A 55,593-nucleotide genomic window follows, 5' to 3' on the forward strand; every position below is an offset into this window, starting at 1 on the left:
CAAAGGTGGAAGCGCGTCTGCGGAGAATGGCGGCATGAACCACTGGCCCTTCATCATCGGCGCTTATGGGGTGACCATCGCGGGCACGCTGGGCGTGACCCTTTGGAGCCTGTTCGCAATGCGCCGGGCCGAGGCTGAGGCGGACGCGGTAAGGCGCGACCGATGAAAGCGAAGCACCAAAGGCTGACCTTGCTCGCCCTCGCGCTGGTCGCGGTATTGGGTGCGGTGCTGCTGTCGATGTCCGCTCTGAAGGACCAGGCGGCCTATTTCTACGCGCCCGCCGATGTACAGCGCAAAGGCGTGCCGCTGGATCGCGCGGTGCGGATCGGCGGCATGGTGAAGGGCGGTTCGATCCAGCGGGCGGCCGATGGCGTCACGATCAGTTTCCTCGTCGGGGACGAGACCGCGGCGACCATTCCGGTCCGCTACACGGGTATCGCCCCCGACCTGTTCAAGGAGAATAGCGGCGTGGTCGCCGAGGGGCGGTTCGAGCCGGGCGGGCTGTTCGTGGCCGACGAGATCCTCGCCAAGCATGACGAGAATTACATGCCGCCGGAGTTGGCGCGCGACGGCGCCAAGCACAAGACCGAGACGCTCGAGAAGGAAAGCACGGGGACATGATCGCGGAAGCGGGATTGGCGGCCCTGTGGCTCGCCGCGGCCTTGTCCTTGCTCCAGCTGTGCCTCGGCGCGGCGGCGCTTCGCCCGGGCGGCGAGGCGCTGATGGGGACCGTCCGGCCGATCGCAATCGTGCAGGCGCTGCTGGTGGGCGTGTCGTTCCTGGCGCTGATTCAGCTGTTCCTGCGCACGGATCTGTCGGTCTCCCTGGTTGCCGCGAACAGCCATTCAGCCAAGCCGTGGCTGTACAAGTTCGCCGGAACGTGGGGCAATCATGAAGGCTCGATGTTGCTCTGGGTCACGATCCTGGGCGTGGCGGGCGGCGGCGTCGCCTGGCTCGAGCGGCGGATCAACGAGCGGACGCTGATCGCGACGCTCGCCGCGCAGGCCGCGATCGGGATCGGCTTCTACGCGTTCCTGCTGTTCGCCTCGAACCCGTTCGAGCGGCTGAACCCGGCGCCGGCGCAGGGGCAGGGGCTCAACCCGCTGCTGCAGGATCCGGGCTTGGCCTTTCACCCCCCGACGCTCTACCTCGGCTATGTCGGCATTTCGATCGCCTTTTCCTTCGCGGTGGGGGCGCTGGTGACGCGCGATGTCGGGCCGGCCTTTGCCCGCGCGATGCGGCCGTGGGTGCTCGCCGCCTGGGTGATGCTGACGCTCGGCATCACGGCGGGCAGCTACTGGGCTTATTACGAGCTCGGCTGGGGCGGCTGGTGGTTCTGGGATCCGGTCGAGAATGCGTCGCTCATGCCGTGGCTCGCCGCCACCGCCCTGCTGCATTCGGTGACGGTGCTTGCGACGCGCGACTCGTTGCGGGCCTGGACGGTGATGCTGGCGGTGGTCGCTTTCTCGATGTCGATGGTCGGCACCTTCCTGGTGCGCTCCGGTATCCTCACCAGCGTGCACGCCTTCGCTGTCGATCCGCAGCGCGGCGCGTTCATCCTGATCCTGCTGGCTTTCTACATCGGCGGTGCATTGACCTTGTTCGGGCTGCGTGTGGGAACCGTGAAGGAAGGCGCTACCTTCGAGGCGGTGAGCCGGGAGGGAGCGCTGGTCGCCAACAATCTGCTGCTCTCCGCGATCCTGGGTATTGTGCTGGTGGGCACGCTTTACCCTCTCGGCGTCGAAGCGGTGACGGGCGAGAAGCTATCGGTCGGACCGCCGTATTTCAACACGGCCGCGGGGCCGATCGCGCTCGCGCTGATCGCCGTCATGGCGGCGGGGCCGCTGATCCGGTGGCGGCGCGATCAGGCCCGGCAGCTGCTGAACCGGCTGGCCCTGCCGATCCTGCTTTCGGCCATGATGCTGCTGGCGGTGGTGACGCTGGCGCCCGGCACGCACATCCTGCCGTTCCTCGGGCTTGTGCTGGCCGCGGGCGTCGCCGCCGCCTCGGTCGCGCCGCTGTGGAAGCGCAACCTTCGCCGGACGCCGCTCTTCACATATGGAATGGTGATCGCCCATCTGGGCATCGCCGTGAGCCTGGCCGGAATGGCCTGCGAGAGCGCGTTCAGCCAGGAGAAGCTGGTCGCCGCCAATATCGGCCAGACCGTGGAGGTCGGGCCCTACCGCATCCGCTTCGACGGGGCCGACCCGATCGCCGGACCGAACTGGACGGCGATCGAGGCGCGGCTGACCGCCCGGCGCGGCGATGGCGAGCCGTTCGAGCTGCGGCCGCAGGCGCGGATGTTCACCTCGCCGCCGACCGAGACCAGCGAGGCGGCGATCGTGACCCGGCTCGGCGGGCAGCTCTACACCGTGATCGGCAAGGCGGACGGGCAGGGGCGCTGGCAGCTGCGGCTGTGGTGGAAGCCGGGCGTGACCCTGATCTGGTTCGGAGGCATCCTGATTGCGCTCGGCGGGGCGCTGTCGATCATCGGGCGGGTCAGGCGCGAGCGCCGGCCGGCGCTGCAGGAGGCATACGCGTGAAGCGGCTGGTGCTGTGGGTGCCGCTCGCCGTCTTCATATTGTTCACGGTGACGGTGGCGCTTGGGCTCTACGCCCCATCGGACCGCACGATCCGGTCGCGGCTGGTCGGCGAGCCAGTGCCGGACTTCGCCCTGCAGCCGGCGGTCGCCTCGCACGCGCCGTTGAGTTCGGAGATGCTCAAGTCGGGCGAGCCACGGCTGGTCAACGTCTTCGCCAGCTGGTGCGTGCCGTGCGCGGCCGAAGCGCCGCAGCTGATGGCGCTGAAGCGCCGCGGCATCCCGATCGACGCGATCGCGATTCGCGATCGGCCGGAGGATGTCGCTGCGTTTCTCGCACGATACGGCGATCCGTTCGAACGGATTGCGAGCGACCCGCAGACCCAGGTGCAGATCGCCTTGGGCTCGTCCGGCGTGCCGGAGACCTTCGTCGTCGATGGCCGCGGCATCATCCGCCACCAGCATATCGGCGACATCCGGCCCGAGCACATGGCAAACATCATCAAGGCCTATGAGGCGGCGCGGTGAGACGAGCCGCCATCCTTCTCGCGCTCCTGGTCGCCAGCCCGGCCTTGGCGGACTCGCTGATGCCGCCCTCGCGCTATTCCTACACGCAACTGACCGATCCTCGGCAGGAGCAACGGGCGCTGGACCTGATGGAGACGCTGCGCTGCATCGTCTGCCAGGGGCAGTCGATCGCCGACAGCGACGCCGAAATGGCCGGTGACATGCGCGCCCTGGTGCGGCAGCGGATCGAGGCGGGGGAGGAGCCCGAGGCGATCCGGCAATGGCTGATCGATCGCTACGGCAATTGGGTGAGCTACGCGCCACCAGTGGAGCCGGCCACCTGGCCGCTCTGGGGCGCGCCGATCCTGCTGCTGCTCGCCGGGCTGTTCCTGGCGCGCGGGCGCTTCCGCCGGGCGAAGCGCTGATGGGTTGGCTTCTGATCTTAATTCTGGCTGCGATCGTGTTGATCGGATTGTGGAAACTGGGCCGCTTCGATCGGGCGGCGCTGCAAGTGCTGGGTGCGGCGTTGCTGGTCGCGATGGCCGGTTATGCCTGGCAGGGCAGTCCCGGCCTTTCCGGCAAGCCGGTGCCGCCGCCGGTCCGGAAGGCGCTTCCCGACAGCGCCTTTGCGGACACCCGAGAGGACATGCTCGGCCGGTTCGACTCGGCTTCGGCCTGGCTCACAATGGCCGAGAGCTATCAGCGCGAGGGCGACACGCGAGGCGGGGCGGAGATCATCCAGAGCGCGCTCAAGAAGTCACCGAACGATCCCGATCTCTGGGTCGGCCTCGGAAATGCGCTCGTCATTCACGGCGGGGGCATGATGACGCCCTCCGCCGAACTCGCTTTCCAGCGGGCGGCGAAGATTGCTCCGGAGCATCCGGGACCGAAATTCTTCTTCGGGCTCGCGCTCGCGCAGGGCGGCAAGTTCGACGAGGCGGAGCGCCTCTGGCGCGGCCTGCTCCAGACCGCCCCCGCGACGGTCAGCTGGCGGCCGATGGTCGAGGAGCGGCTTGCCATGCTCGGCCAGGCGCGGGCCGCGTCGGCAGCGGGAATGGCTGTCCCCGGGATTCAGCAGCCCTGACCTGGAGGACCGAGAGCGACATCAATGATCGATGCCGCGCCCGGTCTCGTGCTGGAGCTCGTCTATCTTCTTGGACGCTTCGGCCTTGTTTAGCTCGGGATCGAACTCTTCCCCAGCCTCGCGCGACAAGGTCTTGAGGTAAGAAGCTTGAGGCCCGGTCATCGCCTCGTCACCGGTGACCCAGTCGTCGGGGTCCTTGGCGGCATTCTGGGTGGGATCCTGGTTCTGCTTGTCGGACATGATCGCTCCATTGGCTGTTTCAGCCGCAAGAACGACCATGTTCCACCTTCGTTCCCGGCTCAGGCCGCCGCTTCGAACGGCAGATCGAGCGCGTCGGCGACTGCCTGGTGCCTGATCTTGCCCCCGGATACGTTGAGACCATTTGCGAGATGCGGGTCAGATCGCATTGCAGCTTCAGCGCCTTGCGCGGCCAGCTTCAGAACGAACGGCAAGGTGGCGTTGTTGAGCGCGAACGCCGAGGTGCGAGCGACGGCGCCAGGCATGTTGGCGACGCAATAATGAATCACGCCGTCCACCTCGTAGACCGGATCCTCGTGCGTGGTAGGATGCGAAGTTTCGAAGCATCCGCCCTGATCGATCGCGATGTCGACCAGCACCGATCCGCGCTTCATCGTCTTCAGCATTTCGCGGGTGACGAGCTTTGGCGCCGCCGCGCCCGGCACCAGCACCGCGCCGATCACCAGAGCCGATTTCTGCACCGCATGGGCAATCGCGGCCTTGGAGGCGTAGGCGGTCTTGATCTGGCTCGAGAAGAACATGTCTAGCTCGGCCAGGCGCGTCATCGAGATGTCGTAGATGGTGACGTCGGCGCGCATGCCGACCGCCATCTGCGCCGCGTTGACGCCCGATACGCCGCCGCCGAGAATCGCGACTTTGGCAGGAGCGACGCCCGGGACGCCGCCGAGCAGGACGCCACGCCCGCCTTGTTCCTTTTCCAGGTAATGAGCGCCGACCTGGACCGACATGCGGCCGGCCACTTCCGACATCGGCTTCAAGAGCGGAAGCGACCCGTCGCGCGCCGTCACCGTTTCATAGGCGATGCAGGTCGCCCCCGATTTCATGAGCCCCTCGGCCTGCGGCTTGTCCGCGGCGAGGTGGAGATAGGTGAAGAGCAGGTGCCGCGACTCCAGCATCGCGATCTCGCCTTGCTGTGGCTCCTTGACCTTCACGATCATGTCGGCCGCCGAGAAAGTCTCGGCCGCACTGCCCGCGATCCTGGCTCCGGCGTCGATGTAATCCTGGTCCTCGAAGTCGATGCCGAGGCCAGCCCTGGTCTCGACGATCACCTCGTGCCCGGCAGCGACCAGCTCCGCGACGGAGGACGGCGTCAGACCGACGCGATATTCATGAACCTTGATCTCCTTGGGCACGCCAACGCGCATCTAAACTCTCCTAAGGATGGGAAGTGAAATTTGAACCGCGGCTATAGCGGCCGGCATTTGATTTGTCGCCGTTGTGAGCCCATCTTCCTTTATGCTAAGCGCGGCCCCGCCTGGCGGTTCCAGCGCGACTCATGCGAGAGGTCCCAGAGGCGACTCCGCCTTTTCTGAACCATGACCGATACCGCCGCTGCCCCCCTCCTGCCCGCGGATCGCCCCGCGGCGGGCGCTGCTCATCACCATCAGAGCGGCCTGGCGAAGCTGATGCTGGGTGCGATCGGCGTCGTTTATGGCGACATCGGCACCAGCCCGATCTACGCCTTCAGGGAGACCTTCGCAGCTCATGGCGGCCGCGCCGCCTTCGTGCCCGACGCGGTGCACATCTACGGGGTTCTGAGCCTGATCTTCTGGTCGATGATGCTGGTGGTCACGCTCAAGTACATCACCATCATCACCCGCGCCGACAACAAGGGGGAGGGCGGTAGTCTGGCGTTGCTTGCGCTGATCAATCGCAGCACGACCACGGACATCGGCGGCAAGCGCCGGCGCTGGACCGCCGGGATCGTGCTGCTCGGCGTGTTCGCGACCGCTTTGTTCTTCGGCGACTGCATGATCACGCCGGCAGTGTCGGTTCTCTCTGCAGTGGAGGGGCTCACCACGGTAGAGGCCGGTTTTCAACCCTACGTGATCCCAATCGCTATTGCCATCCTGATCGGCCTGTTCGCAGTGCAGGCTCATGGTACGGCCAAGGTTGGCGCACTGTTCGGGCCGGTCATGGTCGTCTACTTCGCCGTGCTGGCCGGCCTGGGGCTGTTCCACATCGCTAAGCAGCCCGCCATCATCATCGAGACGCTGAACCCGCTCAATGCCGTCGCCTTCTTTGCGACCGATGGCTGGCGCGCTTTCCTCGCGCTGGGCTCGGTCGTACTGGCGGTGACCGGAGCGGAAGCGCTCTACGCAGACATGGGCCACTTCGGACGCAAGCCGATCAAATATGCCTGGGCGTTCGTCATCGTCGCCTTGATGCTCAATTACATGGGCCAGGGCGCAATGATCCTGTCGTTGCCGCCGGCAGAAGCGGCCGAGGTGATCAAGAATCCGTTCTTCTTTCTCGCCTCCGAAGCGTTCCGCCTCCCGCTCGTCATCCTCGCGACATTGGCCACGATCATCGCGAGCCAGGCGGTCATCTCCGGCGCATTCTCCGTCACCCAGCAAGCGATCCAGCTCGGTTTCATTCCTCGACTTCGAATTCTCCACACCAGTGCGTCTGCGGCTGGGCAGATCTACATTCCGGTCATCAATTGGGCGCTGATGGTGATGGTGATCCTGCTCGTGATCACCTTCGGCTCATCGAGCAACCTTGCCGCCGCTTACGGCATCGCGGTGACCGGAGCCATGTTCATCGACAGCGTGCTGATCGCGGTGGTGCTGCTGACATTGTGGAAATGGAACCGGGTCGGCGCATGGCTGCTGCTGGCGATCTTCTTCATTGTCGACATCGCCTATTTCGGCGCGAACCTCACCAAGGTGCCGGACGGCGGCTGGTTCCCGTTGCTGGTCGGTCTGGTCGCCTTCACCTTCCTCACCACCTGGGCGAAGGGGCGCAAGCTGATGATAGAGCGGATGAACGAGGCGTCGATGCCGATCGGCGTGTTCATCAAATCCGCGTCGAACAGCGCCGCGCGCGTGTCGGGCACGGCCGTGTTCATGACCACGTCCTCCGACGGCATTCCCCACGCGCTGCTGCACAACCTGAAGCACAACAAGGTGCTGCACGAACGCATCATCCTGCTCACCATCCGCATCCAGGACGTGCCGTATGTCGAGGAGGGCTGCCAATATGAGCTGAGCGATCTCGGCAACGGCTTCTATCGGCTGATCATCCGTTACGGCTTCATGCAGGAAGTGGACGTGCCGGCGGCGCTGGCGAAGCTCGAGGGTTGCGGCGGGTTGTTCAAGATGATGGACACGAGCTTCTTCCTTGCCCGCCAGACGCTGATCGCCTCGTCGCGGCCGGGCATGGCGGTGTGGCGCGAGAAGCTGTTCGCGTGGATGCTGCGCAATGCGGAAAGCGCGATGGAGTTCTTCAAGCTTCCGACCAACCGGGTCGTCGAGCTCGGCTCGCAGGTTGAAATCTGACCCCGGATCCAGTCCGGGGTGATGGCATGGTTGGGGAGCCGATCATCGTCACCGCCTTGTTCGGGGACGGTGACAATGGCTGGCTCCAGGATCTGCGGCGGCGGCACTTTCCGCCCGAACGCAACATCGTTCCGGCTCACCTGACCCTGTTCCATCACCTGCCGCCCGCTGTCGAGCGGGAGCTCGGGCAGCGACTCAAGAGCTATGCGGCGGTTCAAGCACCCGAGGCCAGGATCATCGGGATCATGGACCTTGGCCGCGGCACCGCCTTTCGGGTCGAAAGCGAAGAGCTTCAGGACATACGCTACGATCTTCTGGAAGCATTTCGGGGCATGCTGATCCCTCAGGATCAGGCGCCCTGGCGGCCCCACATCACCATCCAGAACAAGGTCGAACCACGTTTAGCCAAGAGCTTGCAGGCCGAACTTCGCGCCCGGTTCGAACCGCGCCCGCTCAGCATCAAGGGATTGGCTTCCTGGCGCTACATGGGCGGGCCGTGGCAGCCTATCCGGGAACACGTGTTTCGGGGGTGACGAGCGTTCAGTCGTTCTGTCCGACGCCCTCGCAGCTGTAATCGAAAGCTGCCAGCCCGGCTTCCAGGTGCGATGCGAGCAGGGGCATGTCCATCAGCTCGTCGATCGAGAATTCGGGATCGGTGTCGGACGCCTCCGCAAAAGCGTCGTCCCACTCGCTGACATCATAGGTGCCGCGGCCCACCCAGGCCAGAGCCAGCGCCTCCGCGAGCTGATCGTCGGCGAGATCGTCGAGCGCCGCCCGCATCTCCTCCTCGACGCCGCTGTTGAGCTCGTCCTCGAGCACGGACAGGCTCTGATCCTCGGCATCGTCGTCGAGATCGTCGACATTGTCCGCGTCTTCGTCGGGATCGAGCGCGGGGACCTGCGCTTCCAGCTCCTTTGCCCGCAGGATCAGCCGGCAATAGGTTTCCAGGGGGGTTAGAAGGTCCATAACGCTCTCCGTCGGCTACTGGCCAGACTTGCGAACGACAGGGGAAGCGGGCGGTTCCGGCTGCCGGCGCCCCAGTTGACCGGCTTGGCGGGGCTCCTTATACCGCCGCCGGCACGTGCTCCTCGAAGGAGCGAGCCTCGCTAAAGGGGCGGAGTAGCTCAGCTGGTTAGAGCAGCGGAATCATAATCCGCGTGTCGGGGGTTCAAGTCCCTCCTCCGCTACCATTCCCGTTCAGGCTGTGGCTATACGGGGCGCAGCAGGCCTCGGTCCGGCCTGTTCAAACCTCGGAGTTCAGATGTCGGCAACGCTTCGCACAATCCTGATCGCGGTCGCTTTTCTTCTCCAGACGGGTGCCGCCTTCGCGCAGGACAGCAAACAGCCGGCCTCTGCGCAGAAGCCGGCCGAGGCGAAGTCTGCGCCGGCCGACCCGTTCGCCGCGATTCCTGCCGCAAGGCCGGAGGACGTCCGCTCGATGGATGCGATCATCGCGGCGCTGTACGATGTCATTTCCGGCGATGCAGGGGCCCAGCGCGATTGGAATCGCTTCCGCTCGCTCTTCTATCCCGGCGCGCGGATGATCCCGACCGGCAAGAACGCGAAGACGGGGCAGATCGGCGCCCGCATCGCTACGCCGGACGATTACATCAAGGCCAACGAGGCGTTCCTGGAAGGGGAGGGTTTCCATGAACAGGAAATGTTCCGGCACGTCGACAGCTTCGGCAACATGGCGCAGGTCTTTTCCGTCTATCAGGCGCGCAACAAGCTGTCGGACGCCAAGCCGTTCCTGCGCGGGATCAACAGCATCCAACTGCTGAACGACGGCAAGAGGTGGTGGGTGATGACGATCGCCTGGGCGCCCGAAACGCCGGACAACCCGATCCCGGCGCAGTATCTCAAGAAGGTCGAGCGCTGAGCGGGCCGAGCCCCGCCTGCTCGATCGAGCGGCTGCGCTGGGACGACCCGGAGCTGGGGTCGATCAGGCTGCCAAAGCGGGAGATGCGGCTGCGGGCCGGGTTCGGCTCCGGGCTGGCGGTCCGTCCGGGCGATCCGCCCGGGGCCTTGTGGGCTGTCTGCGACCGTGGACCGAACCTCAAAGCCGAGACGCTGGCCGAGAAATACGGGGTTGAATTGGCACCTGAAGTCGCCGCCAAGGGCGCGAAGATCATGCCGCGCCCCGATCTTGGTCCGGCGCTGGCCGAACTGCGCATCGTCGGCGACGAGATCGGCCTGGTTCGCACGATCCGGCTCACTGACGACAGCGGCAAGCCGATCTCCGGATTGCCGATGGCAGGGTCGCAGCACGCGCGCGCCGAGCCGGCCTTCGACTTGGCCGGACGCCCGCTCGCGCCCGATCCGCAGGGTGCGGACAGTGAGGGGCTGATCGCGTTGCGCGACGGCGGCTTCTGGGTGGGGGACGAATATGGTCCGTCGCTGATGCGGATCGATGGCGAGGGCAGGGTGGTTGACCGCTGGCTGCCCGTCAGATCCGACCGAGAGGGGATCAGTCTGCCAGCCATCGCCGGGCGTCGTCAGATCAATCGCGGCTTTGAGGCGCTTGCGATCTCGCCGGACGAGCGATCGCTGTTCCTGGCTTTCCAAAGTCCGCTCGCGCACCCGGACGAGGCAGCGCACGAGCAGGCGAGCCACGTCCGGCTTTGGCGGCTGGACGCGTCGAGCGGAGCCGTGAGCGCGCAATATCTCTATCCGCTCGACGAGCCGAAAAGCTTCCGCCGGGATTGCGAGAAGGGTCCGTTCGAGCGAGGCGACATCAAGGTCAGCGAGATCCTCTGGGCGGGCGATGAAGCCCTGATCGTGCTGGAACGCGGTTCAGAGACCACGAAGCTTTATCGCGTCCAGCTCGATGCGAGCCTGGCGATCGGGGCTGAGCATCTGGACGTGGCCACGCGCCCGACGGTGGAGGAACTGAGCGGCCGCGACAGCCCCTTCCCGCTTGCGGTGCTTCGCAAACAGCTCTTGTTCAATAGCGATGATGCACGCCAAGTCGCTGCCGACCTTGAAGGAATGGCGTGGCTGTCGGACGCGCAGTTGCTGCTCGTCAGCGACAATGATTTCGGGGTGGAGGGGGCCGAGACGAGCTTCTGGCGGCTGACTTTGCCATCTTCAACGAGCGATGCCTGAGCTTCGGATCGGGACCGCGGGCTGGTCGATCCCGGTGGCCACTGCCGACGCCTTCCCGGCCGAGGGAAGCAGCCTCGAACGCTATTCGGCACATTTCCGCTGTGCGGAGATCAACTCCACCTTTCACCGCAGCCATCGCCCGAGCACCTTCGAGCGTTGGGCGGAGTCCACGCCCGCCGACTTCCGCTTCTCGGCGAAGCTGCCGAAGACGATCACGCACGTGCAAAAGCTCGTCGATTGCGAGGCGTTGCTGGATCGATATCTGGAGGAGGTCGCCGGGCTCGGCGAGCGCCTGGCGGTCCACCTGGTCCAGTTGCCGCCGAGCCTGCAGTTCGACGAAGCGTTGGCAGACCGCTTCATTGGCGCCTTGAAGTCGCGCACCGAGCTCAGTGTTGCTTGCGAGCCGAGGCATGCCAGCTGGTTCGATCTCACTGCCTCCGCTTTGCTGGCGAAGCTGGATGTTGCCCGTGTTGCCGCCGATCCGGCCCGAGTCGAGGCCGCAGCCGAGCCGGGCGGCTGGGGCGGGTTGGTCTACCTTCGCCTGCACGGATCGCCGACCATGTACCGGTCCAGCTACAATGATGGGCGGCTCAAGTCCTATGCGGCGCAAATCAGGACAACGCTGCCGCAGGCGGACGTGTGGTGCATCTTCGACAACACGGCTTCGTCCGCGGCGACTGGGGACGCGCTTGCGCTCAGTCGCTTGCTCGCCGAGCTTTAGGCCGGTTCAGGCATCTTCCTTGGCGGCGGGCAGGACGCCGCGGCGGATTTGATCGAGTTCGATCGACTCGAACAATGCCTTGAAGTTGCCTTCGCCGAAGCCCTGGTTGCCCTTGCGCTGGATGATCTCGAAGAAGATCGGGCCGACCATATTCTCGGTGAAGATCTGCAGCAGCAGGCCTTCGCCCGTCTCGGGCGAGCCGTCGATCAGGATGCGGCGCTTGCGCATCTCGGTTACGTCGTGGCCATGGCCGGGCAGGCGCTGGTCGATGAGGTCGAAATAGGTCTCGGGGCTGTCCTGGAAACGGATGCCGTTGGCGCGCAGCTGGTCCACGGTTGCGAAGATATCGTCGGTGGCGAGCGCGATATGCTGGATCCCCTCGCCCTTATATTCGCGAAGGAACTCCTCGATCTGGCTGTGCTCGTCCTGGGATTCGTTGAGCGGAATCCGGATCTTGTCGTCGGGAGCTGTCATCGCGCGTGAAAGCAGGGCGGTCTGCTTGCCCTCGATGTCGAAGTAGCGGATCTGGCGGAAATTGAAGATGCGCTCGTAGAATTCGGCCCAATGGTTCATTCGGCCGCGGTTCACGTTGTGGGTGAGGTGATCGAGCGTGTGGAGGCCCGCGTTGGAGGTGCGGCTGACGCCCGGCACCGGCTCGAAATCGACGTCGTAGATCTGCTCGGCGCCATAACGGTCGACCAGATACAGATAGGAGCCGCCAATGCCCTCGATCGCGGGGATGTCCAGTTCGCCCGGTCCGCGCGCCGTTTCGACGGGCACCGCTCCGCGCTCCACGGCCATCACAAAGGCTTGCTTGGCGTCCTTCACCCGGAACGCCATACCGTTGGCCGACGGCCCGTGCGCCTGGCGGAAGGCGGCGGCTTGGCCCGCCGGCTCCATGTTCAGGATGAAGTTGATGTCACCCTGGGCATAGTGGCGGACGTTCTTGCTCTTGTGATTGCCCATGTGGGTGAAGCCGAGCGCGCTGAACAGGCCGCCGAGCGCTTCGGGGTCCGGGCTGGTGAATTCGACGAATTCGAAGCCATCGAGGCCGAGCGGGTTTTCATGTGCGGTCATGCAGGGCGAACCTTCTGCTGGAGACGGAACGGCCCCTGTAACAGCGGCCCCGGAGCGCCGCAAATCGCGCCCTGCGGATTAGACTTGGAGGGTTCCAGTCCCTATCTTCAGTTGGCAATCTCTCCCTCACATCGAGGCTTCGAAGGAACGACATGGTCGCGACCCATTCCACCCGCATGTTGATTTTAGGCTCGGGGCCGGCAGGTCTGTCGGCCGCGATCTATGGCGCACGCGCCGGAATGGCGCCGATCGTCGTGCAGGGCATCCAGCCGGGCGGGCAGCTCACCACCACGACCGATGTCGAGAATTATCCCGGGTTCCGGGACGTGATCCAGGGTCCCTGGCTGATGGAGCAGATGCAGGCCCAGGCGGAGCATGTCGGCGCGCAAATGATGTGGGATCAGATCGTCGAGATCGACCTCAGCCGCCGCCCGTTCCGGCTGATTGGCGATGGCGGCACGATCTATTCGGGTGATGTGCTGGTGATCGCGACCGGCGCGCAGGCGCGCTGGCTTGAGATTCCGTCTGAAGAGCATCTTAAAGGCCGCGGAGTTTCCGCCTGCGCGACCTGCGACGGCTTCTTCTACCGCGGCAAGAAAGTCGCCGTGATTGGCGGTGGCAACACCGCTGTAGAGGAGGCGCTCTACCTCACTAACCACAGCCACGACGTGACCCTGATCCACCGGCGCGACTCGCTTCGCGCCGAGAAGATCCTGCAGGAGCGCCTGTTCAAGCATCCGAACATCAAGGTGCTGTGGAACCGCGAAGTCGCCAAGTTCGTCGGTGGCGGCCAGCCCGAAGGCTTGGTCGCGATCGACCTTCGCAATACTCGCACCGGCCAGATCGAGCGGCTCGAAACCGAGGGTGGGTTCGTCGCGATCGGCCACAGCCCGGCGACCGAGCTCTTCCGGGATCATCTCGAGCTCGACGAGGATGGCTATATTAAGGTCGAGACCGGAACGACCAGGACGAGCGTGCCCGGTGTGTTCGCGTGCGGGGATGTGATGGACAAGGTCTATCGCCAGGCGGTTACCGCCGCGGGCACCGGCTGTATGGCTGCGCTTGATTCAGAGAAGTTCCTGGCCGAAGCTGATTTCGAGGCTTCACTGGCCGCTTAGGCTGCGGAGCGACTGCAGGACGGCGGCGGTCAGCGCGTCCAGGTCGCCGGCGCGTGCGAAGGTGTGCGAGTCGGTTTCGATGTGGACGGGCTCGGGCAGGCCGCACGAACGCCAGATCGGCTCGGCGGCGATTGCAGTGGTGTCCCCGCGGCTCAGGAGTAGCCGGACGGGGAGGTGGGAGGCTTTCAGCGCTGCGATGGCTTCGCGGCCAAGGCCGGAGCGGGTCGGCGCGGCCGCGCGCCTGAGCCCGCCGGCAAGCTTGTGCAGCGATACTTGGCCAGCAAGCAGCCTTTTCCAGCCCTCGCGACTGGTGAGCCGCTGGGCATAAAGCCGCCGAATCGCCGCTGGCGGGGGTTGGCCCGCCGACGCTTCGACCAGCCACGGATTGGCGAGTATCAGGCCGTTCAGGCCGGCTTCGGCTCCGTGCAGCATCAGTGCCGTTGCCCCATCGCACAGACCGAGCCCGTACAGCCGCCGCAGTTCAGGGACACTCCCGCGGAACGCCGCCGCCGCGGCGAGGACGTCGTCCCGGCTGCCGCGGAAGCCTGGGTCCTCTCCCTCGCTGTCACCGACGCCGCGCCGATCGAACCGGAAGCAAGGGTGGCCGGACGCGGCGAGCGAAGCCCCGAGCCGCTCGAACAAACGATGCGAGCCGATGCGGGTCTGCGTGCCTCCGGTTGCGATCAGAAGCCCGACCGGGCTCTCTGCGCGATCCAGGGAACCGGCGAGCACAGAACCTGCGCAGGCGAAGGTCATCAGCTCGCGCATTCATGAGCCCAATCAGTCAAATCCGAGACCATTAGCTGTGCTAGCTCAGACGATGTTGCAGGTTCGGAGCGCCGCCACAAGGCAGGGCCATCCAGCTTCGTGTCCGCGGGCTTCGGGTCCACCGCCAGTCGCACCGTGCGGCAGGGTACGACTTCGGCCGGGCTCGCCCCAGCCAGGCCGGAAGCGAGCGAAGGAGGCAGACGGTAGCCAGCGGCGCCGTCTCCGCCGGTTAGGCCGGACCGGTCAAGGTCGCGCAGCAGCGATCGGCCCTCTGCCGGCGAAAAGCGCCAATGCGCCGCTTGCGGGATGTCGTCGAGTAAAGCGCCGCCGCGCAGACTTGCGACCAGCAGCGGTTCGCCACTCCGGACGCGATCCGAGGCGGCGAGCGCAGCCTCTCGCCATTCGTCCCAGGAGCAGGCCTCCAGCGCACGCTCGCTCTCGCCGGTGCCGGGAAGGTCCGGGAGCCAGCAGCAGAAGCCCTCCTGCGCAAGCCCCCGCATCACGGCCACGACGAGCGCGCGGGTGCGGTTCATTTCTTCGAACAAGGGCGGGATGAACAGCACCGGAGCGCCCTCCACGTGCCCGATCCTCATCAGCCACTCGGCTCGGCCCTCAACGAAATAGCGGTCGTAGAAGGGACCGCCGGCTCCGCTCACCTCAGCGCCTTGGCCCGAACGAAGGTGAGCAGCGAGCCGAAGCTTTCCAGCATGTCGGCATCGACCTCATGATCTTCGATGAGGATGCCGAGCCGCTCCTCCAATTCCGTGAGCAGGCCTGCGACTGCCATCGAGTCGAACTCCGGAAGGGCGCCGAACAAGGGCGAGGCCTCCGTGAACCCGCCGACGCGCTCCGGCGCGAGGCCGAGCACGTCGACCAGGACCGCCCGAAGCGTCTTGTCGACTTCCTGTTCGTCGTTGAAAGCGGCGACCATCCTGTTTCCCTGTTTGAGGCGCGCCTAATTGTTTCGCAGCCGACGGACAAGCGCCCGCGCTGCGGCATGTCCGGCTGCCGTGATGCCGCGCGGGCTGCGCAGATTGTACAGATCAAGCCGGTAAAGCGGGCGCTTCAGATCCATCCAGTCCGCCTTGTAGGCGTCGTCGCCGGTGCCGAAATCGATGATCGCGGGTCGATCGCGCTCGATGACATGCTCGAACATGGCCGCGCTGAGCAATGTGCCGGGCGATTCCGCCTTGGCGGCTTCATCATGGGCGAGCTTGTGAATGGTCGCGACGCTCTGGTCGACTGTCCAGAGCTGAGCCGCCACCGGGCGGCCGGCGTCCCGGGCGATGCCGAGACGGAGCGAGCCCCAGCGGCCGGATCGTTCGGCAAAGGCGCGCAGGAACTCGGGAGAGCCTTCGGCCGGCTTCCAGCTGGAGCGGTAGACGCTCTCATAGTCGGCCCAGGCAGCGGGATCGAAGTGGTCGTAAATAGCGATCTCGAGTTGCGTACGCCGACGCTTGCGCTCGACGGTGTTGCGAAGCCTGCTCGGCCTGTCTTCCCAATATCTTGCAAATGGTTGTTCATGCGTCTTGGCAATCCAGTTCGCGGTCGTTGCGGCTCGCAGCGCCAGCCAGCCGGCCGAAGCAAAGGCGTGCTTCAGCAGGGCCACGTCGCGGTCCTCATCGGCCATTGGGGCCAGACTGATCACATCGAAGCGCGCGCGCAGTTTTCGAGCGAGCGCGGCGGCGAGCGGCGCCCGTAGGTCCGGCCGCTCGTCGCTGGTCGGCACCGCTAGGCCGGCAAAGATTGGGGCGAAGGCCAATGTGTACCAGCTGGCGAAAGCGGCCGCGCGGCCATTACCGTGATCCTGCAGGAACAGCCAAGCGGTGCGTCCCGAAGCGTCGCGAGCCCGGGCCGCGACCAGCGGCACCTGGCTGAGCACGTGCGCACGGGTCAGCTTCAGCCATTCGATGCTGTCGTACACATTTCGCTGCCGTTGGCGATCCAGCGCGCCCGCGGCATCGCGCTCGACCTCGTCCAGGCACTCGAACAGTTCCACCTGCACGGCCAACGCGCTATTCCCCGACATCGGCCGCTTGTGTGGCTTAGCCAGGAGCCAAGGTGCAAGCCCCAGACCCCATACCGCGACCTCTCGATCAGCTGACGCTGCGAGGCGAGGCCAATGCGCCCGCTCTGGTCACGCGCGAAGGAATGCTCGACTATGCGGGGCTGGAGCGCGGCGTTGCCTCCCTGTCGGCGGCTCTCGCGGGCAAGGGGCTGGGGCCAGGACATCGGGTGGCGAGCTGGCTTCCTAAAGGGCGGATGACCAGCCTCCTTCCACTCGCCTGCGCTCGCGCGGGGCTCGTCCATGTGCCGATCAACCCGCTGCTGAAACGCGCGCAGGTCGCGCACATCCTGACCGATAGCGGGGCGGCGATGCTGGTCACCGGTTCGGCCCGGCTTGCGACCCTTGCCACGGGCGATCTGCCGGACGGGTGCCGGACCGTCGAGGAGGATGAGGGCGCGGCCATGCTGGCCGGGGAAGGCAGGCTGCCTCCCTCTAATGCCGACCCGGACAGCCTCGCCGCCTTGCTCTACACGTCCGGCTCCACCGGGCGGCCGAAAGGCGTGATGCTGAGCCACGCCAACCTCTGGCTCGGCGCGATCAGTGTCGCTCATTATCTGGAGCTCGGGCCGGGCGACCGGACGCTGGGCGTGCTTCCGCTCAGCTTCGACTATGGCCAGAATCAGCTGCTCTCGACCTGGGCGGCCGGCGGATGCGCGATCCCGGTCGAGTATCTGAATGCGCGCGACGTGATCCGCGCCGTCGAACGCCACCGGATCACCACGCTGGCGGGGGTGCCGCCGCTCTGGGTGCAGTTGGTCGAGGCGGGCTGGCCGCCCGCCGCTTCGCTGTCGCTCCGGCGCCTGACCAATTCCGGCGGGCGGCTTCCCGCCTCGATCGTCAGGCGCATGCGTGAGATGTTTCCCGCCGCCGAGCTGTTCCTGATGTATGGCCTGACCGAGGCGTTCCGCTCGACCTGGCTCGATCCTGCCTTTGTCGACACGCATCCGGACTCGATCGGCGCCGCGATTCCGTTCGCCGAGATCATGGTGGTCCGGCAGGACGGCACGCCCGCGCCGCCCGGCGAGACCGGCGAGTTGGTCCATGCGGGCCCGCTGGTCGCGCAAGGCTACTGGAACGATCCGGTACGCACCGACGAACGGTTTCGGCCGGCGCCCGCTGACTCTCAGTACGGAGGGACTTCCGTCTGGTCGGGCGATCGGGTCCGCGCCGATGAGCAGGGGCTGCTCTACTTCGTCGGCCGCGAGGACGCCATGATCAAGACCAGCGGCAACCGGGTCAGTCCGACCGAGATCGAGGAAGCGGCAGTGGCGAGCGGGATGGCGGCGGAGGCGGTCGCGATCGGCGTGCCGGACGATCGGCTTGGCCAGGCGATCGCGCTTGTCCTGCGCGGAGACCGCGGCCGGGAGGCGGACCTCAGACGGTATCTCAAAAGCGAGTTACCCAATTTTATGCAGCCCGCTTCTATTGTGTGGCGAAGCGAGCTGCCGCGCGGACCCAATGGCAAGCTCGACCGGGAGCGATTGCGGCAAGAGCTGATGTCATGAAGCCGATGGGAGCGATACCGGCCGGCTTCGGCCGTGAGGAAGCGATTCTGCAGGTGGGTGGCAGACCAGTGGACGCGCTCATCTCGGAGGCGGGAGGTACGCCGCTGTTCGTGTACGATCTTCAGCTGGTGGAGCGGCAGATCGCGCGTTTTCGCGCCGCCTTTCCCGGGGTTAAGCTGCATTATGCAATCAAAGCAAACCCTTATGGACCATTGGTGACGCATGTTGCGAGCTTGGTGGACGGGCTCGATGTGGCTTCAGGCGGCGAGCTTGCACTCGCCCTCGCGGCCAAAGTTTCGCCTCATCATATCTCTTTCGCCGGACCCGGTAAGCGCGACGCCGAACTGGAAGCGGCGATCTCGGCGGGGGTGACCATCAACTGCGAGTCATTGGGCGAAGCGGAACGTGGGCTTCGGATCGGCGACTTGCTCCGGCTTCGTCCGAGGCTGGCTGTGCGGGTCAATCCCGACTTCGAGATTCGCGGATCGGGCATGCGGATGGGAGGCGGAGCCAAGCCGTTCGGCGTCGATGCCGAGCAGGTGCCCGCTCTGGTCCGCCGCATCGTAGAGGCCGGGGCCGACTGGCGCGGCTTCCACATCTTTGCCGGATCGCAGGCGCTCAGCGCCGAGGCAATCATCGAAAGTCAGCGGGCGACGCTCGCGCTGGCGGCAGACTTGGCGGGGGCGGTCGGGCAGAGTCCGCCGGTGCTCAATCTGGGCGGCGGGTTCGGCATCCCCTACTTCAATAATGAGCAGCCGGTGGATGTCGAGCATATCGGCCGTGAGCTGACACGAAGCCTTGAGAGCCGCTCGGAACTCATTGCAAACACGATATTCGCAATCGAGCTCGGACGTTGGCTGGTGGGGGAGGCGGGGGTCTATCTGACCCGCATCCTCGATCGCAAGGTCAGTCACGGCAAGACCTTCCTGGTGACGGACGGCGGCATGCATCACCAGCTCGCCGCGTCCGGCAATTTCGGCCAGGTGGTCCGCCGCAACTACCCCGTCGCGATCGCGAACGGGATGGATCAGGACGCGACAGAGGAGGCGACAATCGTCGGCTGCCTTTGCACGCCGCTCGATCGCCTCGCCGAAGACGTCATGCTGCCGCGCGCGGCGGTGGGCGACATCGTGGCGGTGTTCATGGCCGGCGCGTACGGCCTTTCGGCCTCCCCTCAGGCCTTCCTGGCGCAGGAGCCAGCCCGCGAGATCTTGGTCGGCGCTGCGGATTAATCAGGTTTTTCAACCTCGTCCCAGCCTGGGACAGGCCGGAAATGCACCTTGTTCCTAACGGTAATTTTACCTCTTGAACCCATAGCAGACCCATATCTCGCGCCCGTTCGCCTGGTCTTTGGGTAGCGCGGCGGGCCGACGTTCAAGAGGACCGACGATGCATACGTTCAAGCTCCCCCTGATCCTCGGCCTTGCCGCCACCGCGCTCGCCGGGTGCGCAACCACCCAGACAGCCGGCAACCAGCTCCCCGCCGCCTCCTTCGTCGGCACGGAGACGGAAGTCGGAGATAAGTACATCATCGGCGCGCTCGACGAGCTGACCGTGTTCGTGTGGCGCAATCCCGAGCTTGGCGCGAAGGTTCAGGTCCGCCCGGACGGGCGGATCACCACGCCGCTGATCACCGACATGACTGCGGTCGGCAAGACGCCCGCCCAGCTGGCCGAGGATATCAAGAAGAGCCTCACTCAATATATCGAAGACCCGCTCGTCTCCGTGATGGTGGACAAGTTCCAGGGCACGTTCAGCCAGCAGGTACGGATCGTCGGCGCTACCGAGAAGCCGGCCTCCATCCCGTACCGCGCGAACATGACGCTGCTTGACGCAATGATCGCGGTCGGCGGGCTCTCCGAATTCGCCGCCGGCGACCGCGCCCGCCTCGTCCGTCAAGACAAGGCCACAGGCGGACAGAAGGAATATGACCTCAAGATCGCCCGTCTGCTCAAGAAGGGCGACACCAGCGCAAATGTGAAGCTGGAGCCGGGCGACGTCATCATCATCCCCGAGAGCATGTTCTGAGGAACACCTGATGGACGGCCTCTACGAACAGCTTCGGATCGCGATCCACTCCGTCTGGCGTCGGCGCTGGCTGGCGCTCGGCGTCGCCTGGGCCTTGAGCCTTGCCGGATGGCTGGCGGTGGCGCTCATCCCGAACAGCTATGAATCGACCGCCCGCGTCTATGCGCAGATGCAGTCGATCCTGCCCGACAAGATCGGCATCACCGCCGCCGAGCGGCAGGGCGATCTGCTCCGCGTAAAGCAGACCCTGACCTCGACCGAGAACCTGACCAAGGTGGTGCGCCGCACCGATCTCAACCTGCTGGTCGGCTCCGAGCGCGATCTCGCCGCCCAAGTCGAGAAGCTGCGCGAGAACATCAAGGTCACCGCGCAGCAGGACAATCTGTTCGAAATCAGCGCCACGTCCGGCGTTGGCGGATTCTCCAATTCGCAGAACGCCCGGACCGCCGCCGTCATCGTCCAGACGCTGCTCGACCTGTTCGTCGAGGAGAACCTGTCCGGCGACCGCGCCGAGACCGGCCAGACGCTGACCTTCCTCGACGAGGAGCTGCGCCGCCGCGAGCGCGCGCTGCAGGAGGCCGAGCAACGCCGGGTCGATTTCGAAACCCGTTTCATGGGCATGCTGCCGGGCGAGGGATCGATCGACCAGCGCATGTCCGCGGCACGGCTCGAGCTGTCCAACGTCGAGCAGCAGCTCATGTCGGCGCAAGGCTCGCTGAACGCGGTCCGCAGCCAGATGGCCGGCGTGCCGTCGACCATCTCCACCCCGAACTTCGCGGCCAGCGTCGTGACCGGCGGCGGCTATGCCACCGCCCAGCTCGGTGCGCTCGAAGCTCAGCTCAGCCAGGCGCGCGCCAAGGGCTGGACCGACTCGCACCCGGACGTGGTGGTCACGCGCCAGCAGATCGAGCGCATCCGCCCCGCCGCCGCGGCCGAGCGCGCCAACGCGGCCCCATCGGGCGCGTCGACCATTTCCACGCCCAACCCGGCGTTTACGTCCCTGCGCGCGATGGCCGCGGAGCGGGAGGCGCAGGTTGCGGCTGCTTCAGCCCGCAAGAACCAGATCACCCAGGCGATGCAGCTGCTCGCCGGCAAGCAGGCCGAGGAACCCGGCATGGCCGCCGAGCAGGCGCGCCTCAACCGCGACTATGAGGTGCTGAAGCGCCAGTATGACAAGCTGCTGGAGGATCGCGAACAGGTCCGCCTGCGCAGCGACGTCCAGAGCAAGACGGACGCGATCGATTTCCGCATCATCGATCCGCCGAGCCGCCCCAACGTTCCGGTCGCGCCGAACCGGCCGCTGCTCCTCAGCCTGATCCTGATCGTCGCGTGCGGCATCGGCGCGGGCGTGGCTTTCGCCAAGGGACAGCTTCAGGCCACCTTCGCCACCCAGAATCGCCTCGAGCAGATCACCGGCCTGCCGGTGCTGGGCTCCGTGGGCGAGGTCGTCACGGCCGAGCGGCGGACGCAGGACAAGCAGCGGCTGAAATGGTTCGGCGGGGCCGGGGCGGCGCTGGCCGGCAGCTACGCGATCCTGATGCTGGTGGAATTCTGGCAGCGCAGCACGGTCGCGTGAGGGACAAGGGCATGAACCAGCACAGCTCGATCAAACGCCGCGGCTCGCTGCTCGAACGCGCGTCGGAGCTTTACGACTTCAACGCCGCGATTCGCCCGCCGGTGATGCCGCAGCCGCCGGCGCCGCTTGCGCCGGTGATGCCGATCAAGGCCGAACCGCCTGTGGCGACTCGGACTGAAGCCGTGGTGGAGGAAGTCGTCACGGCCGGGAAGCGGCGTAAGCGGCCCGTAATAATTTCGGAGCCGGAACCAGAGCAGGATGCCGCGGCTGTTGATCTTGCCGCGTCGGAACAGACGGAGGCAGGAGCCAGCGAGGCCGGTATTCTCTCCTTGGACGGCTACCAAAACAGCTATCCTCAAGCCGAAGAGCAGGTTCAGACCAGCTCTGAGCCCCGCCCCGCAACTTCGTCCCGCTCCGGGACGGTGGATCGCGAGGGCTTGCTCGAGGACGGTTACATTCTTCCTGATGCCCCGGTGAGCGCCCTTGCCGAGGAGTTTCGCATCATCAAACGTCAGCTGCTCCTAAGCGTCAGCCGCGGTGGCAAGATCGCCGAGGACAAGCGCCAGACCATTCTCGTGTGCTCGGCCCAGCCGGACGAGGGCAAGACCTTCTGCGCCTTGAACCTCGCCTTGTCGCTCGCCGGCGAGCGCGACGTCGAGGCGCTCTTGGTCGACGGCGATTTCGCCAAGCCGGAGATCCTCTCCATCCTCGGCCTGCAATCCGGACCGGGCCTGATCGATGCGATCGGCGACCCCGACTGCGATCCGAACGATTTCGTTATCCGGACCGACATCGAAGGATTGTCGGTGCTTCCTGCCGGACGCCAGGCGAACAACGTCACCGAGCTGCTCGCCTCCGGCCGTACGCGCGATGTGCTCGCCGCGCTCACCCGCGATCATCCTCGCCGCGTCGTGATCTTCGATTCCCCGCCGGCGCTGATGGCCTCGCCGGCTTCGGTCCTGGCGGGACATGTCGGCCAGGTGCTGCTCGTGGTTCGCGCCGATCAGACCACCGAGGCCGATCTCAAGGAAGCGGTCGGCCTGCTTTCCGGCTGCGAGCATCTCAGCCTCATGCTGAACGGGGCCGGCTTCGCAGCCACCGGCCGCCGCTTTGGCGCTTATTACGGATATGGCCAATGAGCGCGCTGGGTCAGTTCAAACGCTGGGCCGTGCGGCTCGGCGCGGTCGCGCTTGCCGCGTCGGCAGCAATGCCCGCCTCCGCTCGTGTCTCGACAGGAGTTCACCCCTACATCGAGGTTCAGCAGGTCCTCAACGCCGACCTCGATAGCGGCGAGACGCTGACTTACACGGCGGTGGCGGCCGGGGTCGATGCGGGGGTCAGCACGCGCCGCGTTCGCGCCCAGATCAGCTACCGCTACGAGAAGCGCTTCGGCTGGGGTGATGACCTCGTCGATGGCGATTCCCACACCGGCATCGCCCAGCTCAGCGCCGACCTCATCCCCAACATGCTTCGGGCCAGTGCCGGCGCGCTCGCGACGCGGGCCCGATCGGACGGTGTCGGGCCGATCTTCGGCTTCACCAATGTCGACGATCCGGCGATCTCGGAAGTCTACAGCTTCTATGCCGGGCCTGAGCTTTCCACGCGCATCGGCGCATTGAACGTCACGGGCAGCTACCGCTTCGGCCTCGTCGAAGTCGACAACAAGGCCCTGCGCGGCCTGCCGCTCGCGCCCGGCGCGATCCTGCTCGACCGGTTCGACAGCTCGACCAACCACAGTCTGTCCGCCAGCGTCGGCATGGATGTCGGCGAGCTGCCGTTCGGCTGGACGGTCGGGGGCGGCTACTTTCTGGAGGAAGCCGACCGGCTCGACCAGGAGTTCGAAGCTCGCTTCATCCGCGGCGACGTGGTCGTGCCGGTTGGGTCCACGCTCGCGCTGACCGCCGGAGTCGGCTACGAGAAGATCGAGTCCAGCCAGCAGGACATCCTGCGCGATGCCGCCGGCCGCCCGGTGGTCACGCCCGGCGGTCGCCTGATCGGCGATCCGACCAAGCCGCGCCTGCTCGCTTACGAGACGGACGGCATCATCTGGGACGCGGGCGTGATCTATCGCCCGAGCCGCCGCACGGAACTGCAGGCGCGGGTCGGCCAGCGTTATGGCGGGACCACCGTCACCGCTTCGCTCAGCCACAAGATCAACGAGCGTTATGGCCTGAGCGCCAGCATCTATGACGGCGTCGAGACCTTCGGCCGCCTGCTGATCGCCGATCTTGCCGCAGTGCCTGTCGAGTTCGACATCCGGCGCAATCCGCTCAACAACAATGTCGGCGGGATCGGCGGCTGCGTGTTCGGCACGGACCCGGGGACCGGCGCCTGCTTTGACGACGCCTTCCAGTCGATCGCCGGTTCCAGTTTTCGGAACCGCGGCGCCAACATCCTCTTCTCCGGCGGGCGCGGACCGTGGGGCTTCGGGATCGGCGCGAATTATTCCTCGCGCCGTTATTATCAGCCGATCGTGGAACAGGGCTTCGCGCTCGACCGGCGGACGGACGAAAGCTTCGGCCTCTATGCCGGCGCCACGCGTGACCTCAGCCGCACCTCCACTGTCTCGCTCGACGCTTACGCGAACTGGTTCGACAGCGGCCTGACCGGTGCGGAGAGCGCCTTCAGCACCGGCATCACTGGCGGCTATTATCAGAGCTTCCTGTTCGATCGCCTCCAGGCCCACGCCGCGCTCGGCCTGTTCACCACCGACAATGGCGAGTTCGACAGCACCGTCGCTTCGGCGCTGGTTGGTCTGCGATACGGTTTCTGACGGGCTGGCAGCCCCACGGAGTGTCCCATGTACAGTGATTTCTACGGCTTCAGCGACAGGCCCTTCCAGCTCACGCCGGATGCGCGCTTCTACTTTGGCAGCCGCACGCACAAGAAGGCGATGGCCTATCTCGGCTATGGCCTCGCCCAGGGCGAAGGCTTCATCGTCATCACCGGCGACATCGGCGCCGGCAAGTCGACCCTGGTGGCGCATCTGATGGCGACCGTCGATCGTTCGCGTCTCAACGCGATCAACATCGTCTCCACCCAAGTCGAGGGGGACGACATGCTGCGCCTGGCGGCGCAGGGCATGGGCCTGTTCACCGAAGGCGTAACCAAGGCGCAGCTGCTGGAACGAGTCGAGCGGCACCTTGACGACGAGGCGAGGCACGGCAAGCGCACGCTGCTGATCGTCGACGAAGCGCAGAACCTGTCCGTCTCCGCTTTGGAAGAGCTGCGCATGCTCTCTAACTTCCAGGTGAGCGGGCAAGCGCTGCTGCAGATCTTCCTGCTCGGGCAGCCGGAGTTCCGCGAGAAGCTGGCGTCCGAGAGCCTGGAGCAACTGCGCCAGCGGGTGATCGCCACGCATCATCTCGAGCCGATGGAGCCGAACGAGGTTGAGCCCTACATCGTCCACCGGCTGAAGACCGTCGGCTGGGAAGGCAATCCGGTGATCGAAATCCCGGCCTTTGCCGAGATCTATCGTCACACGGGCGGTGTGCCGCGCAAGGTCAATCAGTTTGCCGGGCGCCTGATGCTCCACGCTGCGGTTGAGGAGCTCGACACCATCGACGCGGAAACAGTGGTCGCGGTGGCCGAGGACCTCGAGGAAGACGCGCCGCGTCCGACGATCGAGCAACGTGGCATCAAGCCGACCTACGAGCCCGTCCGGGACCTCGCACTGGAGCGCCGCGTCGCGATGCTGGAGGCGCAGCTCGAGGAGCAGGAGCGGGCGACTCGGCGAGTCTTGACCTTGCTCGTCGACTGGGTCGAGAGTGAGGAAGACGCCGTCATCCACCACGCGGCTTGAAGCGCGGCTCGCGCCCGGAAGGCTGCTCATGCTGAACGCAATGTCCGTCGACGTGGAAGACTGGTTCCAGGTCGGCGCCTTCGAGAACGTAATTGCGCGGGAGAGCTGGGACCAGCTCGCGCCCCGCGTTGAGCGCAACGGTCATGCGGTGCTGGACCTGTTCGACCAAGCGGGCGTGAAGGGCACCTTCTTCACGCTCGGGTGGGTGGCCGAGCGTTACCCCACGCTGATCCGCCGGATCGTCGGGAGCGGTCATGAGATAGCAAGCCACGGCTGGGACCACCGGCGCGTCTTCACCATGGACGCGAACAGCTTCCGGGCCGACCTGCGGCGCGCACAGGCCGCGATCGAGGATGCGGGCGGCCAAGCCCCCGTTGGCTATCGCGCGCCCAGCTTCTCGATCGACAAGCGCACCCCCTGGGCGCACGCGGTTCTGGCGGAGGAAGGCTATTGCTATTCCTCCAGCGTCGCACCCATCCGGCACGACCATTATGGCTGGCCCGAGGCGCCGCGCTTTGCGTACCGGCCGCTTGCAGACGCGGACCTGATCGAGTTGCCCGTGACTACGGTGGAGCTGCGCGGCCGGCGGATGGCTGCCGGAGGAGGAGGCTTCTTCCGGATGCTTCCCTACCGATTTTCCAGCTGGGCGATCTCGCGCGTGAACGGGACGGAGCAGCGCCCGGCCGTGTTCTACTTCCATCCCTGGGAAATCGATCCGGGCCAGCCGAGGGTAGCCAGGGCGCCGGTCAAGGCGCGTCTTCGCCATTACACCAATCTGCACGCGATGGAGGCCAAGCTCCTGAAGCTTCTTGGCGAGCATCGCTGGGGCCGCACCGACGAGGTGGTTCGCTCCGAACGTGAGCGGCTGCAATGAACGCTTTCTCGGCCATTGCAGGTCTGGCCGTGCGCACGGCCGATCTGACCGATCCGGCGGAGCGGGCGCGGATCGGCGCGTTTTTGGCGGAGCATGCGGGTGCCGAGCCGTTTCACCTGCCCGCCTGGAGCCTGGGCGCGGAGCGCGGCTGCGGGCAACGCGCGCACTATCTGCTCGCCGAGGACGGGCGGGGGATCAGGGGTGTCCTGCCGCTGACCGATGTCCGCTCGCCTTTGTTTGGCTCCGCATTGGTTTCGGCGGGCTTCGGCGTGGGCGGAGGAGTAGTCGGCGATGCTACGGAGGCGCTTGCGGGAGCGGCTGTCGACCTGGCGCGCAGGATTGGCGTGCAGAGCCTGGAATTGAGGGGCGGCCCCATCCCGTCCGGCTGGCATGCTCGTGAGGGAACTTATGCGGGGTTCGCCCGCGACCTGCCGGGACGGGAGGAGGAGATCCTGAAGGCGATCCCGCGCAAGCAGCGGGCGGAGGTGAGGCGCGCCCAGACAATGGGACTAGACGTCCGCGTCGGCCGGAGCGAGCGGGACCTTGCCGACCACTATCGTGTCTATTCCGAAAGCGTGCGCAACCTTGGCACCCCCGTTTTTCCGCGCGCGCTGTTCCGGGCCATGCTCGAGAGCTTCGGAGAGCAAGCCGACATCCTCACCGTCAGCAAGGATGGCCGTTCGATTGCGAGCGTCCTCAGTTTCTACTTCAATGGCGGCGTCTATCCTTATTGGGGCGGCGGCACCGCCGAGGCGCGGGCGCTCCGCGCCAATGAGCATATGTATTTCGAGTTGATGCGCCACGCCGCAGCGCGGGGCTGTACCCGCTTCGATTTCGGCCGCTCGAAAGTCGGCACGGGCGCTTACGCCTACAAGAAGAATTGGGGCTTCGAGCCGCGCCCGCTTCGCTATGCCGTCCATGCGCTGGACGGGGGCGAGCCCCGCGAGATCAATCCGCTCAGCCCCAGATACCGGCTCCAGGTCCAGCTTTGGCAGAAGTTGCCCTTGCGGCTCGCCAACCTGCTCGGGCCCTGGATCGCGCGAGGGCTCGGTTGATGCGCGACATCCTCTTCCTCGCGCATCGCATCCCCTACCCGCCGGATCGGGGGGACAAGATCCGCTCCTGGAACATCCTGAAACATCTCGGCACGCTGGGGCGCGTCCATCTCGCATCCTTCGCCGACGACGCAGCGGATGCCGCCCATCTGCCGGCGCTGAGGGCCGTGATGGGCGGGAGCCTTGGGGAAGCGCATGTGGAGGTGCGCACCAAGCCCAAGCTGACTGCGGCTGCCGAGGCGCTGCGGGAGGGCAAGCCGATCTCGCTGACCGCGTTCGACAGCGCTGCGATGCGCGGCTTCGTCCGGCGCATGCTGGAGCGCGATGGCGTCGATACGGTGTTCGCCTTTTCCAGCCAGATGGCGCAGTTCGTGCCGGCCAAGTGCCGGCAGCGCTTCATCATGGATTTCGTCGATATGGATTCGGCCAAATTCGCTGCTTATGGCGGCAAGGGGCCGATGCGCTGGATCCACCGCCGTGAGGCCGTCAGACTGCTCGAGCATGAGCAGGAGGTCGCGTCCCGCGCCGATGCCAGCCTGTTCGTAAGCCCTGGAGAGGCGGCCCTTTTCCGGGAACGCACCCGCGCCGCCAATGTGCACGCCGTTTGCAACGGCATCGATCTCGATTTCTACAATCCCACGGCCGGTTTCGATCGGCTGCCAGAGCAGCAGAGTCCGCTGCTCGTCTTCACCGGGCAGATGGATTACCGGCCCAATGCCGAAGCAGTGCTGGATTTCGCGGACAAGGTGTTGCCGATCATTCTTCAGACACGACCTGAAGTTCGATTCGCCATCGTGGGCCGAAACCCGACCGCTGCCGTCCGCCGCCTTGCCGACCGACCCAATGTGATCGTCACCGGTGCCGTTCCCGATGTGCGCAGCTGGCTTGCTGCGGCGAACGTCGCGGTGGCGCCGCTCGGAATCGCGCGCGGCATCCAGAACAAGGTGCTCGAAGCGATGGCGATGGCGCGCCCTGTCGTCGCCTCGGCCGCCGCCTTCGAGGGCATCAACGCCGTGCCCGGCCGCGACCTGATCGTGACCGACCGGCCCGAAGCCCAGGCGTGGCACGTTCTTGATCTTCTAGCCCATCCGCAGGACGCCGCAGAGATCGGTGCCGCCGCCCGCCGCCGGATGGAGACCCGCTACCGCTGGGAAGCCCAGCTTGCCCCGCTCGCCGCCTTGCTCGGCCGCGCACCTCGTCTGGTGGCGGCATGACGGCGCACGCCGCGATCGAAGCAGCGCCGCAAGCTCGAGCGGTAGCGGATGGCTGGCGGCCGCACCTCGTGGCGCTCGGCCTGGTCGCGGCCGCGATCCTCATCTTGTTCGCTCGCGATGCCGCCGACATGGCCGCGATCTGGTGGAACAGCTCCACCTATAATCATTGCGCGCTGGTGCCGCCCATCATCGCGTGGCTGGTCTGGCAGCGGCTGCCGGAACTTCGCCGGCTCCCGCCCTCCGCCTGGGCGCCGGGGCTCGCCCTCCTAACGGCTGGCGCCATCCTGTGGCTGCTGGGGGAAGCGGGCGGAATCGCGCTTGCCCGCCACATCGCCCTCGTCGCGATGCTGCAGGGCGCGGTGATCGCCTGCCTCGGCAAGGCCGTCGCGCGCGCGCTCCTGTTTCCGATCTTCTACACCGTCTTCCTGATCCCGGCGGGCGAGGAGCTCGTGCCGCTGCTTCAGACGGTGACTGCCTATATGTGCATGGCGCTCCTGGCGCTGGTCGGCATCCCGGCGCACCTCGAAGGCATCTTCATCACCACGCCGAACGGCTATTTCGAAGTGGCCGAGGCCTGTTCGGGTGTGAAGTTCCTGGTCGCCATGATCGCGTATGGCGCGCTTGTCGCCAATGTCTGCTTCCGCACCTGGACCCGGCGCGCCCTGTTCATGCTTGCTGCGATCACGATCCCGATCCTGGCGAACGGCGTCCGCGCCTGGGGCACCATCTACATCGCCTCTGTCACCGACAGCGACTTTGCTTCGGGCTTCGACCATGTCGTCTATGGCTGGGTCTTCTTCGCAGTCGTGATCGCATTGCTGATGGCCGCCGGCTGGCGCTTCTTCGACCGCAAGCCGAGCGACCCCTGGTTCGATGCAGCCGCGTCACAGCCGCAGGCGCTCAGTCACCGGAGCTCGATCCTGCCCGTCGCAGCGGCGGCGGTCGCGCTTGCCGCGGTGCCGCTCGTCTGGTCGGCGGCAGTGGCTTCGGCCGGTACCCAGGCTGCGCCCGCCAATCTGAGCTTGCCGGACGTGCCCGGCTGGACCCGGGTTCCCGCTTCGGCTGGCAGGCCCTGGCAGCCGCACTTCGCGGGCGCCGACCTTTTCCGCATCGAACGCTACCGGGACGGGCAGGGCAGGATGGTGGACCTCGCCATCGCCGTCTTCGCGCGCCAGGCGGAAGGCCGCGAGATGATCGGCTTCGGCCAGGGCGCGGTCGGTCCAGACAGCGATTGGGCGTGGATCGCCGCGGGGCCGCCGCCGCCGAACGGCCGGCTCGACCGGATCGCCACCCATGGCATCGTCCGCGAAGTCGCGACCTTCTACCGCGTCGGCGAGATCGTCACCGGCCGCGCCGTCGAAGCGAAGATCGAGACCACCAAAGTGCGCCTGCTCGGCGGCCCGCAGCGCGCTGTCGCCATCCTCGTCTCGGCGGAAGCGCCGAGCGAGGGCGAGAGTCCCCGCCCGGCGATAGACGCCTTCCTTTCGGCGCTCGGCAACATCGCACCCCTTGCGGATCGGGCGGCCGGACTGCCAAGAAGCCGCTAATGTGCGGCATTGCAGGCATTTTTCACCCGGGCGTGCCTAAGCCCGTCGATCCGTCCAGGGTGCGCGCCATGGCGGACGTGCAGGCCCATCGGGGGCCGGACGGGAGCGGCGTGTGGACCGCGCCCGGCGTCGGCTTCGGCCACCGCCGCCTTGCGATCATCGACCTAGAAGGCGGCGCGCAGCCGATGCTGACGCCGGACGAGAAGATCGCGGTCACCTACAACGGGGAAATCTACAATTTCAGGGACGTGCGCCGCGATCTTGAGAGATCGGGGCACGTCTTCCAAACGGATTGCGACACCGAGGTCATCCTGGCCGGCTGGCGCCAATGGGGCCCTGCCTGCCTGACCCGCTTCCACGGTATGTTCGCCTTCGCGCTCTACGATGCGGATCGGGGCGCGCTCTTTCTCGCTCGGGACAGGCTTGGCGTGAAGCCGCTTCACTATGCCGAGCTGTCGGACGGCGCGCTGATCTTCGCGTCGGAGCTCAAGGGCCTGCTCGCCCATCCCTTGCTCCGCCGGGCGCCGAGCCCACAGGCGATCGAGGATTTTCTCGCCCTGGGCTACGTTCCGGACGATGCCTGCGCCCTCGCGGGCGTCCGCAAGCTGCCCGCGGGACACTGCCTCCTTATCCAGCGCGGCAAAGGCGTGCCAGAGCCCTTCGCCTGGTGGGACGTTCATTTCGGCAAGCCCGCCCGTGGCTCGACCGAGCGGCTTGGCGAGGAGCTGGTCGGCCATATGCGCGAAGCGGTGCGTTCGCGCATGGTGGCGGACGTGCCGCTCGGCGCCTTTCTGTCCGGGGGCGTGGACAGTTCGGCCGTGGTCGCTTTCATGGCGGAGGCGAGCCGCAAGGCGGTCGAGACCTGCTCGATCGGCTTCGGCCAGGCCGATCTTGACGAGACCCGCTACGCGGCGCTGGTCGCCGAGCGCTTCGCCACTCATCACCGCACCCGCATAGTCGCCGCGGACGATTTCGAGCTTATCGAGACACTTGCGAACGCTTTCGACGAGCCGTTCGCGGACGCTTCGGCCCTCGCTACCTACCGGGTCTGTGAGCTCGCGCGCGAAACCGTCACGGTTGCGCTGTCCGGCGACGGCGCGGACGAAGCCTTCGCGGGCTATCGCCGCTACCGCATGTTCGCAGCGGAGGAGCGTGTCCGCAGCATTATCCCGGAGCGCGCTCGCACTGCGATCGGCCGCATCGGCAGCCTCTATCCCAAGCTCGACTGGGCGCCGCAGTTCCTGCGCGCCAAGACCACGCTTCAGGCGCTGGGCGCAGGGAGCGGGGAGGCCTATGCGAGAGCGGTCGGCGTCACTCCGCCCGAGATCCGCCATCGCTTCTACAGCCCCGACTTCCGTGCGGCGCTGCAGGGCCACCGCGCCGAGGATCGCTACATCCGCACAATGGCGAGTGCGCCCGCGGACGATGCCTTGTCTCGCGCGCAATATGCCGACCTTAAGATCTGGCTGCCCGGCGACATCCTTACGAAGGTCGACCGGACCAGCATGGCCGTGAGTCTGGAGGCGCGCGAGCCGCTGCTCGACCACCGCCTCATCGAATTCGCGGCGAAGCTGCCGGTCCGCCAACGGCTGCGCGGGGGCACCGGCAAGTGGCTGATGAAGAAGTCGCTCGAAGGCTTCCTCCCCGACGAAATCCTCTATCGCCGCAAAATGGGCTTTGTCACGCCGATCAGCGCCTGGTTCAGGGGCCCGCTCGCTGAACAAGCCGCCGCTGTCGCAAACAGCCCCGCATTCGCTCAGCTCGGCTGGTTCGATCCCGGAGCGATAGCGAAGATCGCGGCCGATCACCGCGCCGGGAAGGCCGAGCATGGCCGGTTGCTCTGGCAATTGCTGATGCTGGATCGCTCGCTTCAGCGCCTGTTCGGGCTCGGCGAGGCCTCGTCATATGATGCTTCGACGAAGTACAACCCGTCCGGCGGCGCGTTGAAGCCGAGGGCCGCGCGATCCCGCGCCTGAAGCGCGTTCTTCAGGTCCCGCGCTGTCCACTTGCCGCGTCCGACCAGCTGCAGGCAACCGACCATCGATCGCACCTGATGGTGGAGGAAGGAGCGCGCCGCCGCCTCGATCTCGATGATGCCGCCCAAGCGCCGGACGATCAGCAGGTCGAGCGTCTTGACCGGGTTCTCCGATTGGCAATGCGCGGAACGGAAGGTCGTGAAATCATGACGTCCGACAAGGGTTTGCGCCGCCTTGTTCATGACGTCTGCATGGAGCGTGACCGGCACGCGCCACGCGCGCCCTACCTCCAGAGCGAGCGGGGCCCGGCGATTGGCAATGCGGTAGACGTAGCGCCGGCCGATGCAGCTGAACCTGGCGTGCCAATCGTCCCGGACGATCTCCGCCTTCAGGATCGCGACCGGCTGGGGCCTGAGCTTCGCGTTGAGAGCGTCCGCGAGTCGGAACGGCGTCATTGGCCGTTCGATGTCGACATGCGCGGCCATCGCCTGAGCGTGGACGCCGGCGTCCGTGCGTCCGGCCGCGTGCACCGTCACCTCCTCGCCGGTGATGGTGCGGACCGCTTCCTCGATCGCCTGCTGAACGGACGGTCCATGCGCCTGACGCTGCCAGCCCATGAAGGGTCGGCCGTCATATTCGACCCACAGGCGGAAGCGGGTCATTGCAAAAGGCTCCCGCGCGGGATGGCGAAGCCGCGCAGCAATTCGGCCGGCGTCATGGCGCCGCGGCCCGCGCGCTGCACCAGGGCAGGGGCGAGGGCAGCGGTGCCGCAGGCAATGGTCAACTGGTCGTCGAGGACCGTTCCCGGCTCTCCGGAGCCGGACACAGGGTCAGCCGCCAGAAGCTTGATCCGCTCGCCCCCATGCTCGAAGAATGCGCCGGGGTGCGGATTGAAGGCGCGGACCTGCCGCTCGGCGGCTTCAGCGCTGGCGCAGAAATCGAGTCGCGCTTCCTGCTTCTCGATCTTGGCTGCGTAGGTCACGCCTTTTTCCGGCTGAGGCACGGGCTGGATCTGATCGAGCCGGCTGAGGGCCTCGACCATCATAACCGCACCGAGGATCGCCAAGTCCGCCGTGAGTTCGCCCGCCGTCTTGCGCCCGATCGGCGTCTCCCGGACTAGGAACATGGGCCCGGTGTCGAGCCCGCGCTCCATGCCCATGATGGTGATGCCGGTGCGCTCGTCCCCCGCCAGGATCGCGCGCTGGATCGGCGCGGCGCCCCGCCAGCGCGGCAGAATGGATCCGTGGACGTTGAGGCAGCCATGATTGGGCGCGTCCAGGATCGGCTGCGGCAGGATCAGCCCGTAGGCGGCGACCACCGCCACATCCAGGTTCAGCGCCACGAACGTGGTCTGCTCGTCGGGGTCCCGGAGCGACATCGGCGTCCGCACCGGGATGCCGAGCGCTTCCGCACGTGCCTGAACGGGGGAGGGCTTCATCCCCTTGCCGCGCCCCGCGGGCCTGGGCGGCTGCGAATATACGGCGGCGATGTCGTGCCCAGCCGCGTGGATCGCGTCCAGCGTCGGCACCGCGAAGTCCGGCGTTCCCATGAAGGCGATGCGCATTCGTGCTGCTTAGCGGCGGGCGTGGCCAATTGCATCGGCCTGTCTCGCCCCATATCTCGCTTTCGATGGCCTCTCCCGAGATTGACGCGCTGACCCAGGCGCTTGCCCGGCTGCCGGGGCTCGGGCCCCGCTCGGCGCGGCGCGCGGTGCTGCATCTGCTCAAGAAGCGCGAGGCGGCGCTGACCCCGCTGATCCGGGCCCTAGAGCGGGTCAACGAGCGGCTGGCGGTCTGCGCCACTTGCGGCAATGTCGACACCAGCGATCCGTGCGCCATCTGTGTCGACTCGCGCCGCGACTCGAAGCTGCTTTGCGTCGTCGAGGAAGTTTCGGACCTCTGGGCGCTCGATCGATCGCGCCTATTTCCTGGTCGATTCCATGTGCTTGGCGGGCGTCTTTCCGCGCTGGAGGGAGTAAGGCCGGAAGATCTGACGGTGGACCGGCTGATCGGCCGCGTCGCCGCGGGCGGCATCGATGAGGTCGTGCTCGCGATGAACGCGACTCTGGAGGGCCAGACCACCGCGCACTATCTGGCTGAGCGGCTCGAAACCTTTCCTGTGCGTCTGACGCAGCTCGCCCACGGCCTGCCGGTCGGCGGCGAGCTCGATTATCTGGACGAGGGGACGCTTGCGCAGGCGCTGCGGGCGCGCCGCCCGGTCTCCTGAGGCCGCCGCCCGATGCTTGACGCTTCTCCGGCCCGACTTTAGCGCGCGGCAATGGCTCTGCTCCCCATCATCGAAGTTCCCGACCCGCTGCTTCGCGCCCAGTCGGCGCCCGTTGAGCGGATCGACGATGAGCTGCGCCAGTTCGTGTCCGACATGTTCGATACCATGTATGCCGCTCCCGGCATCGGCCTCGCCGCCGTGCAGGTCGCGGTGCCGCGCCGCGTCATGGTGATTGACCTGCAGGATCCGGAAGAGGAGGGCGGCGAGCCGGTCAAGAAGCCTTACGCCTTCATCAATCCCGAGATCGTCTGGTCGTCCGACGATCGCAGCGTCTACAATGAGGGCTGCCTTTCCATCCCCGATCAGTATTCGGAGATCGAGCGCCCGGCACGGGTCCGCGCCCGCTGGCTCGACGAACAGGGCCGGCAGCATGACGCGGAGGTGGATGGGCTTCTCGCCACCTGCGTACAGCATGAGGTGGACCATCTGAACGGCGTCTTGTTCATCGATTATTTGTCCCGGCTGAAGCGAGACATAGTCTTGAGAAAGCTCGCCAAGCTTCGGAAAGAACAAGGGATCAAGGCGGCCTGACCGGGCGCCTGCCTACCCGCGACGGCGTGCGCGCCGCGGCCGAGCGGGTGCGTGATCACGTGCTGCGCACGCCGCTGCTGCCGCTCGAGATCGGCGGCGTGCGGCTCTGGGCCAAGCCGGAGTGTCTTCAGACCGGCGGGAGTTTCAAGCTGCGCGGCGCCGCAAATCGGCTGCTTCAGCTCAGCCCCGAGCAGCGGTCCCGCGGCGTGGTCGCTTTCTCTTCGGGCAATCACGCGCAGGGAGTCGCGATCGCCGCCCGGCGGCTCGGCATCGCGGCCACCATCGTGATGCCGGCCGATGCGCCGGCCGTTAAGCGCTCAGCGACGCTAGCGGCGGGCGCTCGCATCGTCGACTATGATCGGGGGTCCGAAAGCCGCGAGGAGATCGGCGCTCGCCTGGCCCGTGACAGTGGAGCCGCGCTGGTGCCCTCCTTCGACGATGTAGACATCATCGAAGGCCAGGGAAGCGCCGGCGTGGAAATAGGCGAGCAGCTGCAAGATGTCGTCGGAGCAACGCCGGACAAGGTGCTGGTTTGCTGCGGCGGAGGCGGACTCTCCGCCGGAATCGCGCTGGCGTTGCCGGAGGCCGAGATCGTGACGGTGGAGCCGCAAGGCTGGGACGACATGGCCCGCTCGATCGATGCGGGCAGGCCCGTACCCGTACCGGACGACGCCCCGCCGACCCGCTGCGATGCGCTCCAGACCAAGCTCGTCTCCCCGCTGACACTCGGCGCCCTACGCGATCACGGCGCGCGCGGCGTGTCGGTCCGCGAGGACGAGACCGCCGCCGCAATGGCCTGGGCGGCCCGCCATCTGCGACTCGTCGTCGAGCCCGGTGGCGCGGTGGCATTGGCCGCGGCGCTGACCGGCAAGGCGGGCCCGCTCAGCGAGCGTTCGGTGGTGGTCCTGTCCGGCGGGAACGTCGACCCTGTGGTTTACGCCGACATCCTGAAGGGCCATTCAGGCACGGTCTGAGCGCGGCTTGTCGCTGCTTCGAGCTGGCGAACGACCATGTTCAGCTGAACGGCTATTGCTCGCAGCTCAGCAGCTCGGGCCGCATCGCCTTGGCCGGGGCGGGCGAGGCGGGTTGCGTCCAGCAAGGCTTCGAGGGTGAGCGCGAGACCCGGCAGGATCGTGCCCTCGATCCGGTCCAGCGCCTCCTCAGTCCCGCGCGATTGTGCCGTGCTGCTCATGTGGCGAAGCTAGAGCGGCTTCCCTAACGAAAACTGAAGATCAGCGGGGCTGGGACGCCGGCGCCAGATCCCGACCGAACAGCTTCCCGTGCTCCGTCACGAACGCACATGCCAGCGCGAGCACACCGAAGATCGCGAACCCGGCGACCAGTGGGATGATCGTCCCATCGAAGCTTTGGCCGACGACCAGCCCGAGTAGCGCGCCCAATATGGTGCCGATCGTGCCCTGTACGGATGATGCGGTGCCCGCGACATGGCCAAGCGGCTGCATCGCCAGCGAGCCGAGATTGGCGGAGGCGAGGCCGAAACTCGCCATCGTCAGCCCCTGCAGGGCGATGAACACCCAGATATTCTCGCCGATCTCCGCCACGACCAGGTGCACGGCCGCGAAGATCGTAAAACAGAGCAGGCCGAGATGGGCGAGCCTGCGGATGCCGATCCGCCCGACCAGTCGCGAGTTCAGATAGCTGGTCAGCGCCATCGGAGCGGCGATCGCCGCAAAGGCGATGGCGATCAGGTCCGGTCGGCCGAACACGTCGAACACAATCTGCTGGATCGAGTTGATATAGCCCATCAGCGCGCCCATCATCGCGGTGAAACCAAGCGTGTAGCCGAGCGACTGGCGGTTGCTCAGCGTTTCGCGCGTGCCTTCCCACACCGCCGCGAAGGAGAACGGCCGGCGGAATTGCGGCCGCAGCGTCTCGGGCAGCCGCAGCGCGCACCAGGTCAGCATGATCGCGCTGAACGCCGCCAACCCGAAGAAGATCGCTCGCCACGGCGCCACCAGCAGAGTGAGCTGGCCGAAGGTGGGCGCGAGCATCGGCATCAGCAGGAAAACGAGGAAGACAAGGCTCATCAGCCGCGCCATTTCCGCGCCTTCGAACCGATCCCGCACGATCGACACGACGAGCACCCGCGTCGCCGCAGCCGACGCGCCTTGCAGCAGACGGGCGATGAGCAGCAGCGTGAAGCTCCCCGCAGCCGCGCAGGCCAGCGCGAAGCCGAGATAGAGGAGCAGGCTCACAACCAGCACGGGCTTGCGTCCGAAGCGGTCCGACACGGGGCCGTAGATGATCTGCGTCGTCCCGAAGCCGAGCACGTAAAGCGAGACCACCAGTTGCCGCTGGTTTTCGGCGGCGACGCCGAGCGCGTCGCCGATCGCGGGCAAGGCGGGAATCATCGCATCGATGGCGAGCGCGTTCAGCGCCTGCAGCCCGGCCATCATGATCACAAATTCGCGGTAGCCCGGGCCAGTCCAGGCGCGCGCCTCGACGGGCGTGTTTCGATCAGCCATGTCGTGGAGCCCCCTAAAGCGAAGCAGTCCCTGCGCGACGCCGGCAGGCTGCACAAGTTCCCTGTGCGTTGTCGCAAGAGCGACTACAGGTCCGCGATCACAGGAGCAGTCCGCATGATCACCGTCCACCATCTCGAGAATTCCCGCTCACAACGCGTGCTGTGGCTGCTCGAGGAACTCGGTCTTCCCTACCGGGTCCGGCGCTACGAGCGCGATCCCAAGACCATGCTGGCGCCGCGCTCGCTTCGCGATATCCACCCGCTCGGCAAGGCTCCCGTGATCGATCATGATGGCCTGGTAATCGCCGAGACCGGCGCGATCATCGAATATCTGGTCGAGCAAGCTGGCGGCCGTCTCGGCCCGCCCGCCATTCGCGAATCGGTGCTGCGCTACCGGCACTTCGTGCATTACGCCGAAGGCTCGATGATGCCGCCGCTGCTCGCGATGCTCGTCATCGGCCGCCTCGGGCTGCTCGGTCGCCCGGCCCACGCCCCGCTCCAGCGCATGTTCGACGTCCATCTGGACTGGCTGGAAGGCGAGCTTGGGACCCGGCCATGGTTTGCCGGCGAGGACTTCACGGCCGCCGATGTGATGATGAGCTTTCCGCTGGAAGCCGCTCGCGCCCGCGCCGGCCTTGACGAGCGCCGCCCCAACCTCACCGACTGGCTCGAACGCATCCACGCCCGCCCGGCCTATGGGGAAGCGCTGTCGAAGGGCGGCCCCTACGCTTACGCGTAGCTAGAAGGGCTCATTCCCCCGTACAGGCGGGGCCACATGCGCCGGAGCGTGCGGCGGCTCGATGTCCACCGGCTCCGGCGGGTCGAGCTGGCCTTCCCATTTGGCCACCACAACGCTCGCAACGGCATTGCCGACTACATTGGTTGCAGAGCGGCCCATGTCGAGGAAGTGATCCACCGCTAGGATAAGCAACAGGCCCGCCTCTGGTATATTGAACTGCGCCAGCGTCGCCGTGATGACCACAAGGCTGGCCCGCGGGACGCCGGCCACGCCCTTCGACGTGATCATCAGCGTCAGCAGCATCAGGATCTGCGTGCCGAGGCTGAGATCGATGCCATAAGCCTGGGCGACGAAGATCGTCGCGAAGGTCATGTACATCATCGATCCGTCGAGATTAAAGGAATAACCGAGCGGCAGCACGAAGCTGGCGATCCGCGGCGGCACGCCGAACCGGTCGAGTGCCTCCAGCGTCCTGGGATAGGCAGCCTCCGAGGAAGCAGTAGAGAAAGCGAGCACGATTGGATCGCGGATGTAGCGTACGAGCACCCGCGTGCGGCTTCCCACGATCACGAAGCAAATGCCGATCAGCAGCGCCCACAGGATCGCCAGGCCGATATAGAAGCTGCCCATGAAATAGCCGAACGTGCCGAGGATCCCGAGCCCCCGCTGCGCGATGGTTGCGGTGACGGCGGCGAACACCGCGATGGGCGCGAAGCGCATCACATAATCGGTGATCTGCAGCATCACCTTCACCAGCGCCTCGGTGGCGCGCACCAGCGGCCGTGCAGGCTCTCCCACCGCCAGGATCGCGACGCCGACGAACAGCGAGAAGACGACGATCTGCAGGATGTCGTTCTCGGCCATCGCCCCGATCATCGATTCCGGGAAGATGTGGGCGATGAACTTGGCGAAATCGAACGCCGATCGATCGACCCCGACGGTCGCGTCCACGGGTGGAAGTGGAAGGCCGAGCCCGACGCCGGGCTGGAAGACGGTGACAAGCAGCAGGCCCAGGCTGAGCGAAACCAAGCTTGCGCAGATGAACCAGCCAACCGCTTTTGCGCCAACGCGACCGAGCGCCGCGGAATCCCCCATGTGCGCGATCCCGACCACCAGGGTCGAGAAGACCAACGGTGCGATGATCATCTTGATGAGGTGGAGGAAGATCGTCGTCAGGATCGAGATGTAGCCGGCAATCGTCTTGAGCTGCGCCTCGCCCGCCGGGGTTCCGTCGCTGATGCTGACGTTCAGGATCCAGCCGACCAGGACGCCGAGCACAAGGCCTGCGATGATGTAGTAGGTCAGGCGTTTGGCCACATGCAGCTCCTTCCAGGCGAGCCGACTAGGAAGGCGATTGCGCGGCCCGGGTCAAGTGCGCCGCGTGCTCCCGGCCGTCATAGCGAGGAGGCGTCCAGAGCCTCGGACGTCCAACTGGTGTGCTTCGCCGCGTTCGCAATAGCGCCAGGGGCATCACGCCGGCTCAAGCACCTTGTGCGCCACCTCGTCGGCCAGCTTGCCGTTCAGTTCGGCCATGTGGTCGAATTGGGCATGGTAGCTGGCAAGGCCCTGGCTCAGCGAACGCAGCTCCGCTTCCAGCCCCTGCAACTCAGCCTCGGGCAGCAGCGCCTCGATCTTGTCCCAGCGTGACCAGCCCTCGCGGGGGCCCATGCCCAGCATCTGCCCGCGCCGGCTCGACACCGCGGAAGTGATCCGCGACGTCGCCACGCCAGGCGCATAGATCGTCACCCGGTGCACCGGTTCCAGCAGGTGGGGGGACGCAGCGGACAGTGCCTCGCTCATCGCGATCCGCCCGGCGGTGCGGAACGCGAGTTCGGAGCTGTCGACGGTATGGTAGCTGCCGTCCGTCAGCGTGACCGCCACGTCCACCACCGGAAAGCCGAGCGGTCCCTTGGCGAGCGCATCGCGAACGCCCGCCTCGACCGCGGGGATATACTGGCGCGGCACCGCTCCGCCCGTGATCTTCTCGTCGAAGGCGAATCCGTCGCCGCGTCCCTGTGGACGGACTTCGATGACGACATCGCCGAACTGGCCGTGGCCGCCGGACTGCTTCTTGTGCCGCCCGCGCTGGGTGACAGGTTTGCGGATCGACTCCATATATCCGATCGTGGGCTGCCGCGAGTCGACCGCAACGCCATAGCGGCGCTTCAGCCGCGCAATGGTCACGTTCAAATGCTCGTTGCTGACCCCGCGGATGCGGGTCTCGTGCAGCGCCTCGTCCTGCTCCCAGCCAAGCGTCGGGTCCTCCTCGACCAGCTTGTGGAGCGCAGTTGACAGCCGGACGTCGTCCTTGCGGTCGCGCGTCGTGATCGCCAGCGCATAATTGGTGGCGGGCATGTCGACGCTGACCGTTGGGGCAGTGTTCGCGCCGGAGCTGAGCCACTCCCCGGCGCGCACCCCTTCGGCCTTCGCGACCGCGACCACGTCGCCACGCTCAGCCTTGCCGAGCTTGGCCGTCTTTTCGCCCTGGACTGAAAAGAGCGTGCCGATCCGAACCGCATTGCCGTCCGGCCCGCTGAGCTCTGCGCCTTCCTTCAGCGTCCCGCCGAACACACGCGCGAGCGCCAGCCGGCCCATCGCTCCTCCATGCGATATCTTGAACACGAAGGCGCAGCTGTCGCTGGCGCCGAGCCGCTCCGCCGTCGCCTGGGGGGCTGGCGCCTCGTGTCGGAGCGCCTTCATCAGCCGCCGAACGCCAAAGCCGTTCAGCGCCGAGCCGAACAGGACGGGGACCCCGAGATTTTCCCGGGTCTCGCGCGCAAGATCGGCGAGCACGGTCGGGAGGGCGGGTGTCTCGTCCATCAGCAACTGTTCGAGCAACTGGTCGTCGTGATCGGCCAATTGCTCGAGCATGTGGAAACGAGCGGAACGCTCCCTGTCGATCAGTTCCGGCGGGATCTCCATTCGTTCGGAAGGCTTGCCGGCGCGGTAATGAAAGGCGCGCTCGAGCGCCAAGTCGACGAAGCCGGTGATCTTCTCGCCTTCGCGGATCGGGATCTGCCGCGCGATCAGCGGCGAAGCGCTCATTGGCTGCAGCGCTTCGAGCAGTTCCTGGATCGAGCCGCGAGCCTGATCGATCTTGTTGACGAAGATGGCGTGCGGAATGCCAAGCGCTTCAAGCTGCCGCAGCACGGGCTCGGCGAGCAGCGCGCGGTCCGGTTCGGGATCGACAACCACGATGGCGATGTCGGCAGCGGCGATGCCAAGCGCCGCGTCGGCCGAGAAACCGATCGAGCCCGGGCAATCGAGCAGAGCATAGCGATCGCCCAGGAACTCAAAATGCGAGAGGTTGAGTTCGGTAGAGCCGTGCCGAGCGCGCGCTTCCGGGCTGGAGTCGCCGACGCAATTACCGGCATCGACGCTGCCCTGTCGGTCGATACTTCCAGCTGCGAACAACAAGCTTTCGGCGAGCGTCGTTTTGCCAGCCCCGCCCGGGCCGACAAGCGCGACCAATCGGGTGCCAACCTTTGTCTCCGGCATGCCTCTCTCCCAAGTTCCGCGCACGGATCGCCAGGAGCGCGCCCGCGCCTTGCGACACCCTTCTCCGATCCGGGCCCGGACGCAAGGGGGTGCGAGGGCAGGGGCGGCGTTAACCGTCTTTGCGAAATCGGACCCGGAACGAGCGCGCCGCTGCTCCGTTTAATGTGGGTCGGGCCGCTGTGCCCGGCAGCACCTTGTTCAGGCGAGTATCTGCCATGGTCCCACGTGCAACCCTCCCAGCCCTGGCCGCCCTGGCGCTCGCCGGCACCGGCACCGGCATCTATTTGGGCAAGGCCGCAGTCGCCGAGATCAACCCAATCTACTACAGCGAGCCGGAAGCACGCTTCCACAGCGATCTGGCGCCCTATCGGGCGACCGAGGCGTCCGGCTACCAGGCCGGCGATCTCAGCGTTGCGAACCTGAACCAGGCACTTGGCAGCGGCTGCATTGGATGCCGGACCTATCCCGAGGAGGTGATCCTCGTCCATCGCGGACGGGCGGACAAGTATGTCCCGGGCGGGGCGGACGTCAGCGTCGAACCTGTCGCGGCAGTGCAGGTGGAGCAGGCGCACTCTCCGGAGTTTGCAGCCGTTGAGCGCTATGCGACTTATCCGATCACGCAAGAGGCCGAGATCGCGCCCGAAGCGCCGGTCGAGATCGAACTCGCGGCGGCAGAAACGGAAACGGAGTAGGGGGCCCCGGTGGGAAGGTCATTGGCAGCGAATGTGTGCTGCAAGTGATCGGGTTGGGCGGCTAAGGAGCTTCCATGAGCTTCTCCCTGCCCGGCTTCGATCTCGACGCCTTCATACGCGCCACCCTTGCCGAGGATCTGGGCGAAGCGGGTGACATCACTTCCGCCGCAGTTATCCCCCCGCAGGTCTTGTTTCGGGGCGTCATGGCGAGCCGCGACTCGATCGTGGTGGCCGGGCTGCCGATCGCGGAATGCTTCTTCCGAGCGCTCGACCCCGGCGTCATTCTGGACCGCATTGTCGAGGACGGCGCCTATGTGCCCGCCGGCACAGACCTGCTGCGGATCGAGGGCAGGGCTCGCGCGCTGCTGACGGCCGAGCGGTCCGCGCTGAACACGCTCCAGCACCTGTCCGGCGTCGCGACACTGACGCGGGCTTATGCCGACGCGATCGCCGGCACGGGCGCGATCCTGCTCGACACCCGCAAGACCATCCCGGGGCTTCGCATCCTGGACAAATATGCGACGAGGATGGGCGGCGCGAGCAACCATCGCATGGGTTTGTGGGATGCCGCGATGATCAAGGACAATCATGTCGCGGTGGCCGGCAGCGTCGAGGAGGCAGTCCGCCGCGCGGTAACAGTTGGCATCGACCGGATCATTGTGGAGGTGGATCGGATCGAGCAGATCGAGCCCGCAATCTCGGCCGGCGCGACGCATCTGCTGCTGGACAACATGAATCCAGAAACACTGCGCGTGGCGGTCAGACTCGTCGGCGGTCGGGTGCCAACGGAGGCCAGCGGCGGGGTGACGCTGGAGACCATCCGCGCAAAAGCAGAAACCGGTGTCACCTACATCTCTGTCGGTCGTCTCACGCAATCGGCCCCGGCCGCGGATATCGGTCTGGACTTCGTCACCCGCTGAAAATTCGGTTTGCGGAGTGGTGAGGGCGCGATAGTGTCCCCTCAGCCCCGGGGAGGAATCTGCACATGCGCCCAAAGTCGATTGTCCTGTTCGAGCGTCTTGTTCTGCTGTCGATCCTCCTTGGCATCATCAATACTGTTCTGATCTGGGATCAGCTGAACTCCCAGGTGGCGCAAGCCGGGATGGGTGCAGGCACGGTGTTGGGTATCCAGGCGGTCACGATCGCGCTGTTCCTGCTGTTGATCTGGTTCATCAGCCGGAAGGGCAGCCCGGTCGCTAAATGGATCTACGTCGTTCTCGGGGGGATCGGCCTGATCTCCAGCCTGGTGGGAATCGGCCAGGCATTCGAGATGGGCACCATCTCCGGCGCGATCTCGATCGTCAGCATCCTGCTTACCCTCCTGACGATCTGGCTGCTGTTCAGGCCCGACGCAAAGGCGTGGTTCGCCGACGGACGCAGCGCTTCGCCCGATCCCGACGTGTTTCGCTAAGCCTATCGGCGCGCAGTCACCTCGCCCTCGATGACGCGCGTTTCGGGATGGTGCTTGTCGAGATAGCGCTTGAGGATCCGGAGATTGCGACTGTTCGATCGGAACACGAAATCAAACAGGTCGCCGACCAGCGGGATCGCGCCTAACGCCGCGTCCATTCCGACATTCCCGGCCATGCGCGCCAGCTGAAACTTGGACATACCCAGGTTGCGCGCCTCCCAGACCAGCCAGGCGCCCATTGAGGCCGTCACCACGTCGCCGACCACCGGGATGAGGCCGAGAATCGAATCCAGGCCGACCGGACGATTGATGCCCGGGATAACGAACAGACGCTCGAGAAGCTTTTCCACCGCTTCCAGCCGCCGCCGTACCGAAGCCGGATCGCGTCCCAAGGGGAGTTGGGTGGCTAGCTCGTCCAGCCGGTGCTGAGAATCTTGCATTGGCCCAACATAGGAAGGCGAGCGACCGTTGCGAGTGGGATCAGCGCCTCGGCGCCACCAGCGAGCCTATGAAGTGAATTGCGAACGGATTGGGCTGGAACCCCGTCAGGCGCGGCGAGACCAGCGACCAGCGGACCGGGGCGGCCAGGGGAATGAAAGGCACCGCGTCAGTCAGCAGGCGATCGGCGCTAGCCAAAGCGTCCCGGCGCTCGCCGAACGAACGTGCATTCCGGGCCGTTTCCAACGCGGCATCCGCCTCCGCGCTGCAGACCATGCTCGCCTGGCAGGTGAAATGGCGCAGGTACCAGCTGGCGAGGCTTGCCGGGGCGACCTCGTCCAGGAAGACGAGATCGGCGCGGTCCGCCGGGCCCACCTGTTCGGCATCCACGCCGACCGCGCGCCAATCCCGGCGCAGATAGGCGAAGATCAGCCGAGCGCCGGGACCATCGGGCATCCTCACGCGAAGCTTGGGCGGATCGTCACCGTCGATGCGACCGGCGAGGATTGCCCGCGCAGCAGCCCGGCGCGCGGGCAGGGGGTCCCCAGCCCAGGCTGGCAGCGCGGGAGTCGGTTGCTCCTCCACTCCTGTAGGCAGCAGGCTTGTGCGGGGCGCCAGGTTCGGCACGGCAAGGGCTCCCACCAGGGCGTCGCGATCGAGCGCCATGCTCAGGGCTCCGCGCACGTCCGCATCGGCGACCAGACCAGTTCGGCTGGCGATCGCCAGCCCGAACAGGCCCGCGGCCGGATCAAATCGCAAAGCAGCGGCCGGCGCTCCGGAAACCCTGGCGATCGGCAGGCCGGCGGCCGTTCCGCCGGTCACGAGCCCGGCACCCCCGGCACGAAAGCGTGCGACGGCAAGTGCAGCCGGCTCTCCCCTCAGCTGAATTTCCGGCGCTTCCGCCCGGTCCTCCGCTTCATCAGCCGGCCTTGGGCGCAAGATGAGCGCGCCCTCGGGGCCGGCTTCGGCCGTGAACGGACCTGTGCCCTGCCCCGCGCGGATGATCCCCATTTCGGGCTGGGCGAGCAATTGCAGGAAATTGGGCCGCGGCGAGCGCAACCGGATCTCGATCACGGTGTCGGTCATGGCGACGATCTCCGCGATCGCGCCCATCACCGGTTTCAGGCGGTTGCGGCTCGCCCGGCTCGCCGCGGCCCGGAGGCGGACGGCGACCTGCTCGGCGGTGACAGTCGAACCGTTCGGCCAGGTCGTGCGCGCAATACGGAAGATGTAGCTGGTGCCATCGTCCGTTACCGTCCAGCTCTGCGCCAGGGCCGGCTCGATCTGGCCGGCGGCATCGAAACGGACCATCCCTTGCGCAACGGCGCTTGTGAGCATGGCCGAGGGCGCATCGAGCGCGGTCCGGTTCGGGTTCGCCAGAACCGGCGCCGTCCCGATCGCGCTGACAATGATCGGGCCGCTCTCGCCCTGCCGGCAGCTGGCGAGCATCAGGGCTGCCGCGCCTGTCGCAATAAAGCCTGCTCGAATCACCATCCAACTGTCGCATAAATCAGGCTGCGGCGGCGCGCCATTCACCGCTTTTTAACTGTGCCGCCCGTAGCTGGGCGAAATCATTGGGACACCTCATGATGCCCGCCCAGGAAAGCTCCCACTTCGTTGAACGCCGGTCCGAGCGTCGACAGGTCGACTCGGCCGCGGAGCTGCGCCATCAATGGTACAGCGTGGAAGTGAAGGTATGCGACGTTTCGCAATGCGGCTTCATGGCCGAGTGCGGGGACGCGGTCGCGATCGGCAGCCATGTCACGCTGGACGTTCCAGGTATCGGCCCTGTCCGGGCGCAAGTGCGATGGCAGCTTGGCGGCAAGATGGGCGGCAGGTTCCTCGATCCGATCCGGTTGACCGAGTGCGAATGGACTGCGGTGAAAGCGGAATGCCCGGAGCTTCTGGCCTGAAGGCTGGTGCGGACGGCGGGACTCGAACCCGCACGCCCCGGGGGCAGAAGATTCTAAGCTTGGGGCTTTGGGGTAAGGTCGTTCCCGACGGCGACCTGTCTTCGCGCGAAAAAGCACTCGATCAGCCACTTAGGCTTACTCGGCCGGTTGCGCTCCTACTCTGCTGGCGTCTGGAACAAGCCGCGGGACTAGCGGTCGCGGCTCCCGGCGATCCTATTTAGAGGGGCCGGGAAGGAGGACACGGTGCGCGTCAAGCTGACCAAATCGGCGGTCGATGCGGCCGCCGGCCGCGACCGAGTACGAGCTGAGACACGGTAACGCCCGGCTTCATGGTGCGTGTGCAGCCAAGCGGGCGCAAGACTTTCATGCTGGCGTTCAGGACCGAAGCCGGCGTGCGGCGCAAAGTCAAGCCCATCCTTGGCGGCCTCAAGCTTCGAGACGTAACCCGCCCGAGCGGGTGGCGGCGCTCAGGGGCGCCATGCTTCGGGGGAAGGTACGGATCAGCTAACTCCCGCGGACGTGGCCGGCGATCCATTCGACGAGGTTGTGCAGGTGCCGCCGGTCACTCCGGACTCCGTGACAAGCCTTTCCTCCTACGCCGTTGAAAAGATATGACGGGTGAGTCAAAACCCAAGGCATGGGGAGCGTCGAAGGGGATTGCTGCGGGCCCGACCAGATGGAGCGGGTTCTCGAGTGCTGTTACGACGACATGCGCAGGCTGGCGCGCCGGATGGTGGCCGGCGACTCGCTCCGGATCGTGTTTCAGCCTACGGACCTTGCCAACGAAGCGGTATTGCGGCTTTTGCAATCCGCCCCGGTCGCGGTCCAAGATCGAGGTCACCTGCTTGCGCTCGCGGCCCGAACGATTCGGCGCGTGCTGATCGACGAGGCGCGCCGGCAGGCACGGATCAAGCGAAGACGACCTGAACTGCTAACCCGCTTGCCCGGCGCGCCGCCGACCGCCCTGATCAGCGTGGAGGATTTCGATGCTGCCTTGGCGGCGCTGGAGCGCTTCTCGCCCGAGCATGCCCGAGTAGTCGAGCTGCGCTTCACCTTCGGACTGACGGTCGAGGAGGCCGCGGCCACGCTTGGCGTTGCCGAACGCACGGTGAAGCGGCGCTGGCAGGCGGCGCGGGCCTGGCTGCAGGACCATATCGGCAACGCCCATGAGCCAGGCTGAGATCGAGCTCCGCGCGCTCGCCATCTTCGAACGGCTGGCGGAGCGGCCTGGCGACCGGCACTTGCGCGAGCGCCTGTTGCGCCGGGAAGCGGCCGAGGTTGCCGACCGCGTCTCCGCACTGGAACGCGCCAGCCAAAGCGCCCGGCGGTGGATGCCGACCGATTTCGACGGCGTTTCCGGCGAGGCGCCGCCCCCGCCCGAGCGGATCGGCCCGTTTCGACTCACCGCTCAGATCGGCGAGGGCGGTATGGGCCAGGTCTGGCGCGGCGAGCGCGACGACGGGCTCTACGATCAGGCGGTCGCGATCAAGCTGATCCACGCTCACCTCACCCCGATCGCCGCAACGCGCTTCGCCGACGAACGCCGCATCCTTGCCCGGCTGGAGCATCCGGGCATCGCGCGGCTGATCGACGGCGGGATCGCCGAGGGCGGCCAGCCTTATCTGGTGATGGAGCTGGTCGAAGGCCGCCCGATCGACGAGGCCTGTGACGGCCAACCGTTGCGCGAGCGTGTTGCGACCTTCATCAAGGCCGCCGATGCCGTGCAGTTCGCGCACAGCCGGCTGGTTGTCCACGCCGATCTTAAGCCCTCCAACATCCTCGTTGCCGGCTCGGGCTGGGTCAAGCTGCTCGATTTCGGCATCGCCCGCCTGCTCGACGGCGATGAGCGCGCCGAGGCGCCCCAACACCCCATGACTCGCGCATATGCCAGCCCCGCGCGGGTGGCCGGCGCTGGGCCGACGATCGCCGACGATGTTTACGCGCTCGGGATGATCCTGCGCGAGCTGATCGGTGCGGCGGGCGACCGGGACCTCGACGCGATCGCCGTCAAGGCCGCCGCCGATGACGAAGCCGAGCGCTACGGCAGCGTCACCGCGCTGATCGGCGATCTTGAGCGCTGGCAGGAGCGCCTGCCAGTCACCGCTCGGCCTGCGACCCTAGGCTATCGCTCGGCGCGTTTCGTTGCGCGCCACCGACTGGGAGTTTCCGCGACTGCCGCGGCGCTGGTGCTGCTGCTCGCCACCAGCGTCGTAGCGACCCTGAGCTATTTCCGGGCAGAGCGCGCCCGTGCCGAGGCGAGCGCCCGCTTCGAGGACGCGCGCGGCACGTCCCGTTACCTGCTCTACCGGCTCTCCGACCGTCTGGAGCGCCAACCAGGCTCGCTTCCTCTGCGAGCCGAAGTCGCGCGCGTTTCACAGCATTACCTGACCCGCCTTGCTGCTAGCGAGAACGCTCCGGCCGAAGTCCGGCTGGAGGCGGCCGAAGGACTGATTCGGTTGGCGGAACGGCTGGGAGCGCCCGGGCGCCCCAGTTTCGGGCAAGGCGAGGCTGCCCGCGCCAACCTGGAGCGAGCCATCCAAGCAATTGGGGAGGATGCCAGCCCACAGGCGGCTCAGGTGAGGGCTCGAGCATTGATTGCGCGGGCGCGGCTTGAAATGCACACGTTCAACAACCTGCCGGCGGCGAGCCAGGCGCTACACGCAGCCGCGACAATCGCCCGGTCGTCTCCCCGGCACGAGCTCGGGGCGGACTTCCTCGTGGCCCTTGCTTCGCTGCGCATGGCACAGGGCCGCTATGCCGACACGATCCGTCACACGCGCGCCGTCCTGGACGTTCGCGTTCCACCGAACGACTATAAGGGTCTGGTGACGCAGGCCTACGCAACGGAGCTTCTGGGCGACGCAACTTATTACTCTGACCCGACGATCGGTGTGGCCAATAGCATCGCCGTTTATCGAAGGCTTATCCGCCAATGGGAAGCGATCGGCATCCGCTGGCCTGGGGATCCGCTCGCCAGCCGCCGGGTCCCGATGGCCCGATACTCGCTCGCGACCACCCTGCTTGGCCATGACCCAGCGACCGGCGCGCGGGAAGCGGAGGCGCTGCTGGCGAAAGCTTCCCGCGAGATGCGGGCGGTCAGCGAAGCTGAGCCGAGCGACCGCGAGACGGCACGTCAGTACATGGTGGTGCGGGGCGGACATGGGCAGGCGCTGGCGGCTTTGCGTCGCTTCGATGAGGCAATCGCAATCGCGCGGGAGCTGATTGCATTCCGCCTCGAAGAATGGAGGTCGGCGCCCACCGAACCCCGTCGCCTGCGGGAGTATGCGGTAAGCATCGCCATTCTCGCCGACATGGAGGCAGATGCGGGCCGCGAGGCGAGCGCGTGCTGGCGATACGGGAAGGTGATGCAGCTGTTCGAGCAGTTGCGGCGCATCGACCGGCAAGTCAGGCTCGATGAGGATTATGGCGTGCGCCTCGTCCGGCAGCGGCAGGCAAGGCACTGTCGCAGCTGAGTCCCGGCAGAAGTGAAAAAATCCGAAATCAGTGGCCCCTAATCGACCCCGTTGACGCACTTGCCGTGTGAAAGCCCGGAGGAGCGGGCTTGGGGGAGGTTTCCATGGCGACGATCAACGGCGGCATTGATCCGGACACGCTGAACGGCACGACCGGTTCGGACATCATCAACGGCTTTGGCGGCGACGACACGCTCGACGGCAAGGAGAGCGGCGACACACGCTCAACGGGGGCGACGACAACGACATTTTGAAGATGTCGCACTCCGGAACCGACTTCATCAACGGCGACGCGGGATCGGATACTCTGGTCCTGGACTGGCGGGCTGCAACCGGCGGATATTTCACCTTCTCACGGCAGACCTTCACGCCAAACCCGAATGGCGGCTTCGACGGCCGATACGAGAACGTCAACGGCTACACCGTCAACTTCACGTCGGTCGAACATTTCGATATTACAGCGCACGACAACGATATCGGCGACCAGCTGCGGACCGGTAGCGGCAATGATCGCCTCTTCCTCCTCGGCGGCAACGACTATGTCGATGTGGGCTCCGGGCTGGAGACGGCCGACGGCGGTGCCGGCGACGACGGCATCTCGGCCGATCTGTCGGCGACCTCTACACCGATCACCTGGAACCTGCAGGCCAACAGCTATGCAGGGCCGGCCGGAACAAGCTTCACCAACTTCGAATATTTCGGGCTGTTCAGCACTGCCGCTTCCGGCGCGCTTCGGACCGGCAGCGGCGACGACACGATTGTCACGAGCCTGAATTTGCATCGCGACATCATGCACCTGGGCGGCGGCAACGACACGGCCAGCGTGTTCCGCGGCTCCGACACGGTGCACGGTGATGCCGGCAACGACACCCTGACCATCGATTGGAGTAGCTCGTCGAGCGGCTCCGCATACTTCACCTTGCACTCGTCTGGCTTCTCGCTGCTCGTAAACTCGGCTGGCGGCTTTGACGGCTTTTACGACAATATCAACGGATCGAGGGTGACGTTCACCTCGATCGACCACTTCCACATCACCGCGCATGACAACAATATCGGTGATCAACTCCGCACCGGCAGCGGCAATGACCGCGTGTTCCTCCTCGGCGGCAACGACTACGTCGACGTGGGTTCCGGACTGGACACGGCCGATGGGGGCGCCGGCATCGATGGCATCTCGGTCGACCTGTCGACCACCTCGGCCCCGGTCATCTGGGATCTTCAGAAGAACAGCTATGCAGGCCCGGCGGGAACAAGCTTCACCAACTTCGAATATTTCGGGCTGTTCAGCACTGCCGCTTCCGGCGCGCTTCGGACCGGCAGCGGCGACGACACGATCGTCACGAGCTTGGAATCCCAGCGGGACATCATGCACCTGGGAGGCGGCAACGACACGGCCAGCGTGTTCCGAGGCTCCGACACGGTGCACGGGGATGCCGGCGACGACACTCTGATCATTGATTGGAGCAGTTCCTCAAGCGGCTCTGCCTATTTCACGACTTCCCGCCACAGTCTAAGCGTCAGCTCGAACGGCGGCTTCGACGGCTTCTACGACAACGTCAACGGGTCAACGGTCACCTTCACGTCCATCGAACATTTCCACATCACTGCGCATGACAACAATCTTGGCGACGACATCAGGACGGCGGGCGGCAACGACCGGGTGACGGCCCTCGGCGGCAACGATCGGGTAAATGTCGGCGCGGGCGATGACGTCGTGACCGGCGGCGCAGGCAACGACACGCTGATCGGAGAAGCGGGCAGCGACACGGCCGTGTTCAGTGGCAAGCGCTCCGACTACCGGATCACCTACAACGACACCAGCAAGACCTATTTCGTCAGCGACCAGCGCGCGGGCGCGCCGGACGGGACCGACTCGCTGTTCGAGTTCGAGTTCGTTCAGTTTTCGGACGGCATCCGCGGGCTCGGCCAAGGCGCGAGCGCCGGAATGCTTAGCGACGTGATCATCCGGCCTGAGCATGACGGGAGCCGAGCGACCTTGGTCGAGTCGGTCAACGCGTTCCATTTGGACGTTGCTGCCCTTGAGGGTGGCGGCTTCGCAATGCTTTCGTCAGATTTCATCAACGAGGACGGCGAGTCGGTCTATCGCATCCGCTTGTTCAACGATGAGCGGCAACAGGTTGGGGAGCCGATTCAGCTTAGCACCACACAGCATTCCCCTCAGCCCCACATCACGGCTTTGTCGAACGGCCGTTTTGCAGTGACTTATACGATCGATCACCCGGTCGACAGGGCCGATGTGATCATCATCACCCGCATCTTCGAGGCGGACGGCGCCGAGGTTGGAGAGCCGAAGACGGTCGACAATTCACAAGCCGAGGACCGGACGCTGATCGACGTGGAGGGGTTGTCCGACGGCAGCTACGTCGTGGTCTGGTCGGAAGGGATCATCGAACAGCAGACGACCTATGGCCAGCGTTACGCTCCGACTGGAGAAACCATCGGCCAAAGCTTCACCCTGGCGGGAGCCAAGGAGTCTGTTGGAGACATCGAAGCGCTGCCCGACGGGAAGTTCGTCATTTCCTACACGACGCAGTTCGTGGATCGCGACGCGCTGAAGATCTACCCCCTGCAGGGCTTCGTCCGGCTGTTCTCTAACGATGGGACTCCGGCGACACAGTCTATCGCGGTGACGGAACCGACCGCCAGCCCTTTCGCTGCCGAGATCGCTGCCCTGGACAATGGCGGGTTCGCAATCGCCTATCGGCAGGACCAAGGCGCAATCCATGTCCAGGTGTTTGACGCAGCCGGCCAGAGGGTTGCGAACGACGCGGTCGTCACGACCTTGTCGCAGATCGATCTCGACGGAATCCGCGCGGTGCAAGGCGGTTTCCTGGTTTACGGGTTCAGCCCCCACCACAATTTCATCGGCCAGCAATTTACCGCGGAGGGAGAGCTCGTCGGGGCGGGTTTCGACATCACTCCGCGCGACGACCGTGAACGGCAATCCGAGGCGATCGGCAAGGCAGGCTTCGTCGAGCTGGCCGATGGGCGCCTCCTGGTGGTGTATCCCGATTACCCGAGGGTGTCGCAAGTCGATGATGCCGGGGAGATCGTGTTCGACTTCGACAGCACCAGCTTGATCAACTCGACCGTCCTGACGGCGCAGTTGGCCATTCCCGGTACGCAGAACAACAACATCCTCACGGGGTCGATCGGCGATGATCGGCTGACAGGGCTGGACGGCAATGACGACCTGTTCGGGAAGGGTGGCGACGACGTTCTGATCGGCGGTCCGGGCGCGGACAAGCTGGACGGCGGCGCCGGAACCGACACGGCCAGCTATCTGGGGTCGTCAGGCATCAATCTTTCGCTGTCCAACCCTGCCGCCAATTCTGGCGATGCGGCCGGCGATACGTTCAACGGAATCGAACGCTTCGTCGGCTCGGAGTTCCAGGACATCATGGCCGGCGACGATACGGCCAATCATTTCGACGGCGCCGCTGGCGACGATTTCCTCTTCGGCTTGAGCGGGAACGACACGCTGATTGGCGCGCTTGGCGACGATGTTCTGGAAGGGGGGCGCCGGAGCCGACCATCTGGATGGCGGCATCGGGATCGACTCGGCAAGCTATGTGGGAGCGGCAAGCGGGGTCACGGTCGACCCCGTCAACCCGGCCCTCAATACCGGAGATGCCGCCGGGGACACGTATCGTTCCATCGAAGGCGTGCTCGGCACTGCCTTTGGCGATCACATCAGTGGCGGTGACGGACTGAACCGGTTCGAGGGCGGGGGCGGCAACGATCACCTGGACGGCCGCGGCGGGAAGGACGCGCTGTTCGGGGGCGATGGCGACGACACGCTGATCGGCGGCGCGGGCGATGATGTCCTAAATGGCGGGGAGGGCGCCGACACACTGGACGGTGGCGATGGATCCGACACCGCGACTTATGCCGATGCAGCAGAGTTCGTGAACATCGATCTGGAAGCGCTGGAGAAGCGAGCCGGGCCGCCAAGCCAGACACGCTCATCTCGATCGCGAACCTCGTCGGCACCACTTACGACGATACGCTGCGCGGTGATGGAGCGAACAATCTTCTGATCGGGGGCGCTGGCGATGACCGCATCAACGCCCGGGGCGGCGACGACACGATCGAGGGAGGGGAAGGTGACGACAAGATCGCCGGCGGCGATGGCACCGACACCTTCCTCGTCAGCGGCCGCTTCCAGGACTACGAGATCACCGCAACCCAGACCCATGTGCGGGTGCGCGACAAGCGCGAAGGCTCGCCGGATGGCACCGACATCCTGGTCGGCATGGAGAAGATCAGCTACGGGACTCCCTCCACATCCGGTTTCGTTATCGACGATCTTCCCCCGCTCGCGCCGCCGGTGCAGGTGCAGCCCGGCAAGACTTACGATCTTTCCGAGAATACCGGCTTTGTCGGCACCGCGCAGGAGCTCAACCTCACCAGCTTCGCCTTTGGGGGCGAGAGCGCGGCCAAGGCGACGTTCGAGGGCGTGTTCTTCAACGTGCTCGGCTCCGTCCTGAACCCGCTCGCGGCCGCGCTGAAGATCGGGTCGATCAAGATCAGCCTCGACACGAATGGGGACGGCGCCGCCGACACGCTGTTCACGATCGAAGATCCGGTCCGCAACCTCAGCTTCGAGATTACTAGCGATGGAACGGACTCGAAGATCATCCTGCACGAGCTCACCTCGTCCACGGCCGGTGCGGACACGATCACGGGCACCGACAATCCCGACTATCTGGATGGCCTTGCCGGGGACGATACGTTGAACGGCGGCGGCGGCTCGGATGCTCTCGCTGGCGGCGCGGGCTCCGACACCCTGTCCGGCGGCGCGGGCCGGGACGATCTGAGCGGTGGCGACGGTGCCGACCTGCTGGACGGCGGCGCCGAAGCCGATACCATGAAGGGCGGCGCCGGAAGCGACCTGTATCTCGTGGATGATGTTGGCGACGTGGTGATCGAGGCCGCGGGCGAAGGTATTCGGGACGAGGTCCGCACCACGCTCGGCAACTATGCGCTGCCGGATGACGTCGAGGTGTTGACCTACACCGGCTCCTCGGGCGCGAGCGGACTTCGGGGCAATGCCGGGAACAACCTGATCACCGGTTCCTCGCTCGGTGACCTGATCTTCTTGAACCAGGGCGGCGATGACAGCGCTTCTGGCGGTGCTGGCGATGACGGTTTTTATTTCGGCGCGGCGTTTACGGGCGCCGACTCGGTGGATGGCGGCAAAGGGGCGCTCGACCAGATCGGCTTGCAGGGCGACTATTCCGCGGGAGTGACGTTCGGGGGCGGCAACGTCAATGGCATCGAGCAGATCGTGCTGTTGCCGGGTTCGAACTCGCGCTTCGGCGACACGTCCGGCGGCTCCTACAGCTACGATTTCGCCTGGAGCGGCGGCCTTGGCGTGGGGCAGCGGCTGGTGGTCACCGCCAACACGTTGCGCCTTGGCGAAAATCTGACCTTCGACGGTTCGGCCGAGAAGAACGGCTTCTTCCTCGTCTATGGCGGCCACGGCATCGACACCCTGACCGGCGGGGCCGGCGACGACGGCTTCTTCTTCGGGCGCGACGGTCGGTTTGGGCCGGACGACAAGCTCGATGGCGGCGCCGGCTCGCTCAACCAGCTTGGGCTCCAGGGCGACTACACCGGCCAGTTCGCGATTGTGTTCGGGGCCGATCAACTGACGAACATCGAGCAGATCGTGCTCCTGACCGGCGGCGACACGCGCTTCGGAGGTGGCGGCAGCGGCTACAGCTACGATCTCACCATCAACGACGGTAACCTGGTCGCCGGCGGAACCCTGGTTATCACCGCCAACCGACTGGCCGCGCACGAGACGCTGACCTTTGACGGCTCGGCCGAGACGGACGGCCGCTTCCGCATCTTCAGCGGAAACGGCGCCGATACGATCATCGGTTGCGCGGGCGCAGACGAGATCCACGGCCGGGGCGGCGTCGACCGGATCAACGGCGGCGCGGGCGCCGATCGGATCATCGGCGGGCTGGGCGGCGACTTCCTGACCGGCGGCGA

The 55,593-nt window shown here is 66.2% G+C and carries 54 protein-coding genes, 1 tRNA gene and 1 pseudogene (1 of these 56 only partly in view); 40 read left to right on the forward strand and 16 right to left on the reverse strand.

Annotated elements, in window-relative coordinates:
• Positions 1 to 34: 34 nt before the first annotated feature.
• The 6 genes from VF631_RS06090 to VF631_RS06115 are packed head-to-tail and all read left to right on the forward strand — an operon-like array spanning position 35 to position 4,130.
• The gene (locus VF631_RS06090; RefSeq protein WP_431849458.1) at positions 35 to 166 is read left to right on the forward strand and encodes a heme exporter protein CcmD; all 132 of its coding nucleotides are present in this window, start codon (positions 35 to 37) and stop codon (positions 164 to 166) included.
• Positions 163 to 621 carry a cytochrome c maturation protein CcmE gene (gene ccmE / locus VF631_RS06095; protein ID WP_431849387.1) on the forward strand — a complete coding sequence of 153 codons (459 nt, stop codon included), beginning with the start codon at positions 163 to 165 and terminating at the stop codon, positions 619 to 621. The genes VF631_RS06090 and ccmE overlap by 4 nt, the downstream gene beginning before the upstream one ends.
• Positions 618 to 2,543 (forward strand): heme lyase CcmF/NrfE family subunit, encoded by a 1,926-nt coding sequence (locus VF631_RS06100; RefSeq protein ID WP_431849388.1) that lies wholly within the window; start codon positions 618 to 620, stop codon positions 2,541 to 2,543. Before ccmE ends, VF631_RS06100 begins: the two co-directional genes overlap by 4 nt.
• Positions 2,540 to 3,067 carry a DsbE family thiol:disulfide interchange protein gene (locus tag VF631_RS06105; protein WP_431849389.1) on the forward strand — a complete coding sequence of 176 codons (528 nt, stop codon included), beginning with the start codon at positions 2,540 to 2,542 and terminating at the stop codon, positions 3,065 to 3,067. The genes VF631_RS06100 and VF631_RS06105 overlap by 4 nt, the downstream gene beginning before the upstream one ends.
• Complete coding sequence (locus VF631_RS06110; protein ID WP_431849390.1) at positions 3,064 to 3,471, forward strand: cytochrome c-type biogenesis protein; 408 nt, start codon at positions 3,064 to 3,066, stop codon at positions 3,469 to 3,471. Before VF631_RS06105 ends, VF631_RS06110 begins: the two co-directional genes overlap by 4 nt.
• Positions 3,471 to 4,130 (forward strand): tetratricopeptide repeat protein, encoded by a 660-nt coding sequence (locus VF631_RS06115; protein WP_431849391.1) that lies wholly within the window; start codon positions 3,471 to 3,473, stop codon positions 4,128 to 4,130. The genes VF631_RS06110 and VF631_RS06115 overlap by 1 nt, the downstream gene beginning before the upstream one ends.
• A gap of 21 nt (positions 4,131 to 4,151) precedes the next feature.
• Here the strand turns inward: VF631_RS06115 and VF631_RS06120 are convergent, their stop codons facing one another.
• Positions 4,152 to 4,370, reverse strand: coding sequence for a DUF3072 domain-containing protein (locus VF631_RS06120; RefSeq protein WP_431849392.1), 219 nt, complete (start codon positions 4,368 to 4,370; stop codon positions 4,152 to 4,154).
• A 59-nt stretch (positions 4,371 to 4,429) separates the two neighbouring features.
• Entirely contained in the window at positions 4,430 to 5,533 is a 1,104-nt protein-coding gene (ald, locus tag VF631_RS06125) for an alanine dehydrogenase (protein WP_431849393.1), read from the reverse strand.
• A gap of 171 nt (positions 5,534 to 5,704) precedes the next feature.
• On the opposite strand from ald, the gene VF631_RS06130 reads away from it, so the two are divergent.
• Positions 5,705 to 7,669 (forward strand): potassium transporter Kup, encoded by a 1,965-nt coding sequence (locus VF631_RS06130; protein WP_431849394.1) that lies wholly within the window; start codon positions 5,705 to 5,707, stop codon positions 7,667 to 7,669.
• Positions 7,670 to 7,695: 26 nt separating this feature from the next.
• Positions 7,696 to 8,202 carry a 2'-5' RNA ligase family protein gene (locus VF631_RS06135; protein ID WP_431849395.1) on the forward strand — a complete coding sequence of 169 codons (507 nt, stop codon included), beginning with the start codon at positions 7,696 to 7,698 and terminating at the stop codon, positions 8,200 to 8,202.
• 7 nt (positions 8,203 to 8,209) lie between these two features.
• Here VF631_RS06135 and VF631_RS06140 read toward each other — a convergent pair whose 3' ends face one another.
• Positions 8,210 to 8,635: a DUF3775 domain-containing protein gene (locus VF631_RS06140; RefSeq protein WP_431849396.1), complete on the reverse strand. Its 426-nt coding sequence runs from the start codon at positions 8,633 to 8,635 to the stop codon at positions 8,210 to 8,212.
• A 147-nt stretch (positions 8,636 to 8,782) separates the two neighbouring features.
• Here VF631_RS06140 and VF631_RS06145 point away from each other — a divergent pair.
• The 4 genes from VF631_RS06145 to VF631_RS06160 all read left to right on the forward strand — a co-directional run bounded on the left by VF631_RS06145 (position 8,783) and on the right by VF631_RS06160 (position 11,495).
• Positions 8,783 to 8,859, forward strand: a tRNA-Met gene (locus VF631_RS06145).
• Between the two features lie 71 nt (positions 8,860 to 8,930).
• Complete coding sequence (locus tag VF631_RS06150; RefSeq protein ID WP_431849397.1) at positions 8,931 to 9,548, forward strand: hypothetical protein; 618 nt, start codon at positions 8,931 to 8,933, stop codon at positions 9,546 to 9,548.
• A complete protein-coding gene (locus VF631_RS06155; RefSeq protein ID WP_431849398.1) occupies positions 9,467 to 10,774 on the forward strand; it encodes an esterase-like activity of phytase family protein in 1,308 nt (435 codons plus the stop codon). The genes VF631_RS06150 and VF631_RS06155 overlap by 82 nt, the downstream gene beginning before the upstream one ends.
• Entirely contained in the window at positions 10,767 to 11,495 is a 729-nt protein-coding gene (locus VF631_RS06160) for a DUF72 domain-containing protein (protein WP_431849399.1), read from the forward strand. Before VF631_RS06155 ends, VF631_RS06160 begins: the two co-directional genes overlap by 8 nt.
• A 6-nt stretch (positions 11,496 to 11,501) precedes the next feature.
• Here VF631_RS06160 and hppD read toward each other — a convergent pair whose 3' ends face one another.
• Entirely contained in the window at positions 11,502 to 12,572 is a 1,071-nt protein-coding gene (gene hppD, locus VF631_RS06165; protein ID WP_431849400.1) for a 4-hydroxyphenylpyruvate dioxygenase, read from the reverse strand.
• 152 nt (positions 12,573 to 12,724) lie between these two features.
• On the opposite strand from hppD, the gene trxB reads away from it, so the two are divergent.
• Complete coding sequence (trxB, locus tag VF631_RS06170) at positions 12,725 to 13,690, forward strand: thioredoxin-disulfide reductase (protein WP_431849401.1); 966 nt, start codon at positions 12,725 to 12,727, stop codon at positions 13,688 to 13,690.
• Here the strand turns inward: trxB and VF631_RS06175 are convergent.
• The 4 genes from VF631_RS06175 to VF631_RS06190 are packed head-to-tail and all read right to left on the reverse strand — an operon-like array spanning position 13,676 to position 16,487.
• On the reverse strand, positions 13,676 to 14,458 hold the full coding sequence (locus VF631_RS06175; protein ID WP_431849402.1) for a hydrolase 1, exosortase A system-associated: 783 nt from the start codon (positions 14,456 to 14,458) through the stop codon (positions 13,676 to 13,678). The genes trxB and VF631_RS06175 overlap by 15 nt on opposite strands.
• On the reverse strand, positions 14,446 to 15,114 hold the full coding sequence (locus tag VF631_RS06180) for a hypothetical protein (protein ID WP_431849403.1): 669 nt from the start codon (positions 15,112 to 15,114) through the stop codon (positions 14,446 to 14,448). The genes VF631_RS06175 and VF631_RS06180 overlap by 13 nt, the downstream gene beginning before the upstream one ends.
• Positions 15,111 to 15,389 carry an acyl carrier protein gene (locus VF631_RS06185; protein ID WP_431849404.1) on the reverse strand — a complete coding sequence of 93 codons (279 nt, stop codon included), beginning with the start codon at positions 15,387 to 15,389 and terminating at the stop codon, positions 15,111 to 15,113. Before VF631_RS06185 ends, VF631_RS06180 begins: the two co-directional genes overlap by 4 nt.
• 24 nt (positions 15,390 to 15,413) lie before the next feature.
• On the reverse strand, positions 15,414 to 16,487 hold the full coding sequence (locus VF631_RS06190) for a GNAT family N-acetyltransferase (protein ID WP_431849405.1): 1,074 nt from the start codon (positions 16,485 to 16,487) through the stop codon (positions 15,414 to 15,416).
• A 32-nt stretch (positions 16,488 to 16,519) separates the two neighbouring features.
• Here VF631_RS06190 and VF631_RS06195 point away from each other — a divergent pair, with 32 nt between their 5' ends.
• From VF631_RS06195 to VF631_RS06250, 12 genes are all read left to right on the forward strand, one after another.
• The gene (locus VF631_RS06195) at positions 16,520 to 18,031 is read left to right on the forward strand and encodes an acyl-CoA ligase (AMP-forming), exosortase A system-associated (RefSeq protein ID WP_431849406.1); all 1,512 of its coding nucleotides are present in this window, start codon (positions 16,520 to 16,522) and stop codon (positions 18,029 to 18,031) included.
• On the forward strand, positions 18,028 to 19,263 hold the full coding sequence (locus VF631_RS06200; protein WP_431849407.1) for a pyridoxal-dependent decarboxylase, exosortase A system-associated: 1,236 nt from the start codon (positions 18,028 to 18,030) through the stop codon (positions 19,261 to 19,263). The genes VF631_RS06195 and VF631_RS06200 overlap by 4 nt, the downstream gene beginning before the upstream one ends.
• A 157-nt stretch (positions 19,264 to 19,420) precedes the next feature.
• Positions 19,421 to 20,059 (forward strand): XrtA/PEP-CTERM system exopolysaccharide export protein, encoded by a 639-nt coding sequence (locus tag VF631_RS06205; protein ID WP_431849408.1) that lies wholly within the window; start codon positions 19,421 to 19,423, stop codon positions 20,057 to 20,059.
• Positions 20,060 to 20,069: 10 nt separating this feature from the next.
• A complete protein-coding gene (locus VF631_RS06210; protein ID WP_431849409.1) occupies positions 20,070 to 21,635 on the forward strand; it encodes an XrtA system polysaccharide chain length determinant in 1,566 nt (521 codons plus the stop codon).
• An 11-nt stretch (positions 21,636 to 21,646) separates the two neighbouring features.
• Complete coding sequence (locus tag VF631_RS06215; RefSeq protein ID WP_431849410.1) at positions 21,647 to 22,774, forward strand: hypothetical protein; 1,128 nt, start codon at positions 21,647 to 21,649, stop codon at positions 22,772 to 22,774.
• Positions 22,771 to 24,408 carry a hypothetical protein gene (locus tag VF631_RS06220; RefSeq protein ID WP_431849411.1) on the forward strand — a complete coding sequence of 546 codons (1,638 nt, stop codon included), beginning with the start codon at positions 22,771 to 22,773 and terminating at the stop codon, positions 24,406 to 24,408. Before VF631_RS06215 ends, VF631_RS06220 begins: the two co-directional genes overlap by 4 nt.
• 27 nt (positions 24,409 to 24,435) lie before the next feature.
• Positions 24,436 to 25,437 (forward strand): XrtA/PEP-CTERM system-associated ATPase, encoded by a 1,002-nt coding sequence (locus tag VF631_RS06225; protein ID WP_431849412.1) that lies wholly within the window; start codon positions 24,436 to 24,438, stop codon positions 25,435 to 25,437.
• A gap of 28 nt (positions 25,438 to 25,465) precedes the next feature.
• Positions 25,466 to 26,311 carry an XrtA system polysaccharide deacetylase gene (locus tag VF631_RS06230; protein WP_431849413.1) on the forward strand — a complete coding sequence of 282 codons (846 nt, stop codon included), beginning with the start codon at positions 25,466 to 25,468 and terminating at the stop codon, positions 26,309 to 26,311.
• On the forward strand, positions 26,308 to 27,366 hold the full coding sequence (locus VF631_RS06235; protein ID WP_431849414.1) for a FemAB family XrtA/PEP-CTERM system-associated protein: 1,059 nt from the start codon (positions 26,308 to 26,310) through the stop codon (positions 27,364 to 27,366). Before VF631_RS06230 ends, VF631_RS06235 begins: the two co-directional genes overlap by 4 nt.
• The gene (locus VF631_RS06240; RefSeq protein ID WP_431849415.1) at positions 27,366 to 28,580 is read left to right on the forward strand and encodes a TIGR03087 family PEP-CTERM/XrtA system glycosyltransferase; all 1,215 of its coding nucleotides are present in this window, start codon (positions 27,366 to 27,368) and stop codon (positions 28,578 to 28,580) included. Before VF631_RS06235 ends, VF631_RS06240 begins: the two co-directional genes overlap by 1 nt.
• Positions 28,577 to 30,127: an exosortase A gene (gene xrtA / locus VF631_RS06245; RefSeq protein WP_431849416.1), complete on the forward strand. Its 1,551-nt coding sequence runs from the start codon at positions 28,577 to 28,579 to the stop codon at positions 30,125 to 30,127. Before VF631_RS06240 ends, xrtA begins: the two co-directional genes overlap by 4 nt.
• Positions 30,127 to 32,103, forward strand: coding sequence for an XrtA/PEP-CTERM system amidotransferase (locus VF631_RS06250; RefSeq protein WP_431849417.1), 1,977 nt, complete (start codon positions 30,127 to 30,129; stop codon positions 32,101 to 32,103). The genes xrtA and VF631_RS06250 overlap by 1 nt, the downstream gene beginning before the upstream one ends.
• Here VF631_RS06250 and truA read toward each other — a convergent pair.
• Together truA and fmt are read right to left on the reverse strand one after the other, a co-directional pair.
• Entirely contained in the window at positions 31,998 to 32,765 is a 768-nt protein-coding gene (truA, locus tag VF631_RS06255; RefSeq protein ID WP_431849418.1) for a tRNA pseudouridine(38-40) synthase TruA, read from the reverse strand. The genes VF631_RS06250 and truA overlap by 106 nt on opposite strands.
• Positions 32,762 to 33,667, reverse strand: a complete 906-nt coding sequence (gene fmt / locus VF631_RS06260) for a methionyl-tRNA formyltransferase (protein WP_431849419.1) — start codon at positions 33,665 to 33,667, stop codon at positions 32,762 to 32,764. Before fmt ends, truA begins: the two co-directional genes overlap by 4 nt.
• A gap of 65 nt (positions 33,668 to 33,732) precedes the next feature.
• Between fmt and recR the strand changes: the two genes are divergently transcribed.
• Genes recR through VF631_RS06275 form a run of 3 tightly spaced genes read left to right on the forward strand, consistent with a single transcriptional unit; the run spans position 33,733 to position 35,894 of the window.
• Complete coding sequence (gene recR, locus VF631_RS06265; RefSeq protein ID WP_431849420.1) at positions 33,733 to 34,329, forward strand: recombination mediator RecR; 597 nt, start codon at positions 33,733 to 33,735, stop codon at positions 34,327 to 34,329.
• Between the two features lie 51 nt (positions 34,330 to 34,380).
• Entirely contained in the window at positions 34,381 to 34,920 is a 540-nt protein-coding gene (gene def, locus VF631_RS06270; protein ID WP_431849421.1) for a peptide deformylase, read from the forward strand.
• 26 nt (positions 34,921 to 34,946) lie between these two features.
• The gene (locus tag VF631_RS06275) at positions 34,947 to 35,894 is read left to right on the forward strand and encodes a threonine ammonia-lyase (RefSeq protein WP_431849422.1); all 948 of its coding nucleotides are present in this window, start codon (positions 34,947 to 34,949) and stop codon (positions 35,892 to 35,894) included.
• Here VF631_RS06275 and VF631_RS06280 read toward each other — a convergent pair.
• Positions 35,855 to 36,112, reverse strand: coding sequence for a hypothetical protein (locus VF631_RS06280; protein ID WP_431849423.1), 258 nt, complete (start codon positions 36,110 to 36,112; stop codon positions 35,855 to 35,857). The genes VF631_RS06275 and VF631_RS06280 overlap by 40 nt on opposite strands.
• Before the next feature lie 40 nt (positions 36,113 to 36,152).
• The gene (locus VF631_RS06285; RefSeq protein WP_431849424.1) at positions 36,153 to 37,406 is read right to left on the reverse strand and encodes a multidrug effflux MFS transporter; all 1,254 of its coding nucleotides are present in this window, start codon (positions 37,404 to 37,406) and stop codon (positions 36,153 to 36,155) included.
• Positions 37,407 to 37,520: 114 nt separating this feature from the next.
• On the opposite strand from VF631_RS06285, the gene VF631_RS06290 reads away from it, so the two are divergent.
• The gene (locus VF631_RS06290) at positions 37,521 to 38,144 is read left to right on the forward strand and encodes a glutathione S-transferase family protein (RefSeq protein WP_431849425.1); all 624 of its coding nucleotides are present in this window, start codon (positions 37,521 to 37,523) and stop codon (positions 38,142 to 38,144) included.
• On the opposite strand, the gene VF631_RS06295 is transcribed toward VF631_RS06290, so the two are convergent.
• Together VF631_RS06295 and VF631_RS06300 are read right to left on the reverse strand one after the other, a co-directional pair.
• The gene (locus tag VF631_RS06295) at positions 38,145 to 39,461 is read right to left on the reverse strand and encodes a dicarboxylate/amino acid:cation symporter (protein ID WP_431849426.1); all 1,317 of its coding nucleotides are present in this window, start codon (positions 39,459 to 39,461) and stop codon (positions 38,145 to 38,147) included.
• A gap of 153 nt (positions 39,462 to 39,614) precedes the next feature.
• On the reverse strand, positions 39,615 to 41,642 hold the full coding sequence (locus VF631_RS06300; protein WP_431849427.1) for an elongation factor G: 2,028 nt from the start codon (positions 41,640 to 41,642) through the stop codon (positions 39,615 to 39,617).
• 215 nt (positions 41,643 to 41,857) lie between these two features.
• Between VF631_RS06300 and VF631_RS06305 the strand changes: the two genes are divergently transcribed.
• From VF631_RS06305 to VF631_RS06315, 3 genes are all read left to right on the forward strand, one after another.
• Positions 41,858 to 42,334: a hypothetical protein gene (locus VF631_RS06305; RefSeq protein WP_431849428.1), complete on the forward strand. Its 477-nt coding sequence runs from the start codon at positions 41,858 to 41,860 to the stop codon at positions 42,332 to 42,334.
• A gap of 74 nt (positions 42,335 to 42,408) precedes the next feature.
• Positions 42,409 to 43,254: a carboxylating nicotinate-nucleotide diphosphorylase gene (gene nadC, locus VF631_RS06310; RefSeq protein ID WP_431849429.1), complete on the forward strand. Its 846-nt coding sequence runs from the start codon at positions 42,409 to 42,411 to the stop codon at positions 43,252 to 43,254.
• A gap of 65 nt (positions 43,255 to 43,319) precedes the next feature.
• Entirely contained in the window at positions 43,320 to 43,745 is a 426-nt protein-coding gene (locus VF631_RS06315) for a hypothetical protein (RefSeq protein WP_431849430.1), read from the forward strand.
• 2 nt (positions 43,746 to 43,747) lie between these two features.
• Here VF631_RS06315 and VF631_RS06320 read toward each other — a convergent pair whose 3' ends face one another.
• Together VF631_RS06320 and VF631_RS06325 are read right to left on the reverse strand one after the other, a co-directional pair.
• On the reverse strand, positions 43,748 to 44,185 hold the full coding sequence (locus tag VF631_RS06320) for a DUF4112 domain-containing protein (protein ID WP_431849431.1): 438 nt from the start codon (positions 44,183 to 44,185) through the stop codon (positions 43,748 to 43,750).
• 40 nt (positions 44,186 to 44,225) lie between these two features.
• Positions 44,226 to 45,677: an ABC transporter substrate-binding protein gene (locus VF631_RS06325; protein WP_431849432.1), complete on the reverse strand. Its 1,452-nt coding sequence runs from the start codon at positions 45,675 to 45,677 to the stop codon at positions 44,226 to 44,228.
• Between the two features lie 92 nt (positions 45,678 to 45,769).
• Between VF631_RS06325 and VF631_RS06330 the strand changes: the two genes are divergently transcribed.
• The 8 genes and pseudogenes from VF631_RS06330 to VF631_RS06365 all read left to right on the forward strand — a co-directional run.
• Complete coding sequence (locus VF631_RS06330) at positions 45,770 to 46,096, forward strand: PilZ domain-containing protein (protein ID WP_431849433.1); 327 nt, start codon at positions 45,770 to 45,772, stop codon at positions 46,094 to 46,096.
• A gap of 637 nt (positions 46,097 to 46,733) precedes the next feature.
• On the forward strand, positions 46,734 to 47,276 hold the full coding sequence (locus VF631_RS06335; RefSeq protein WP_431849434.1) for an ECF-type sigma factor: 543 nt from the start codon (positions 46,734 to 46,736) through the stop codon (positions 47,274 to 47,276).
• Positions 47,263 to 49,569: a serine/threonine-protein kinase gene (locus tag VF631_RS06340; protein ID WP_431849435.1), complete on the forward strand. Its 2,307-nt coding sequence runs from the start codon at positions 47,263 to 47,265 to the stop codon at positions 49,567 to 49,569. The genes VF631_RS06335 and VF631_RS06340 overlap by 14 nt, the downstream gene beginning before the upstream one ends.
• Before the next feature lie 104 nt (positions 49,570 to 49,673).
• Positions 49,674 to 49,823 carry a hypothetical protein gene (locus VF631_RS06345; RefSeq protein WP_431849436.1) on the forward strand — a complete coding sequence of 50 codons (150 nt, stop codon included), beginning with the start codon at positions 49,674 to 49,676 and terminating at the stop codon, positions 49,821 to 49,823.
• A gap of 2 nt (positions 49,824 to 49,825) precedes the next feature.
• Positions 49,826 to 53,296, forward strand: coding sequence for a calcium-binding protein (locus tag VF631_RS06350; protein WP_431849437.1), 3,471 nt, complete (start codon positions 49,826 to 49,828; stop codon positions 53,294 to 53,296).
• Positions 53,256 to 53,630 (forward strand): calcium-binding protein, encoded by a 375-nt coding sequence (locus VF631_RS06355; RefSeq protein ID WP_431849438.1) that lies wholly within the window; start codon positions 53,256 to 53,258, stop codon positions 53,628 to 53,630. The genes VF631_RS06350 and VF631_RS06355 overlap by 41 nt, the downstream gene beginning before the upstream one ends.
• A pseudogene (locus tag VF631_RS06360) lies at positions 53,627 to 53,728 on the forward strand (calcium-binding protein); the annotation flags it as partial. The gene VF631_RS06355 and the pseudogene VF631_RS06360, both read left to right, overlap by 4 nt.
• A gap of 60 nt (positions 53,729 to 53,788) precedes the next feature.
• A protein-coding gene (locus tag VF631_RS06365; protein ID WP_431849439.1) for a calcium-binding protein crosses the window boundary here: on the forward strand, positions 53,789 to 55,593 show its 5' portion. It continues 367 nt past the right edge of the window; the window shows 1,805 of its 2,172 coding nt (coding positions 1–1,805); it begins with the start codon at positions 53,789 to 53,791; the stop codon falls past the right edge of the window.

The sequence above is a fragment of the Allosphingosinicella sp. genome (genome assembly GCF_036387615.1).
Lineage (GTDB): Bacteria > Pseudomonadota > Alphaproteobacteria > Sphingomonadales > Sphingomonadaceae > Allosphingosinicella.

Bases quoted from the DNA above. Each gene is read 5' to 3' on its own strand.
- VF631_RS06090 (WP_431849458.1), top strand. From the start codon at position 35: ATGAACCACTGGCCCTTCATCATCGGCGCTTATGGGGTGACCATCGCG.
- VF631_RS06185 (WP_431849404.1), bottom strand. From the start codon at position 15,389: ATGGTCGCCGCTTTCAACGACGAACAGGAAGTCGACAAGACGCTTCGG.
- VF631_RS06330 (WP_431849433.1), top strand. From the start codon at position 45,770: ATGATGCCCGCCCAGGAAAGCTCCCACTTCGTTGAACGCCGGTCCGAG.
- recR (WP_431849420.1), top strand. From the start codon at position 33,733: ATGGCCTCTCCCGAGATTGACGCGCTGACCCAGGCGCTTGCCCGGCTG.
- VF631_RS06150 (WP_431849397.1), top strand. From the start codon at position 8,931: ATGTCGGCAACGCTTCGCACAATCCTGATCGCGGTCGCTTTTCTTCTC.
- VF631_RS06325 (WP_431849432.1), bottom strand. From the start codon at position 45,677: ATGGTGATTCGAGCAGGCTTTATTGCGACAGGCGCGGCAGCCCTGATG.
- VF631_RS06240 (WP_431849415.1), top strand. From the start codon at position 27,366: ATGCGCGACATCCTCTTCCTCGCGCATCGCATCCCCTACCCGCCGGAT.
- VF631_RS06315 (WP_431849430.1), top strand. From the start codon at position 43,320: ATGCGCCCAAAGTCGATTGTCCTGTTCGAGCGTCTTGTTCTGCTGTCG.
- VF631_RS06115 (WP_431849391.1), top strand. From the start codon at position 3,471: ATGGGTTGGCTTCTGATCTTAATTCTGGCTGCGATCGTGTTGATCGGA.
- VF631_RS06175 (WP_431849402.1), bottom strand. From the start codon at position 14,458: ATGCGCGAGCTGATGACCTTCGCCTGCGCAGGTTCTGTGCTCGCCGGT.
- VF631_RS06235 (WP_431849414.1), top strand. From the start codon at position 26,308: ATGAACGCTTTCTCGGCCATTGCAGGTCTGGCCGTGCGCACGGCCGAT.
- VF631_RS06340 (WP_431849435.1), top strand. From the start codon at position 47,263: ATGAGCCAGGCTGAGATCGAGCTCCGCGCGCTCGCCATCTTCGAACGG.
- VF631_RS06285 (WP_431849424.1), bottom strand. From the start codon at position 37,406: ATGGCTGATCGAAACACGCCCGTCGAGGCGCGCGCCTGGACTGGCCCG.
- ccmE (WP_431849387.1), top strand. From the start codon at position 163: ATGAAAGCGAAGCACCAAAGGCTGACCTTGCTCGCCCTCGCGCTGGTC.
- VF631_RS06250 (WP_431849417.1), top strand. From the start codon at position 30,127: ATGTGCGGCATTGCAGGCATTTTTCACCCGGGCGTGCCTAAGCCCGTC.
- VF631_RS06200 (WP_431849407.1), top strand. From the start codon at position 18,028: ATGAAGCCGATGGGAGCGATACCGGCCGGCTTCGGCCGTGAGGAAGCG.
- VF631_RS06280 (WP_431849423.1), bottom strand. From the start codon at position 36,112: ATGAGCAGCACGGCACAATCGCGCGGGACTGAGGAGGCGCTGGACCGG.
- def (WP_431849421.1), top strand. From the start codon at position 34,381: ATGGCTCTGCTCCCCATCATCGAAGTTCCCGACCCGCTGCTTCGCGCC.
- VF631_RS06120 (WP_431849392.1), bottom strand. From the start codon at position 4,370: ATGTCCGACAAGCAGAACCAGGATCCCACCCAGAATGCCGCCAAGGAC.
- VF631_RS06190 (WP_431849405.1), bottom strand. From the start codon at position 16,487: ATGTCGGGGAATAGCGCGTTGGCCGTGCAGGTGGAACTGTTCGAGTGC.
- VF631_RS06205 (WP_431849408.1), top strand. From the start codon at position 19,421: ATGCATACGTTCAAGCTCCCCCTGATCCTCGGCCTTGCCGCCACCGCG.
- trxB (WP_431849401.1), top strand. From the start codon at position 12,725: ATGGTCGCGACCCATTCCACCCGCATGTTGATTTTAGGCTCGGGGCCG.
- VF631_RS06300 (WP_431849427.1), bottom strand. From the start codon at position 41,642: ATGCCGGAGACAAAGGTTGGCACCCGATTGGTCGCGCTTGTCGGCCCG.
- VF631_RS06160 (WP_431849399.1), top strand. From the start codon at position 10,767: ATGCCTGAGCTTCGGATCGGGACCGCGGGCTGGTCGATCCCGGTGGCC.
- xrtA (WP_431849416.1), top strand. From the start codon at position 28,577: ATGACGGCGCACGCCGCGATCGAAGCAGCGCCGCAAGCTCGAGCGGTA.
- VF631_RS06130 (WP_431849394.1), top strand. From the start codon at position 5,705: ATGACCGATACCGCCGCTGCCCCCCTCCTGCCCGCGGATCGCCCCGCG.
- VF631_RS06320 (WP_431849431.1), bottom strand. From the start codon at position 44,185: ATGCAAGATTCTCAGCACCGGCTGGACGAGCTAGCCACCCAACTCCCC.
- hppD (WP_431849400.1), bottom strand. From the start codon at position 12,572: ATGACCGCACATGAAAACCCGCTCGGCCTCGATGGCTTCGAATTCGTC.
- nadC (WP_431849429.1), top strand. From the start codon at position 42,409: ATGAGCTTCTCCCTGCCCGGCTTCGATCTCGACGCCTTCATACGCGCC.
- fmt (WP_431849419.1), bottom strand. From the start codon at position 33,667: ATGCGCATCGCCTTCATGGGAACGCCGGACTTCGCGGTGCCGACGCTG.
- VF631_RS06230 (WP_431849413.1), top strand. From the start codon at position 25,466: ATGCTGAACGCAATGTCCGTCGACGTGGAAGACTGGTTCCAGGTCGGC.
- VF631_RS06225 (WP_431849412.1), top strand. From the start codon at position 24,436: ATGTACAGTGATTTCTACGGCTTCAGCGACAGGCCCTTCCAGCTCACG.
- VF631_RS06210 (WP_431849409.1), top strand. From the start codon at position 20,070: ATGGACGGCCTCTACGAACAGCTTCGGATCGCGATCCACTCCGTCTGG.
- VF631_RS06215 (WP_431849410.1), top strand. From the start codon at position 21,647: ATGAACCAGCACAGCTCGATCAAACGCCGCGGCTCGCTGCTCGAACGC.
- VF631_RS06305 (WP_431849428.1), top strand. From the start codon at position 41,858: ATGGTCCCACGTGCAACCCTCCCAGCCCTGGCCGCCCTGGCGCTCGCC.
- ald (WP_431849393.1), bottom strand. From the start codon at position 5,533: ATGCGCGTTGGCGTGCCCAAGGAGATCAAGGTTCATGAATATCGCGTC.
- VF631_RS06345 (WP_431849436.1), top strand. From the start codon at position 49,674: ATGGCGACGATCAACGGCGGCATTGATCCGGACACGCTGAACGGCACG.
- VF631_RS06100 (WP_431849388.1), top strand. From the start codon at position 618: ATGATCGCGGAAGCGGGATTGGCGGCCCTGTGGCTCGCCGCGGCCTTG.
- VF631_RS06350 (WP_431849437.1), top strand. From the start codon at position 49,826: ATGTCGCACTCCGGAACCGACTTCATCAACGGCGACGCGGGATCGGAT.
- VF631_RS06220 (WP_431849411.1), top strand. From the start codon at position 22,771: ATGAGCGCGCTGGGTCAGTTCAAACGCTGGGCCGTGCGGCTCGGCGCG.
- VF631_RS06290 (WP_431849425.1), top strand. From the start codon at position 37,521: ATGATCACCGTCCACCATCTCGAGAATTCCCGCTCACAACGCGTGCTG.
- truA (WP_431849418.1), bottom strand. From the start codon at position 32,765: ATGACCCGCTTCCGCCTGTGGGTCGAATATGACGGCCGACCCTTCATG.
- VF631_RS06140 (WP_431849396.1), bottom strand. From the start codon at position 8,635: ATGGACCTTCTAACCCCCCTGGAAACCTATTGCCGGCTGATCCTGCGG.
- VF631_RS06135 (WP_431849395.1), top strand. From the start codon at position 7,696: ATGGTTGGGGAGCCGATCATCGTCACCGCCTTGTTCGGGGACGGTGAC.
- VF631_RS06335 (WP_431849434.1), top strand. From the start codon at position 46,734: ATGGGGAGCGTCGAAGGGGATTGCTGCGGGCCCGACCAGATGGAGCGG.